Raw genomic sequence first — 55,978 nt, 5'->3', positions numbered from 1 at the left:
GGACAACCTGGCCCTGCGACTGGCGGCCGGAGTCGCCGACGGGGACTTGACGTTGCGTCGCAGACCCGGCGGTGCCTGAGGCGCCTCGGGCACGACGAGAAACAAGGTTGCGCCGGCCAACACGGCGTACGACGAAGAACACCACGACCCCGGGAAAGAAGTGAGGCACCCGTGCCGCCACGGAAGAAGAAGACGGCTGAACCCCAGGACATGAAGAAGGTGCTCTGGGCGTCGGCGGACAAGCTGCGCGGCAGCCTGGACGCCGCCGGGTACAAGCACTTCGTCCTGGGCCTGGTCTTCCTCAAGTACGTCTCCGCCGCCATGGCCGAGAAGCGGGCCCAGTTGGAGGCCGAGCTGCGCGAGGAAGGCGGCTGGAGCGAGGAGGACATGCTCGCCACCCTAGAAGAGCGCCGTGAGTACACCGGCTCCGGCATCTTCTACGTTCCGCCCACCGCCCGCTGGGAGAGCGTGCTGGAGCGGGCGAAGGGCACGGTTGAGGGCGACAGCGTCGGCGAGACCATCGACGCGGCCATGCGCGCCATCGAGAAATTCAACCCGGCGCTGAACCGTACCCTGCCGAAGATCTACAACAGCGGCCAGGTGGACGAGGAGCGCCTCGCCGGCCTGGTGAAGCTGCTGGACCGGCTGGTCTTCCAGGAACAGCTGGGCGAGGACGGCAGGCGCAAAGGCGCGCGGGACATCATGGGCGAGGTCTACGAGTACTTCCTCGCCGAGTTCGCCCTGAAGGAGGGCCGCAAGGGCGGCGAGTACTTCACCCCCGAGAGCGTGGTGAAGCTCCTGGTGGAGGTCCTGGAACCGAAGCAGGGCGAGCGGGTCTACGACCCGGCGTGCGGCTCGGGTGGCATGTTCGTCCAGGCGGAGAAGTTCATCGAGACGCACGGCGGCAACCCGCTGAACGTCGCCGTCTACGGTCAGGAACTCAACCAGACCACCTGGCAGCTGGCCCACATGAACCTTGCCATTCACGGGGTCGAGGCCAAACTGGGCGACGAGCCCGCCGACACCTTCCGCAACGACCAGCACCCGGAGCTGAAGGCGGACGTGGTCATGGCCAACCCGCCCTTCAACATCTCCGACTGGGGCGGAGAACTGCTCGGCATGGACAAGCGGTGGGTGTACGGCACTCCGCCTGTCGGCAACGCGAACTACGCCTGGCTCCAGCACATGATCAGCAAGCTTGCTCCGGGTGGACGGGCCGGTGTCGTCCTGGCGAACGGCTCGATGAGTAGCAAGCAGTCGGGCGAGGGCGACATCCGCCGCGCGATCGTCGAGGCCGACCTCGTGGCCTGCATGATCGCCCTGCCGGGCCAGCTGTTCCGGTCTACTCAGATCCCGGCGTGTTTGTGGTTCTTGGCGGAGGGCAAGGGGCGGCACTCGGCTTGGGCGCCTGGGCGCAAGGGCGAGGTTCTATTTATCGACGCGCGCGAGTTCGGTGAAATGAAGAACCGCACGCTGAGGGAACTGACCGAGGAGGAGATCGTCCACCGGATCGGTGACACGGTGCGGGCATGGCGGGGTGTCGACGGGGCTGGTCCGTACGAGGACGTGTCTGGCTTCTGCGTGAGCGCCTCGCTGGATGTCATCGCCGAGCACGATTTCATGCTGACGCCGGGGCGCTATGTGGGTGTAGCTGAGGCGGAGGCGGATCCGGACGCGGAGCCGGTGGAGGAGAAGATCGCGCGCTTGACGGCTCTGCTGCGGGAGCAGTTTGCCGAGTCGGAGCGGTTGGCGAAGGTTGTGGATGAGCAGTTGGGGAGGGTGTGATGGGGGAGTGGCGGAAGGTAACCATCGGAGACGTGGCTGACGTCTATGACGGACCTCATGCCACGCCGAAAAAAACGGACCAAGGCCCTTGGTTTCTTAGCATCTCCAGTTTGGCATCAGGGCGACTGATCCTCTCTGAGTCGGCTCACCTGTCCGAGGCTGACTTCGTGAAGTGGACCAAGCGGGTGACGCCACGCGAGGGTGACCTGCTCTTCTCCTACGAGACTCGCCTCGGTGAGGCGGCCCTCATGCCTCCAGGGCTTCAGGCCTGCCTCGGCCGGAGGATGGGGCTGCTGCGGCCTAAGCCTGGTGCGGTGGACCCACGATTCTTGCTGTACTTCTACTTGGGCCCGGAGTTTCAGAGGACCATCGCTGAGCGGGCGGTTCATGGGGCGACGGTGGATCGCATCCCGCTAGTCGAGTTTTCGCGGTGGCCCGTCAGCATCCCCGAACTCAGCGAGCAGCGAGCCATTTCCGAGGTGCTCGGCACACTGGACGACAAGATGGCACTTAACGAGCGGATCCGTGAGACGACTCTGAGCCTTGCTGATGCCTGTTACGAGGCGGCCGGGATCGGCGGTGAGTCGGAGCTCATCGGTGATCTTGCTGAACTGTTCGACGGCCCGCACGCCACTCCGCAGAAGACCGAGACGGGCCCCTGGTTCCTCAGCATCAGCAGCCTGAAGAACGGCTTTCTGGACCTTGCCGAGTCAGCGCATCTTTCCGAAGAGGACTTCCCCCGCTGGACCCGCCGTGTGCAACCGCAGGCCGAGGACGTTCTCTTCTCCTACGAGACCCGGCTCGGCGATGCCGCACTGATGCCGCCCGGCGTCCAAGGGAGCTTGGGACGGCGGATGGCATTGCTGCGCAGCAAGTCCACGTCCGTAAGTGGTGCGCTGCTGCTGCATGCGTACCTCAGCCCTGCGTTCCAGGATGAGATCAGGCGTAGAACCATCCATGGAGCCACCGTGGACCGGCTTCCGCTCAAGGAGATGCCTGGTTGGCGAATCCCATTGCCCGCCCAAGGAGAGCGAGAGCGACTGTCTGCGAAGCTCGACGCACTGCACGCGTCGGTGACACACACCTCGAACGAAAACCGCACCCTAGCCGACCTCCGCGACACCCTCCTCCCCCAACTGATCTCCGGCAAGCTGCGTGTCAAGGACGCGGTCCGTACCGTCGAGGAGGTCGTATGACCGCAGGTGCCGAGCAGCCGCTCGGTGAGCCGCCGATAGACCGGCTCACCGAGAAGGAGCTGGAGTCGCACACGCTCGAACTGCTCGCCGAGTACGGGTGGCAGCACGTTCCGGGGCCGGAGCTCGGTCCTGCCTACGGCGTGCGGGCGGACTGGGACGACCTGGTCCTCCGCCCCCGCCTGCTCAAGGCGATCCGCAACCGCTACCCGCGCCTGCCCGACCACGTTGCCGACGACGCAGCCAACGAGCTGCTGCGCTGGCATACCCGGAACGACCTCCGCGAGAACCACCGGTTCTACGAGCGCCTGACCGGGGGCGTCCGCGTCCCCTACGACGATCCCGCCACCGGCGAGAAGCGGCACGCCACCATACGGCCCGTCGACTTCGCTGACCCGCACGGCAACGACCTCGTGGCCGCCTCCCAGGTGCGGGTGCGCAGCACCAAGAACAGGACCTTCGTCTTCGACATCGTCCTGTACGTCAACGGCTTGCCTCTCGCCGTCGTAGAGCTGAAGAAGGCCGACAGCAAGGACAACGCCCGTACCGCGTACGACCAGCTCCAGGGCTACCGGCGTGAGCTGAAAGAGACCGGCACTTTCCACACGCTCCTCGTCACCCTCGTCTCCGACGGCATCACCGCCCGCATGGGCACCCCGTTCACGCCCTGGCAGCACACGGCACCCTGGCACGCCGACGAGAACGACGTGATGCTCCGCAAAGACGAGCGCCAGGACGGCCGTGCGCTGGAGCGGATGATCTACGGCGCGTTCGAGCCCATCCGCTTCCTGGACCTGATCGCGAACTTCCTGTCCTACTCCGCCCCGGAGTCCGGTGCCGTCGACACGGTCAAGCTCGCCAAGGCACACCAGTACATCGCCGTTAATGCCGCCGTGCGGGCCACCGAGTCCGCTGTGGCCACCGACGGTCGTGCAGGCGTTGTCTGGCACACGCAGGGCGCCGGCAAGAGCGAGGAGATGCTGTTCTACGTCGTCAAGGCGACCCGGAGTCCTGGGCTGGCCAAACCGACGTTCGTGCTCCTCACCGACCGCATCGACCTGGACACCCAGCTCCGCAAAACCTTCACGACCAGCCGCACCCTGGAGAAGGCCATCGGTGAACCGCCGGAGAAGGCGGACGACGCCGGCCAACTGCGGCAACTTCTCCAACGGCAGGCCGGCGGGGTCATCTTTACCACGCTCCAGAAGTTCCGCCTCACTGAGGAGGAGCGGGCAGCCGGGGTCCGGCATCCGCTTATCTCCCCGCGCCGCGACGTGATCGTGGTCGTCGACGAGGCCCACCGCAGCCACTACGACCTCATCGACGGCTACGCCCGCAACCTGCGTGACGCCCTGCCCAACGCCACCTTCATCGCGTTCACCGGCACGCCCATCGAGACCCGCGTCGGCAGCACCCGAGGTGTCTTCGGCAAGGACATCCACACCTACGACCTCACGCAGGCCGTGGACGACGGAGCGACCGTCCCCGTCTTCTACGAGCCGCACCTGGTCCGGGTACGCCTGCCCGCCGACGTCGACCTCGATGACCTGGACGCACGCGCTGAAGGATTGATAGAGGGGCTGTCGGAGGCGGAGAAACGCAAGGCCCGTCGGGAGTTCGGGAAGTACGAGAACCTGATCGGCGCTCAGGATCGGATCAGGGAACTCGCCGGAAAGGTGCTCGCCCACTGGGACGCGCGCAGCAGCGAGATGGTCAAGCTCACCGGTCACCGGGGCAAGGGAATGATCGTCTGCGCGTCCCGGGTCATCGCGGCTCGGCTCTTCGAGGAGATCATCCGCCAGCGGCGTCACTGGGAGGGTGAGCGAGACCCGCAGACCCAGTTGCTGACGGACGACAGCGGCCGGATCAGGGTGGTGTTCACCGGCAATCCGGCCAAGGACGACGAGGAGGTCGCCGACTACGTCCGTACCCCCACCCAGCTCAAGAAGATCCAGCAGCGGGTGACCGACGCGGACGACGAACTGGAACTCGTCATCGTCCAGTCCCTGTGGCTGACAGGCTTCGACGCTCCGCCGCTGCACACCCTCTACCTGGACAAGCGTATGCGGGGCGCCGCCCTGATGCAGGCCATCGCCCGCGTCAACCGCACCTGGCCCGGCAAACCGTCCGGGCTGGTCGTCGACTTCCAGGGCGTGATAGGGGAGATCAAGGAGGCCCTGGCCGAGTACTCCAAGCAGGACCAGAAGCACCCGATGCTCGGCGCGGACCTCGACGGGGCCGTCAAGCTCGTACGGGAGAGCTACCAGCACATCGACGCCCTCCTCGCCGACTGCGCCTGGCGGAGCATCCGAGACGCGGGCGGGCCCGGCGCCTACCGTGAAGCCCTGACGGAGGCGTTGGAGTTCCTGATCACGCCCGAACCTGGGCTGGAGCCCGGCAAGGCCACCCGCAGGCAGCGGTTCACGTACCACGCCAACCTGCTGCAGCAGGCGTTCTCCCTCTGCCCGACCGACCGGCGGGTGCAGGACTTGCTCCCCGACATCCGCTTCTTCGAGGCCGTACGCACCTCGCGCGAGAAGTACGCCATGGACGAGCGGGAGGAACAGGGCCTTGCCACGGCCGCCGACGTGCGCCTGCTGATCGCCCAGTTCAACGAGTCCGTCATCGCCGCCGACGGCGTGGTGGACATCTACGACGCGGCCGGCCTGACCAAGCCCGACCTGTCCCACCTGGACGACCGGGTGCTGCGCGACCTCCAGGCCAGCAGGCACCCCAACCTCGCCATCGCGGCACTGCGACGCGCGCTGATGAAGGAGATCAAGGATGTCCACCCGAACAACCTCACCCGTCAGCACACCTTCACCGAGAAGATGCAGCGCGCCATGAACCGGTACACCAACGGTCTCCTCACGGCCGCCGAGTTCATGAAGTTCCTGGTGGAGCTGGCGCGGGAGGTGTCGGCCGACCGCGGCAGGGCGAAGAAGCTCGGCCTGAGCGAGGACGAACTCGCCTTCTACGACGCCCTCGCCGCTGACCCATCCGTGCTGGAGGAGATGGAAGACAGCGTCCTCGCCAAGATCGCCCACGAGCTGTACGAGCAGATCCGCAAGGACGTCACGGTCGACTGGAAGGTGAAGGAGCAGGCCAGGGACAAGATCATGGCTCGTGTCCTGCGCCTGCTGCGGAAGTACGGCTACCCGCCGAACAAGCGGCAGGACGCGATCGACCGGGTGCTGAAGCAAGCCGAGGAGTTGGCGGAGGGTCTGGCCTGAGCAACAGGAATGTGCCCTCGCAGCCACGGTGGGATGCGAGGGCACCGTCGATCGTGGGTCAGCGCAGTGAGGCGTACGGGAGGAAGGTCGCCCAGGCGGTGGGGGTGAGGGTGAGGCGGGGGCCGGTGGGGTTCTTGGAGTCGCGGACGAGGACGTGGGACTCGTCCGGGGTGGCCACCTCGACGCAATCGGGGCCCTCGTCCGTGCTGTAGCTGCTCTTTATCCACTCCAGCTTCATGTCTCTCCCAGCACTTTCTCGATGAGCTCCGTCGACTCCCGTGGGTCGAGAGCCTGTGCCCGGATGATTCCATAGCGCATATCGAGGAGCTGCACCTCTTTCGGGTCGACGATCACCCGACTGATGTGCTGCACTTCCACGTGCCCGACGGTGGTGCCGTCCTTGAGCCTGAGCAGCCTGAACGACCCGGCAAGGCCTGAGTTCTGCTCACGTGCGAGCGGCAGTACCTGGAGGTCGACGTTGCGGAACTCGGCGACGTCCAGCAGGCGTTCCAGCTGTGCTCGCATGACCATCCTGCCGCCGATGGGCCGACGGAGCGTCGACTCGCACTGGACGAAGCTGAAGACGGGCCGGGCCACGGTCGCGTTGACGATCTCCTGACGTGCGACTCGGGCAGCCAATCGTTGGTCCAGCTCCTCTGCGCTGAAGGGTGGCCGACGAGCGCTGAAGACCGCCTGCGCGTACTCCCTGGTCTGCAACAATCCATGAATCACCGAGTTGTTGTACGCGCACAGCTCGACCGCGTCCGCCTCCAGCTTCTTCAGGTCCCGCACCTTCTTCGGGTACCGGACCTCCGCCACGTCTCGCTTCAGAGCCGCGATCTTGCCGCCCGCGTCCAGCACCGAGTCCGCCGCGTCCAGATACTCCGGCCGGGGAATCCGCCGTCCCCGCTCCACCGAGGGGACCAGCTCCTCCCCGTACCCGACGGCCGTCCCGAACTCGGCCTGGGTGAGGCCGGCCGCCTCCCGCCACAGCTTCAGTTGCCGTGAGACCGTGCGCATCACCGCCCAGGCCTCGGCGTCGTCCAGCCCAGCGTCCCAGTCGCTCACGTAAACGCCGTCCTTCCCTCACCAGTCACCCGGTACCGTCCGGACGCAACCGGACAGCGCACGGACAGCCCCCGTCTGCACGGGCTGCCGTGCTTCACAGGCTAAGCACGCCCGGACACGCTGAGTCACGTGAACGAGCGAATCTCCACCCTCCCCGTCCCCGCGCGCCAGTTCCGCGTGCCCCTCTCCGCCACCAGGCGCGGCGCCCGCCTCGGCCGACTGCTCGCAACCGAGCAACTGCTCGCGTGGGGACTGCCGTTGGACCCCGCCCGGCTGATCGTCGCCGAGCTGGCGGCGAACGCCGCGCTGCACGGCCGCGTCCCCGGCCGGAGTTTCCGGCTCGCTCTCGCGGTGACGGCTGAGGGTGTTCTGCGTATCGAGGTGACCGACGCGCGTGGGGACGCACTGCCCGGCCCGCGGCCGGCCGCCACCGGACCGGCCGAGAGCGGCTACGGCCTGTTGCTCGTGGAGGAGCTGGCGGATCGCTGGGGGATGCGGCAGGGGCCGGTGCCCTGCAAGACCGTGTGGGCGGAAATCGATCCGGCCGGCCCGTCGGCGCACTTCGCACCGGGGCCGGGAAACACGTGACCCGGTGGTGCCGTGGCCGGGGCTTCGGGCCGTAAAAGACCAAAGAACCCGGGAAAAAACCAACCAACCAAACCAAACCCCGCGTAGGTCACTCGCGCGGGTGAAACGGGTCGGTCTGGCTGGCGTGGCGGCGGCTCGGGCGTGCAGTCTCACCCCGAGACGTACGAACGTGCCTCACCGCGCCACAAGTCCACACATGCATCGGCCCCCGCCGGGACTGCCATCCCAGTGCGAGGGCCTGACCAACGAGGAAGCGAACCCTTCCCCATGGCTGAGAAGAAGCCTAGCGCCGGCCTGCGATCGATTGCGGGAGTTCGGCGGTCCGCCACCCCCTCCGGTGTCACCCACGTACGCACGTACCAGTCCGGTCAGTACGTGGTCATCGGCAACCACCTCGCCCAGCACCGCGGCCTGTCGCTGACCGCCATCGGGCTGGCGACACACATCCTGTCGGTGCCTGAGGGTACCCCGGTCGACATCCGCAGCCTCACCGACCGCTTCCCCGAAGGCCGCGAGCGGATTGCCTGCGCGCTGCGGGAGTTGGAGGCGTACGGCTATCTGGAGCGGGTGCGCGAGCACACGGAGTCGGGCCGTCTGGTGACGCGGACGTACGCCCACCACACCCCTGCCGCGGCCGCCGTACCCAACGCCCCCCTGCGGGTCGCCCGCCGGCCCGCGGTGCCGCCTGCCCGTAGTGCCGACGCGCCGGTGAGCGGCGCGGAGGCCCAGGAGACGTCCCAGGAGGACGACCAACCCGCGGTCGTGCTGGACGCCCCCTGACCGAGGGCGGAGACGAACCCTTCGTCTGTCCCGCACCGCCCGCAGGGCCGTCTGCCGATGAGGCGCCCGTGCCGGCTTCTGCTGACCCGCACCACGCCAAGGCCGTCACCCTCCTCGCCGGCCTGCGCCGCTCCGACGACCGCCTCACCCTGTCCCAGCGGCAGGTGAACCGGCTCGCTCCCGCCGTCGCCGCGTGGTTCGCGGGCGGGGCCACGGACGCCGTCGTCCACCACGTCCTGACGGCCGACCTGCCCGTGGACATGCGTCACCCGGCCGGTGTGCTCGCCTACCGCCTCAGCGAACTGCTGCCCGCCCCGCTTCCCGCGAGGCCACCGGCCCCGCCCACGGCCGCGGAAGCCGCCCGGCGGCGGCCCGATCCGTTGCAGGACTGCGACGGCTGTGAACGTGCTTTCCGAGCACCGCACCCCGGCCGCTGCCGCGACTGCCGCTCCAAGCCGGCAGTGACCGCAGGGCTGTGGCGCGCCGCCTGAGCCGAGGAGGCCGCCGTGAGCACCCATGCACCGCCCATGCCCGGCACGCTGTGTGCATGCCATGATCGGGCGCATGAGTGAGCACGCTGGGTACGCGGGGATCGTCTACTGGCGGCGGAGTCTGTGGAACGGGGCGCGGTGCGTGCCCGTGGTGCTGAGTCTGGTGCCGGACGAGTTGCGTGCCCAGGACCGGGACGGGCAGGTCGTCTTCCGGGGCGATCCCCGGAAGGCCGACGGGCGGCTGACCCGGCTCGGCACTCTGGTGATCAATGTCGAGGGGAAGCGGTACGCGCTGGTCGGACGGGGCAGTGACCTCTCGCCCGCGCCGACTTCCGGGCAGCACGCGGCCGTCAGCGGCTTCCGGCCTCCGTCGGACGTGTCCGGAGGTGCGTTCGACCAGATCATGAACGGTGGCGCCATGGCTCGTATGCGCGCCTGGCACACCTGGCTCGGCGGAGCCGGCGCCCGCCTGCGCTGACCGGCGGCCGGCGGGAAGAGAACCGCCGCCGCCTTCGAGGTCCGCCGCATCCGGCAGGGGCCGGACAGGGGGATCACCAGTGGGCTCCTCGTCCTGTGACCTTCCCCGAGGCGGGACGGGGAGCCCGTCCGACGCCGTCGTCCACGAGTCACCCCCCTCGCCGTCAACAGGTGCGAAATCCTGATGAGTTGAGTGACGAGCGGCTGTTAGGGTGCGCCGATGTCAACGATCAGGCAGATCCAGGTCACCTTCGACTGCGCGGAACCCGAGCGCGTCGCCCGCTTCTGGTGCGAGGTGCTGGGGTACGTCGTACCGCCGCCGCCGGAAGGTTTCGCCACCTGGGACGAGTACGGCCGTTCGCTGCCGCCCGAGGAGCGGGGCTCGTGGTTCGCGTGCGTCGATCCCTCGGGTGCGGGCCCGCGGCTGTACTTCCAGCGCGTTCCCGAGGGCAAGGTCGTCAAGAACCGGGTGCATCTGGACGTGCGGGCCGGTATCGGGCTCGTCGGTGAGGAGCGCCTCGCCACGCTCAAGGCCGAGTGCGCACGGCTGGTCGCGCTCGGCGCGGTCTGCGTGCGTGTGCTGGTCGCCGACGAGGAGAACGAGTCGTGCATCGTGATGCAGGACGTCGAGGGCAACGAGTTCTGTCTCGACTGAGCGTCCCCGGGGCCCGTCCCCGGGCCCACGGCGCCGACGGCCCGTCGGCAAAGGTGGCTCCGGGGCGGGCGTAGCGTAGAAGGCATGACGAAGTACGGATCTTTTCCCGGTACGCGTCCCCGGCGGCTGCGGACCTCGCCCGTCATGCGGCGCATGGTCGCCGAGACGCGACTGCACCCCGCCGACTTCATCCTGCCGGCCTTCATCCGCGAGGGCGTCGGCGAGCCGGTGCCGGTCTCGGCCATGCCCGGGGTCGTCCAGCACACCCGCGACAGCCTGCGGAAGGCCGCGGTGGAGGCGGTGGAGGCCGGGGTCTCCGGGATCATGCTGTTCGGTGTGCCGGAGGACGACAAGAAGGACGCCCAGGGCACGGTCGGCACCGACCCGGACGGCATCCTCCAGGTCGCGCTGCGCGATGTGCGGGCCGAGGTGGGCGACGACCTGCTCGTCATGTCCGACCTGTGCCTGGACGAGTTCACCGATCACGGCCACTGCGGGGTGCTCGACGCCGAGGGGCGGGTCGACAACGACGCCACGCTCGAGCGGTACGCCGAGATGGCCCAGGTGCAGGCCGACGCGGGCGCCCACGTCGTCGGGCCCAGCGGGATGATGGACGGCCAGATCGGCGTCGTCCGGGACGCGCTCGACCAGATCGGCCGGGAGGACGTCGCGATCCTCGCCTACACCGCCAAGTACTCCTCCGCCTTCTACGGCCCCTTCCGCGAGGCCGTCGGCTCCTCGCTCCAGGGCGACCGCAAAACGTACCAGCAGGACCCCGCCAACTGGCGCGAGTCCCTGCGGGAGCTGGAGCTGGACCTCGCCGAGGGCGCCGACATGGTCATGGTCAAGCCGGCCGGACCGTACCTCGACATCGTCGCCCGGGTCGCCGACGCCGTGGACGTGCCCGTCGCCGCCTACCAGATCTCCGGCGAGTACTCGATGGTCGAGGCCGCCGCCGAGAAGGGCTGGATCGACCGGGACCGCGCCATCCTGGAGACCCTGACCGGCATCAAGCGGGCCGGGGCGCGGACCATCCTCACCTACTGGGCGACCGAAGTGGCGCGAAAGCTGCGCTGAGGGACACGGTTGGAGATCGTTCCGGTACCGAAACGGCGGCGGCCCGGCTGCGGTGTGCTGTCGTTTCGGCAACGGAACGAGCTCGGTTCCGCGAACGTTCGGTGATGGTCCCGCCGACACTCCATGATCATGGGGCATTCTGTCCTGAAAACGATGTTTGAAGCCCGTCCCGTCACACATCTCCGCCGTGTATGACGCGCTCCTGCCAGCCCCTTAATCTCTGCGCCTGGCCTGATCCATTTCCGGGATGGGCTGAACGTCGATCCCTGGGGGGATGTCATGAGCTGGTTCCTCGCCGCACTCAAGAAGTACGCCGTCTTCAGCGGGCGCGCGCGCCGCAAGGAGTTCTGGCTGTTCTCGCTGTTCGCGTACCTGATCTACATCGTGCTGGGCGGCATCGGCGCCGCGACCAAGACGCCGGCCCTGATCGCCGTCGCCGGCATCGTCGTCCTCGCGCTCCTGCTGCCGGCCTGGGGTGTCACGGTGCGCCGTCTGCACGACACGGGCCGCTCCGGCTGGTGGATCCTCTTCGGCGTCATCCCGCTCGCCGGCCCCATCACCCTGCTGGTCTTCTACTGCCTGGACAGCGAGGCCGGCGCCAACAAGTACGGCCCGAACCCGAAGGAAGCCCCGGCGCTCGTCTGACGCCCCGCCCGCGGCACCCGTGCCGCGCCTTCGGCACACGCCGTCCCGAGGCCGCCCGGCCAGCGTTGTCCGGGCGGCCTCAGACATGTGCGGCAGAGCTCACCGGGGGACGCCGGGGGTCAGTCCCACCAGAAGGTCCAGCTCGGCTCGTCGACGAGGTTATTGGCGTAGGCGCGCAGGCCACCCGGACCGCCCTGGGTGATGTTGTCCGGGCAGAAGGCGAAGTGCTCCGCCGCCAGGGCCTCGGCGTCGGCCAGGGTGCTCGGTGGAGCGGCCACCGACAGCACCAGGACGTCGAAGCCGAGGGCTACGACGCGTATGCCGAAGCGGTCCTCCCAGGAGCGCAGGACCGCGCACAGGCGCGCCACGTCGTTCTCGTGGTTGAGGGGCCCCGCCCAGCCGATGGCGGCCGGGATGTCGGCGGAGCGCCGGGCCGGGACGAGGGCCAGGCGGGTGTCCTTGAGCCACGTCCCCCCGGCCAGGGAATCGGCCACCTGCGCGGCCCTCGTGCCCGGGTCGGCGCTGAGCACGCCGGCCGGGGCGAGGCCCGGCCACGCGGCCCCGAACGGCTCCAGCAGCGCGGCCAGTTCCTCGTCGAACCCGGCCTCCGGCTCGGCGTCGGGGCCGTCATCCGCCCCTTCGTCGCCCCAGTACTCCGCGAGGACCTCCTCCGGGTCGTGGTCACCGGGGTAGGACATGTCACCGGGCATCAGCTCCCAGTCGTCCGGTCCGCCCTGGGTGCCGCCCAGCTCCACGAGGACCGGCAGCAGACCCGCCCGAGAGGCGGGCGCGCCCAGCGCGGCCCAGGTGCCGGGCGCGGCCTGCTTCTCCGCGTGCCACAGCAGGGGCTCGTGCCAGGGGCCGTCGTCCGTCGCGTCGACCAGCCTGCCGGGCGGGAGCCGAAGTCCGAGGGAACGTCCGCTGGGATCGGTCGCCAGGGTCGGCAGCGTGTTGGGAAGAGTCGCCATGTCAGTGACTCTAGGAGCAGCCACTGACAACGCCGCTGACCAGCAGGGTCACTTGAGGGACGAGGTGAAGGCGGCCCACGTCGCGGGGGAGAGGCGCAGCATGGGCCCGTCGGCGGCGGGCCGCTGCTTGGAGTCGCGGATGTGGATCGCCTGGGGGGAGGCGGCCACTTCGAGGCACTGGCCGCCCTCGCTGCTGCTGTAGGACGACTTGAACCACTGAAGCGTGGTGTTCATTGCTCTCCTAGCAGACGGTCCAGCAGGCTTCTTGAGTCCTCGACGGTGAGGGCCTGAGTCCGCAGCATCGCATACTTGCGCGCCAGGATGGACACCTCGTCAGGGTCGGAAACCCACTGGCTGCCGCGTTGGGATTCGGTGTAGGCCAAGTGCTGGTGATCGGGTGTCTCCAGAAGCGTGAAGGGGCCTGCGTCGCCCGCGTGTGGTGCGAGTTCGCCGCTCCCTAGATGGCGTAGGCCCCGGTGACCGGCCTCTCGTGGTCGCGCGCGTGCGGGGTGAGGGCCACGAATCCCGCCCCGCGCACCTCGGTGTGCGGGCCCAGGTCGAAGGGGCTCACCCCCAGCCGCTGGGCCAGGTCCGGTGCGAGGTAGGGGGCGAGGTCCGCCCACTCCTCGTCGTCCTCCTCGCCGGCGCGGGCGTCGCCCGGCACCGCGACGCCTTCTTCCGCCGCCGCGTCGCGCTCCTCCGGCAGCAGGCCGCCCAGCGCGAACCGCGCGTCGTCGTTCCTCCCGGTGGCGCTGAGGCGGCGTACGGCGTTCCCGTTCTCGGCGACGAGCCAGCCCGAACCGCCACCCTGCTCGCCGAAGCAGTAGGCCTGGGCCCGCCCGTGGCGGCGGCTCAGTTCCTCGGTGATTCGCAGCACGTCGTCCGCGCGCCGCGGGTCGACGGGGTTGCACCAGGGGCCGAGCACCAGCGTCCACCCGTCCACTCGCGGGGTGACGTAGACCCTGCCGTATTCGGCGCCGTCGTGGCTGTCGTGCACGCCGACGCTGCGGCCCAGCGCGAAAGTGGCGGGCCTGACCTCGAAGAGACCGAGCACTTCGGTGATCGCTCGCTGGTCGCCGCCGGGGACGGCGATCCAGGACGTGAAGCAGGTGTCCAGGGGCTGGGCCCGGTCGTCGAGCAGTTTGACGCGGATCAGCCGCTCCACGGCGGCACGGTCCGCCGCCGACAGGGCCTCCTCGCCGTCGACGGCCGCGAGCACGGACAGCGCGGCCGGCCGAAGCCGCCCCGGCCCCCGGGCGCGCACGCGCCGCAGCGGACCCACCACCGCCGGGCCCAGCGTGCTCAGCACCCACCGCACCCACTGAGCCACTCCGTCGTCCGGATCGGCGAGCAGCGGAATCAGGGCGTCGATCACCCGGTCGTGGTACACGGCCGGATCCGGCTTCCTGCCGTGGGCCTCCGAGCACGCGGACTGGATGCCCCGGGCGGCGAACTCGCGTACCGGGGCGCAGGGATGCTTCAGGGCTTCGACGTAGCGGTCGACCGTACCGAACGACGAGAACACGCGGCCGAGGCGGCGGCGCGACTCCTCGTCCGGTGCCGAGGCCAGAGCGGCCAGCACCTCGTCGTAGGCGTGCTCGGTCATCTACTCGACCGGCAGCCTCTCTGCCGCACCGCGCGCTCCGGCGGGATCCGTGGGCGTCGCCGCCTTCACCACATGCCGTCCAGGACCTCGTCGAGGAGGCGGTTCCACTCGGTGTCCTCATCGCCCAGCGGGGTGGGGTCCACGGCGGTGACGGCCTGGCGGAACTCGTGGGCGTGCTCCTCCGCCTCGTCCTCGTCCTCGGCGTAGGCGTCGACCAGCCTGCGGAAGGCGCACAGCGTGAAGACGAGCGATTCGACGTCGCGGTGGAGCAACCGCCCTTCCTCTTCGCCCTCGGGGTAGGAGTGGACGCTTCCCGACACCGGGTCGAGGACCACCAGACCCGTGACGAGATACCCGAGCACCACCCAGCCGCGCTGTTCCGGAGGGCATGCGCTGCCCCGCTCGTCGAAGAGGGGACCGAGTTCCGTCGGGGTGGGGGAGGCGTTCTCCGGCTCGGCGCGTGAGACGAACGTGTTGTCGGTGGGCAGGCCCACGCAGGCGAGGAACTCCGCCGTGGGCGGGTGCAGTCCGCCGTCCGTGACCTGCGGGAAGTAGTTGACGCCGTCCAGGCCGAACAGCCGGATGAGCTCTTCGCCACTCACTGCGTACTTCATGTCCGGCACGCTACCGTGCCTCACTTCTTGCCGAGGAGCCGCTCCAGGTTCTGCCGGTAGGTGCGGTGCTGCTTGTCCTGCGTCGACGGGTCGCTCTGGTCGTAGTCGGCGGTGTGCGTGACATCCGTGCCGGGGAAGAACGCGTCGAGCCAGCGCTCGCAGCGGGGACTCTTCTGGCAGGGCGCTCTCTCGGTGAACGCCTCCCTGAGTCCGCCTGCGTTCCCGGTGTGCAGCAGGGGGTGCCCCAGAGCGCGCTCCGAGTGGAATCCGTTGCCGCTCCGTGCGACGAGGATCATCTCCCGGCCGCTCTGCGGGTCGATGTACCGGCCTGCCGCGTAGTTCCTGCCCTTGTAGTAGTCGTGCGCCTTGCGGGCCAGTTGGGTCGCCTGCGCCAGGTCGCTCGTGGCGGGATCGATCTTCCGCGACGTCACCTTGCCCTCGTGGCCGGAGGGGGTCTGCCACTTCTCGCGCTCGGACTTCGTGCTGGGCCGCCACACCGTGCCGTTCGGGGCGATGTTCGCGAGGTTCATCCGGTCCTCGGCGTCGTGTCCGGCGGTGCCCTTCGCCGGTATGGTGCCGTCCGGCATCAGCCGGTCGACGGAACCGTCGGCGTTCAGGACGTACATCCTGGGGTTGCCGTGCTCGTCGCGTCCCTTGTGGGTCTCGATCGCCTTGACCCGGTCCCCGATGTCCAGGTCGTTGCCCTTGTGGATGCGGGAGGTCGCCTTCACGCGGTCCGGGACGGTCTCGGTGAGGTGTTTGGCGACCTTGCCGAGGGCTTTCTCGGAGCCCTTCAGGGCGCCGTGGAGCATGGAGTCGAAGACCTGGGTGAAGGGGTCGCGGCCCTTGGTGCGGTTGAAGGCGCCCTTGGCGCGGCCGAGGGGTGAGGAGCTGACCAGGTGGAGGTCGCTGCCGTGGGCGGAGAGCTTGCCGGCACCGAACTCGAACTCGTCGTGGTCGATGAAGAGGTCCGAGCCCGAACCCGAACCGCCGCCGGCCGAGGCGAGTTCCATGCCGCCCGGGCCGCCCGCGGACGCGAGCTGCATGCCGCCGTGGCCGGGGCCGTGACCGCCGCTGCCGCCGCCGGGGGTACCGGGGGCGCTCGGCGCCGGGGGCAGGGAGAAGGCGTCGTCGACCATGTTCAGGACCGCGTCCTCGATCATCGCCTCCAGCTTGGCGTTGACCGGCGCGGTGACCCGGGCGATCAGCTCGTCGACGATCCGGTCGGCCGCCTCGTCGATGATGCGCTTGATGAGCTGGCGCATGGCCGCCGTCTCCGCCGCGCCGATGACCGCGGACAGACCGCCGGTGACCACCGCCAGGCCCAGGGAGATGCCCAGGGAGCCCGCCATGATGGCGAGTTCGGCCTCGGCCTTGGTCTTCATCCCGAAGATGATGTCCGCGACGACGTCACAGGCGTCGGCGAACAGCCGTGCCAGCTCGGGGATCTTGTCCAGGTGGCCGGCCTTCACCTGCGCCCAGTGCTTCTGCATCGACTCGACGGCCCAGCCCTGCGACGAGGAGATGATGCGTTCCACCGTCTTGTGGGCGTCCGCCCCGTGCCCCTCGAACTTGTCGGCGAAGTCCCGCATGGCGTCGGCCATCTCGCGGTAGTCGTCCTCGTCGACGTTCGGGAAGTTGATGCCGATGAAGTCCAGGACCTCGTCGAGCCAACCCGGAATCGTGTAACCCATCCCCCGTGACGCCCCCTCATCTCGTCGTATGAGTGCGAAAAGAGTAAGCGGCGGCGGGTGCTGGGGCGCAAGACGGCGGCGCGTTCTATGGCACGACTGTGACGGGCGGCCCGCCACCCCGTCTCAGACAGGGCGGAGGGTCACCAGGGATTCGTCCGTGCCGATGTGCACGAGACCCGCGGGCGTCACGGCGAGCGCGTGGACGGGGGGTCCGGGACGGAAGGCGCGGACCGTGCCGTCGTCCAGATGGTGGTGTTCCACCAGGCCGTCCGCCCAGCCGATGGCCAGCACCGGCCCGGCGTCCGTCGCCCCGGCCGCCAGGGCCGTCACCGGGCACGAGCGCGACCGGACGGGCGAGGGCAGGGGGTCCGCGCCCGGGCCCCAGGCGCGCACCGTGCCGTCCGCGCCGCCGCTGTAGACCAGGGGGACGCCCGGGGCGCCGGTCTCCGTGGCCGGCAGACGCAGGGCCGCCAGGGCGGTCACCGCGGCCCGGTGCGGTGCCGCGGTGTGCGACCGCGGCTCCGCCTCACCGTCCGGCTGTACGAACGCGTGCACTTCGCCGCTGCCGTCCGCCACGGCGAGCAGCCCCCCGGCGCTGGACAAGGCCGTCGACGGGCCCGGCAGTTGAGCCGCCAACGCCGTGAGCAGTCGTTCCACCGGCGTCGGGCCGTCGTCCAGCAGGGCCGTGAGGCCGGACGGGCCCGGCGCGGAGGGCGCCCGCAGGCCGCGTACGGCACCCAGCGCGTCCAGGACGAGCGCCGTTCCGTCGGGCATCGCGGCCAGCGCGCGCGGCTGCCGCACGGTTTCCGGCAGGCGGCCGGCCGGTGCGGCGTCCGCCTCGTTCAGCAGGCGGACCGTGCCCTGGTGATCGGCGACGACGGTCTTCCCGGCGAGTTCCCCGGGACCGGCCGCGAGGGCGCGGGCCGGGCCCGGCCACGGCGGCCGGACGTCGCCGCGCACCCGGCGCCAGACGACCTGCCAGCCGGTGCCCCCGGACAGTTGGGCGAGGCTGCCCGGAAGCCTCGGGTCGGCGTCGTCGCCAAGGGCCGACAGGAGGACCAGGGCGCGCATGGCGGGGCTCGTCCCCTCGTGCGTCAGCGAGGCCCCCGCGCGCATCCAGGCCACGCGCAGTCCGCCGTGCCCGTGCCCGGAGCGCTCGTACCGGCGGGACACCTGCCAGGGGTCGGCGGCGCAGACCGCGGCGGGGTCGTCCAGGTCGACGGGCGGGGACTGCGGTCCCGCTTCGTGCCCGGCGGGCCGGGCCGCGGGCCGCCGCGCCGCCCACACCGCGTACCGCTCCGGATCGGTCCACCGCGGCTCGTCCAGGTTCAGCACCGCCGGACGCGTGGCCGGCAGGCCGCGTGCGGGCTCGCTTCCGTCGCGCGCCTCCACGACCAGGCGGACGTGGTCCAGTCTCAGCAGCTCCAGGACGAGTTCCGTGACCGTCGCCGGGTCGTCGGCCGCGTGCAGGTCCGGCAGGACCAGCACGGTACGGCGGCCGTCGGCGGCCAGCGCGTCGACCAGTTCGCCCGGTGTGCGGGCGGCCAGCAGCAGTTGCCCGGCCAGGGTCCAGGTGGCCGTGAGCGCGCTCTCCCCGGCCAGCGGGACGAAGCCGTGCACCCGGCGTTCCGGACGCCCGCCCGGCCGGGTGCCGTGCCCCACCAGCCAGGCCAGCAGGGTCGACTTGCCGCAGCCCGCGCCCCCGGTGACCAGGCACAGCCGCGGTGCGTCCGGGTCCGCCAGCCAGGCCAGCAGCGCGGCGGCGGCCGGTTCGCGTCCCGCCGCCGGGCGTCCCCACTTCTCCTCGGTCACGAGCCCTCCCCCGTCCGCCGCGCCGTCAGCCGCGGTCCGCCCGCTCGGCGGCGTACGTGATCAGCTCCTTGAGGCCCGCCTCCCGCGACTCGGCGGTGGAACCGTAGTCGAAGCTGTGGGTGAACTCCGCGTGCGGGAAGGTCGCCTGGAGCCACACGGCGCAGTAGTGGCCCGGCATCACGCAGGGTTCCAGTTCGCAGTAGACGCGCCGCACCTGCTCCGGCGCGATCCCCTCGGCGCGCAGGCGCTGCCAGAGCAGCTCCTCGGGGTGCGCACGGCCCGGCCCGGTCGCGTCCGTGACGATCTGCTTGGCACCGGACGCGTCGACGTACTCGAAGGCCGACGAGAACGGGAAGTTGAGCGTGTGCCGCACGTCGTCCAGCACCCTCGGCCACCAGCTCTCGCGGTCCTCGAAGGCGGCCGCGTCGATCCGCCTGAGCTCGGCGTTGAGTTCACGGAACGCGGCGGCGGCCACCGGCAGACCGGTCGACGCGGCGATCACCGGCAGGCGCCGGTCCAGCGCCACCAGCGAGGCGTTGAAGGCCTCCACACCGGAGCTGACGAACATGTCGTCCGCCCCGATCTCCAGGAACACCGCCTGCACCGCGCCGTCCGGCCGCACGCACAGGTGGGCCAGCGGATCGGTGCCGACGCGGAGCCAGTTCTCCTGCCCGGCGGGCGCGCGGAGCCCCCGGTGCCCGGCGGTCATGCCCAGAGTCGGTCCGTCGGTGCTGTCCGCCGCGGTGAAGTACGGCGCCACGTGCAGCGGAACCCCGGTGGTGGCGAGGGCCGCGGCCGCCGCGTCGGGGAGCTGGATGCCGTACGAGGCGGGCACCGTGAACCGGCGCATGCCGTCCTCGCCGAAGTGGGCCGTGGCCGGACCGGGGACTCGCTCGGACATCGGGCTCCCTGGAGTCTGTGGAGATCTGTGCGGTGGAGACGGGTCTCCACAGACTCTACGGGGTGCCGGTCAGAGCTTCTCGGGCGTCCTGATACCCAGCAGGGCCATGCCCTGGTGCAGGGTGCGGGCCGTCACGTCGCACAGGAAGAGGCGGTTCTCCACCAGTTGCGGCGTCTCGGCCTTCAGCACCGGGCACTTGTCGTAGAACGACGTGTAGTGCGACGCCAACTGGTACAGATACGCGGTCAGCTTGTGCGGGGCGTACTCCGTGGCCGCCTCCCGCACCGTCTCCGCGAACGCGTCGGCGTGCAGGCCCAGCGCGCGCTCGGCCTCCGCCAGTTCCAGCCCGGGGTGCGCGGCCGGGCGGACCTCGCCGGCCTTGCGCAGGATGGACTGGATACGGGCGTACGCGTACTGCAGGTACACGCTGGTGTCGCCGTTGAGCGAGACCATCTGGTCCAGATCGAACTTGTAGTCCCGGATCGCCGACGTCGACAGGTCCGCGTACTTCACCGCGCCGATGCCCACCTGGGCGCCCCGCTCGGCGATCTCCCGCTCGGAGAGGTCCTGGGCCTTCTCGCGGACCACGGCCGAGGCGCGCTCGATCGCCTCGTCCAGCAGGTCCACCAGCCGTACCGTCTCGCCCTCACGCGTCTTGAACGGCTTGCCGTCCTTGCCGAGGACCGTGCCGAACGCGAGCTGCTGCGCCTTGACGTCCTCGTTGAGCCAGCCGGCCCGGCGGGCGGTCTCGAAGACCATCCGGAAGTGCAGCGCCTGGCGGGCGTCGACGACGTACAGCAGCGTGTCCGCCTTCAGGTTGAACACGCGGTCGCGGATCGCGGAGAGGTCGGTCGCCGCATAGCCGTAGCCACCGTCCGACTTCTGCACGATCAGCGGGACCGGGTTGCCGTCCGGGCCCTTGATGTCGTCGAAGAAGACGCACAGCGCGCCCTCCGAGCGGACCGCGACACCGGACTCCTCCAGGAGCCGGCAGGTCTCCGCGAGCATGTCGTTGTAACCGGACTCGCCGACGATGTCGGCGTCGCGGATCTCCATGTCCAGCTTCTCGAAGACGGAGAAGAAGTAGATCTTCGACTCGTCCACGAACTTCTGCCACATGGCGAGGGTCTTCGGATCGCCCGCCTGGAGGTCGACCACCCGGCGCCGGGCCCGCGTCTTGAACTCCGCGTCGGAGTCGAACAGCCTGCGCGCGGCCTTGTAGAGGCGGTCGAGGTTCGACATCGCCTCCTCGCCGGTCACCTGGGCGTCCTTGTGGTCCAGCTCGTGCGGGTGCTCCTCCAGGTACTGGATGAGCATGCCGAACTGGGTGCCCCAGTCGCCGATGTGGTGGCGCCGGACCACGCTCTCGCCCGCGAACTCCAGCAGCTGGACGACCGCGTCGCCGATCACCGCGGAACGCAGGTGACCGACGTGCATCTCCTTCGCCACGTTCGGCTGGGCGTAGTCGATCACCGTCGTGCCCGGGTTCGCGGCGTGCGGCACGCCGAGGCGGCCGGTGTCGTCCGCGTACCGCGCGGCCAGGTTCGAGGTGATCGCCCGGTCGGAGACCGTGATGTTCAGGAAGCCGGGTCCGGAGACCTCGATGTTTTTGATCACGTCACCCGACTCGACCCCGGAGACGACCTGGGCCGCCAGCTCCCGCGGGTTGGCCTTGGCCTTCTTGGCGAGCGCCAGGATCCCGTTGGCCTGGAAGTCCGCCCGGTCGCTTCGTCGCAGCAGCGGGTCCGCGCCGGCGGCCTCCGGCAGGGTGGCCGAGAGGGCGGACGCGAGGCGCTGCTGGACGGAATCGCTGAGGGACGTGACCGAGGCCATAGGAAGGGGTGCCGTTCTCCTCGTGGGGATGGATAGACCCGGCCAGTATCCCATGGGGGGCAAAGGGGTTTTCCCGGTCGCGAGGCGGTCTGGGAGAATGGGACGGTCACCCCGTTCAAGAAGCGTTCAGAAAGAAGGACGTGCCGATCGTGGCTCAGAGCACCGAGACCGCCGACTGGGTCTCCCGTTTCGCGGACGACGTCATCGAGGAGTCGGAGCGACGGGCCCCCGGCAAACCGGTGGTCGTCGCGTCCGGTCTTTCCCCGTCCGGTCCGATCCACCTCGGCAACCTGCGCGAGGTCATGACCCCGCACCTGGTCGCCGACGAGATCCGCCGCCGCGGCCGCCAGGTCCGGCACCTGATCTCCTGGGACGACTACGACCGGTACCGCAAGGTCCCGGCCGGGATCGCGGGCGTCGACGAGTCCTGGGCCGAGCACATCGGCAAGCCGCTGACCTCGGTGCCGGCGCCGAAGGGGTCGGCGTACCCGAACTGGGCGGAGCACTTCAAGGCCGCGATGATCGCCTCGCTGGCCGAGCTGGGCGTGGAGTTCGACGGGATCAGCCAGACGGAGCAGTACACCTCCGGTGTCTACCGCGAGCAGATCCTGCACGCCATGAAGCACCGCGGTGACATCGACGCCATCCTCGACCAGTACCGGACGAAGAAGGCCCCCGCCAAGAAGCAGCAGCAGAAGGCGGTGGACGAGGCCGAACTGGAGGCCGAGGAGGGCTCGGGCGCCGCCGCCGAGGACGACGGCAGTTCCGGCACCGCCGGCTACTTCCCGTACAAGCCGTACTGCGGCAACTGCGAGAAGGACCTGACGACCGTCACCTCCTATGACGACGACAGCACCGAGCTGGCGTACACCTGCACCGCCTGCGGCTTCACCGAGACGGTCCGGCTGAGCGAGTTCAACCGCGGCAAGCTGGTCTGGAAGGTCGACTGGCCGATGCGCTGGGCGTACGAGGGCGTCGTCTTCGAGCCGAGCGGCGTCGACCACTCGTCCCCGGGGTCCAGCTTCCAGGTGGGCGGGCAGATCGTCGGGATCTTCGGCGGCAAGCAGCCCATCGGCCCGATGTACGCCTTCGTCGGCATCTCCGGCATGGCGAAGATGTCGTCCTCGCGCGGCGGCGTGCCCACCCCGGCCGACGCGCTGCAGATCATGGAGCCGCAGATCCTGCGCTGGCTGTACGCCCGGCGCCGGCCGAACCAGTCCTTCAAGATCGCCTTCGACCAGGAGATCCAGCGGCTCTACGACGAGTGGGACAAGCTGGCGGGCAAGGTCGCCGACGGCTCCGCGCTCCCCGGTGACGTCGCCGCGTACACGCGGGCCGTGGGCACGGCCGCCGCCGAGCTGCCGCGGACCGCGCGTCCGCTGCCGTACCGCACGCTCGCGTCCGTCGCCGACATCACCGCCGGGCACGAGGACCAGGCGCTGCGCATCCTCAGCGAGCTGGACCCCGAGCAGCCGCTGGGCTCGCTGGACGACGCGCGGCCCCGGTACGACAAGGCCGAGGCGTGGATCAACACCCACGTCCCCGCCGACCAGCGCACCATCGTCCGCGCCGAGCCCGACGCCGAACTGCTGAAGTCCCTCGACGAGGCCTCCCAGCAGTCGGTGCGGCTGCTGCTCGACGGGCTCGCCGAGCACTGGTCGCTGGACGGGCTGACCCACCTCGTCTACGGCGTGCCCAAGGTGCAGGCCGGATTCGCGGCCGACGCCACGCCAAAGGAACTGCCGCCGGAGATCAAGACCGCCCAGCGGACGTTCTTCGCCCTGCTGTACCACCTGCTGGTCGGCCGGGACACCGGGCCGCGACTGCCCACGCTGCTGCTCGCCGTGGGCCAGGAGCGGGTGCGGGCCCTGCTCGGGGAGTAGGGAAGCGGACACGGAAGAGGGGCCCTCGTGACGAGGGCCCCTCTTCCGTGTCGTCGCGCGCCGCCGTCAGGCGATGTGGTCCTCCTCCATCTCCGCCGTGTGGCGCTGCTGGAAGCGTTCCGCGAGCTCCTTCAGGGTGCTGGGGCTCAGCGTGTTGCCGTACGTCGCCTCGATGTTGTCACCGAGCACGCGGGGCGTGGGGTAGCTGCCGTCGATCGACTGGCGGAAGACCTGGTAGTACGCGTCCTCGTCCGGCTCCGGGGGGCCACCGCCCTCGCCGAGCTCGCGGGTGCGGTTGGGGCCCACCGGGATCGGGAAGCTGCCGGTCTCCTCGGGGGAGGGCTGCTGGAACTGCTCCACCGGCTGCTCGTCGTACCAGCCCTCGTACTCCTCCTCCGGGACGTACTGGGGGTCCGGGACGGGGTTGTACGCGGGGTCGTAGCCGCCGTGGTAATCCACCTCGCGCGGAGTGTGGAACCAGGGGCTCTCCTCGTCCACCGGGGGCTCGGGGTGCGGCTGCCCGGCAGGTGACGCCTGCCGCGGGACGGGCGCCGGCACGGCGGCACGGCCGCCCGCCGCCGCGGCGGCGGGAGCGGTCAACTGCGGCTGGGGCTGCGGAGCCGGCGGTATGAGCAGCGGCTCGATGCCCGCCGCCGCCAGACCCGCCGGGGCCGTCTCCGCGAGCGGGACGCCGTAGCGGGCCAGGCGCAGCGGCATCAGCGACTCGACCGGGGCCTTGCGGCGCCAGGCGCGGCCGAACCGGGAGCGCAGCCGGGCCTGGTAGACCAGGCGCTCCTGCTCCAGCTTGATCACCTGGTCGTAGGAGCGCAGCTCCCACAGCTTCATGCGGCGCCAGAGCAGGAACGTGGGCAGCGGGGAGAGCAGCCAGCGGGTGATGCGGACGCCCTCCATGTGCTTGTCCGCCGTGATGTCCGCGATCCGGCCGATGGCGTGCCGGGCCGCCTCGACGGCGACCACGAAGAGGATCGGGATCACCGCGTGCATGCCCGTGCCCAGCGGATCCGGCCAGGCGGCGGCGCCGTTGAAGGCGATCGTCGCCGCCGTCAGCAGCCACGCCGTCTGACGCAGCAGCGGGAAGGGGATGCGGATCCAGGTCAGCAGCAGGTCCAGGGCGAGCAGGACGCAGATGCCCGCGTCGATGCCGATCGGGAACACATAGGAGAAGTTCCCGAAGCCCTTCTTCAAGGCCAGCTCACGGACGGCCGCGTAGGAACCGGCGAAGCCGATGCCGGCGATGATCAGCGCGCCGGACACGACCACGCCGATGAGTATGCGGTGCATCCGAGTCAGCTGCATTGGCGCGGCCACTCGTCATCCCCTCCCCTTGCGTGTTCTTGCGCGCAACAGAGTGGCACACGTGTGCGGCGCACGTGACCCGGGTCAGCCCTTCTTCGCGGCCGACCTGGACGGAGAAGCGCTGGACGAGGGCGACTTGGACGCCTGCTTCGAGGGCGACTTCGACGCGGACTTGGACGGGGAGGCGGTCCCGCCCGAGGACGCGCCGGAACCGGAACCTCCGTTGTTGGCCGCCGAGACGGACGCGACGGCCTCCTTGACGGCCTTCTGCGCGTCCTTCGCCAGGTCGTCCGCGCTCGGGGTCTTCTCGCCCGCGAGACCGGCGCCGTTGTAGTCGAGCGTGACGACGACGTTCTCGATCCGTGCGACCACCGTCTGCTGCTTGAAGGTGCCTTCCTTCTTCTTCAGGTCGTAGCGCACCAGCGTCGCCTCGGCGCCCGTCCCGGCGACCGGCTCCGTCCTGGTGTTCTTCGCGCCGGAGACGCTCTTGGCGTCCTCGACCTGCTGAGCGAGGTAGGCGTGCGCCTGCTTGTCGCCGGAGCCCCGGCCGGAATCCGACTCGAAGCGCAGCATGGAGACGTTCAGCCAGCGGAACTGCGAGCCCTTGACCCCGTTGTTGTCCAGGCTGTTCCAGGAACAGGAGGAACGGGACGCGGTGTCGTCGCTGCTGCCCTCCTTGCCCGCCTTGGCGCCCTTCGGCACCAGACCGGTCAGGGTCTTCTTCGACAGCACCGAGCACGGCTCGGGGAGCTTGTGGTACGCGGCGGGCCGCACGGTCGGGGACGCGCTCGCCGAAGGCTTCGCCGAACCACTGCCGGCGGTCGGCGCCGCGCTCTCCCCGCCCTTGTCCGTGGAGCCGTCCGAGTCCGAGGAGCAGGCGGCGGTGATCAGCACCGCGGGAACGGCCGCTGCGCAGACAAGGGCGCGGCGCAGACGCTTGGCTCGCTGGTCATGGGCACGGTCGTTTCGCTGAGCTGCTCGCTGCATGGTTCCTTCACTCGTGACACTCGGTGTTCGTGCGGGTTCCTGCGGGGCCCCACGGTACGCGGTGAGGGAGCTGTGCGGTTTCCCTTCACGCGCTTTGCGGGCGGTGCCGCGCAAGCCCGCCGGGGCCGTCATCCGCCGAGCGCGTCAGCCAGTTGGGAGGCCAGATTCCGGGCCCTGTCCTGCAGTTCCTTGCTGTCCGGGACCGCTCCCGTCGCCATCGGCTGCTCCTCGTACTCGATGGTGACGACGACGTTGGACGTGCGGAACACCACAGTCACCGTCCGCTGTTCGGCCGTCGAACCGGAGGTGTTGAGCTGGTCGTCCAGATACGCCTCGTCACCGAGATCGGGCAGCACCCGGGGCTGCAGCTCGGCCGGCGGGGCGCCGGCGGCGCCGGAGGAGGAGTCCGCGGCGGACCCGGAGGGGGACTCCGGGGCGGACGGGGACGCGTCGTCGCCCGTGCTCGCCGTGGGGCCGGGCGTCGTGGGGGTGGCGGAGGCGGGGGCGCTCGGCTCGGGCAGGTCGGCGGCCGTCTGCTGTTCGAGGAACAGCTTCTGCGCCTGGTCGTCGTCGCTCACCGCGTTGTCGTAGGACACCACGCGCTCGAAGTCGACCGCGAGCCGGTCGGTCGCGGCACCGGACGACGCCTTCCAACGGCAGCCCACCTTGCGGTCGGTGTTGTAGGTGAGCGTCGCCTCGCCCTGGTAGGCCTTCTCCCGCTGGTCCTGGTCGGTGATCTGCCCGATGCCCGGCAGCAGGGTGTCGAGGGCGTCGTGGTCGATCGCGCCGCAGGGCTCGGGGAGGCTGCGGTACTTGCCGGGCTGGGCGGCGGGCGTGGCCGTACCGGCGTTGCCGGGGTTGGCGTTGTCGGTGGGGCCGTCGTCCCCGGAACCGCTCGTGCAGCCGGCCAGCAGCGCCACGAGGAGGGCGGCGGTGCCGGTCATATACGCCTTCCGCTGCACGGTCGGGCTCCTCTCGACGGTCTCTGCTCGCTGGGCGGTCCAGTGTCCCCGCTGGTTATTCGCTTGCCGCCGCGGGGCGCTCCCTGGAGACAATGTGTACCGCACGCACTGCCGTGAACGACGGTCCCCTGTCCTTTTTCGTAGACCTTGTCGCCGCTTTTGCGTTTTGCTGTTCTTAAGTCTTTTGTTGTTGTTTTCGGGGGAATGAGGAACCCATGTCGTACGTGGAGATGCCGGGCGCGAAGGTGCCGATCCGGATGTGGACCGACCCGGCGACGGTGGAGGACGTGGCCCTGCGCCAGCTCCAGAACGTCGCCACCCTGCCGTGGATCAAGGGCCTGGCCGTGATGCCGGACGTCCACTACGGCAAGGGCGCGACCGTCGGCTCGGTCATCGCGATGCGGGGCGCGGTGTGCCCGGCCGCGGTGGGCGTGGACATCGGCTGCGGGATGTCGGCGGTGCGGACCTCGCTGACCGCGAACGACCTGCCGGGCGACCTGTCCCGGCTGCGGTCGAAGATCGAGCAGGCGATTCCGGTGGGGCGGGGGATGCATGACGAGCCCGTGGAGCCGGGAGAGTTCCACGGGCTGGCCACGTCGGGCTGGGGCGAGTTCTGGGGACGGTTCGGAGGGGTCGCGGAGGCGGTGCGGTTCCGTCAGGAGCGAGCGGTCAAGCAGATGGGAACGCTCGGCGGCGGCAACCACTTTGTGGAAGTCTGTACCGACACCGACGGCGCCGTCTGGCTGATGCTGCACTCCGGCTCCCGCAACATCGGCAAGGAACTCGCCGAGCACCACATCGGCGTGGCCCAGCGACTCCCGCACAACCAGGGCCTGGTCGACCGCGACCTCGCCGTCTTCGTCTCGGACACCCCGCAGATGGCGGCCTACCGCAACGACCTGTTCTGGGCGCAGGAGTACGCGAAGTACAACCGCACGCTGATGATGGCGCTCCTGAAGGACGTGATCCGCAAGGAGTTCAAGAAGGCGAAGCCGGTCTTCGAGCCGGAGATCTCCTGCCACCACAACTACGTGGCGGAGGAGCGGTACGAGGGCATGGACCTGCTGGTCACCCGCAAGGGCGCCATCCGGGCCGGCTCCGGCGAGTACGGGATCATCCCGGGCTCGATGGGCACCGGTTCCTACATCGTGAAGGGCCTCGGCAACGACCGGTCCTTCAATTCCGCCTCGCACGGCGCGGGCCGGCGGATGAGCCGAAACGCGGCCAAGCGCCGGTTCTCCACCAAGGACCTGGAGGACCAGACCCGGGGTGTGGAGTGCCGCAAGGACTCCGGTGTGGTGGACGAGATCCCGGGGGCCTACAAGTCGATCGACCAGGTCATCGACCAGCAGCGGGACCTCGTCGAGGTCGTGGCCAAGCTGAAGCAGGTCGTCTGCGTGAAGGGCTGACGCCCGCTCAGGAACGCGTCCGGGCCAGTGCTCCGCCGCCGGTGGCGACGGCGCCGACCGGGGTGGGGGCGGGGAACGGTGCCGTGTCCTGGTGGCAGGTCGTGCCGGGCGGGGGGAGTGTGCCGTCGATCAGGTAGTGGCTCTCGTATCTGGCGACGCAGGCGCTGGGGTTGGTCAGCGCGGTGTGGCCGTAGCCGTCGAGAGTGAGCAGCCGGGCGTCGGCCAGTTCCCCGGCCATGGCGCGCGCGCCCGCGTAGGGGGTGGCGGGGTCGTAGCGGGTGCCGACCAGCAGCAGCGGGTGGGCCGTCGGGCGGTTCCAGGGGCCGCTGTAGCGGTCGGCCGCGACGGCCGGCCAGGAGACGCAGCCCGCGGCGGCCCAGGTCCAGACGCGTCCGGCGTCGCCCGCCCGGGCCGCCGCCCGCTCCTCCAGGGCGTGGTAGGTGCCGGGCTCACGCGGGTTGGGGCTCTCGCCGCAGAGCACCGCGGCGGCCTGCTCGTCGCCCAGGTACGGATCCGGGTGCGGGACCGGCGGCGCGGCCGGGCGCTTCGCCTGCTCCGGGGCCCGGCCCTGCCAGAGGCGCTGCAGGGTGCCGGCGGCATCGGCCCAGCCGGGATCGACGACGTAGAGGTCGCTCACCACCTGCGCGGCGGTGCGGCCGTAGGTCCAGTCGCCCACGGGGTGCGTGCGCAGCCGCCGCATCAGCTCGTCGAACTTCTCCCGGGTGGCCTGCGCGCCGCCCGCGGAGAAGGCGCAGCGAGCGGTGGTGGTGCTCCCGCACAGGGTGAGGAACCGCTCCAGTACCTCGGCGGCGCTGCGGTCCGAACCCAGCCGCAGGAACGTCGTGTCCGGGGCGTCGCCGAGGGCGCCGTCCGCGTACGCCCGCGCGTCCACGTTGCTGTCGAGGGTCATGGCGCGGATCTTGCCGGGGAAGAGGTTGGCGTAGGTGGCGCCCAGGAACGTGCCGTAGGAGATGCCGAGGTAGGTCAGCCGCGGATCGCCCACCGCCTGCCGGAGCAGGTCGAGGTCCCGGGCGGAGTCCGCGGTGGACACATGGCGCAGCAGTTCGGGTTCGCGCCGCTCGCAGCGCCGGGCCAGGTCGCGGTACGCGGCGATCGTGTCCGCCCGCTCCTTCGCGCCGACCGGGACGCCGACCGGTTTGCCCTCCGTCCACGCGGTGGCCTCCTGCCGGGTGGCGAAGCAGTCGACGGCGGTGCTGCTGCCCACGCCGCGCGGGTCCCAGCTCACGATGTCGAACCGCTCCCGCACCTCGCGCGGGAAGAACTCGTAGAGCTGCGGCATCTGAACGGTGCCGGGGCCGCCGGGCCCGCCGGGGTTGAAGAAGAGGGTGCCGACGCGTCGTCCGGGGCCGGTGGCCCGGTGCCGGACGACGGCCAGTTCGACGGTGCGGCCGCCGGGGTCGTCGTAGTCGAGCGGCACCGTCGCGTTCGCGCAGTCGAACGGGCCGCCGGGGACGCAGGGTTGCCAGTCCAGGCGTGGGACGGGCGTGGTGGGGGCCGGCGGTCCGCCCGCCGCCACGCGGTCCGTTCCGGTCAGGACCGTCGAACAGGCCACCATCACCGCGACGACCGCGGTCCAGCACCTGCGCCCCGATATGACCCCGGCCATGTCCATGCCGTCTCCCTTCACGGCCGGGCGTCCGGTGCCGCTCACGCGACGGACTCCGGACGCCGGTGGCCGTCCGGCACCACGACATCGCGGGGCACGGCTGTGGGCCAGCCGGCCGCGTCCGAATGGCGGAACCGGTGCGGGGAGGGAGGCGGGCGCGGGCTACTTCGCGTGGCGCACGGCGTAGATCATGACGAACGCCACGAAGTGGATGCCGAAGAGGAAGTAGGCGAGGAAGTACCAGACCTGGCGTTCGTTCCTCGTCTCCTCGGCCAGCCGGCGCTTCTCGAGCGAGTCCTCGTCGGGCATCACGACTCCCTGTGGACCTTGGTGTTGGACGCCTGGGCGCGCGGGCGCAGTACGAGGAGGTCGACGTTGACGTGGCTGGGGCGGGTGACCGCCCAGGTGATGGTCTCCGCCACGTCGTCGGCGGTGAGGGGTTCGGCCACGCCCTCGTAGACCTTCGCCGCCCGGTCGGTGTCGCCGCCGAAGCGGGTCAGGGCGAACTCCTCGGTCTTCACCATGCCGGGTGCGATCTCCACGACGCGGACGGGCTTGCCGACGATCTCCAGGCGCAGCGTCTCGGCGAGGACGTGGGCGCCGTGCTTGGCGGCGACGTAGCCCGCGCCGCCCTCGTACGTGCCGTGGCCGGCGGTGGAGGACACCACGACCACCACTCCGTCGCCGCTCGCCTCCAGCCGGGGCAGCAGTGCCTGGGTGACGTTGAGGGTGCCGATGACGTTCGTCTCGTACATGGTGCGCCAGTCGGCCGGGTCGCCGCTGGCCACCGGGTCGGCGCCGAGGGCACCGCCGGCGTTGTTGACCAGGACGCCGATCGTCCGGAAGGCCGACGCGAACTCGTCGACCGCCGCGCGGTCGGTGACGTCGAGCTGGTAGGCGGCCGCCGAGTGTCCGGCCGTGTTCAGCTCCTCGGCCAGCGCCTCGATGCGGTCCTTGCGGCGGGCGGTGAGGACGACGCGGTAGCCGGCCCGGGCGAGCTGCCGGGCCGTGGCGGCGCCGATACCGCCGCTCGCACCGGTGACGACGGCGATGCGGGAGGCGGCGGACGGGGCTGCGGTGGCCATGGGCTGCTCCTGGGACTGCGTCGGGTCGGTTCCGTCCAGCCTAAGTGAGCCCTCAGGCGCCGTTCCGGGGCGCCCACATGATGACCGCCATCCCGGCCAGGCAGATCAGCGCGCCGGCGATGTCCCAGCGGTCGGGGCGGTAGCCGTCGGCGACCACGCCCCACAGGATCGAGCCGGCCACGAAGATCCCGCCGTAGGCGGCGAGGATGCGGCCGAAGTGGGCGTCCGGCTGGAACGTGGCGACGAACCCGTAGGCGCCGAGGGCGAGGACCCCGCCGGTGATCCAGAGCCAGCCGCGGTGTTCGCGCACCCCCTGCCAGACCAGCCAGGCGCCGCCGATCTCGAAGAGGGCGGCGACGACGAAGAGGGCGGCGGAGCGGAGGACCGGCATGACGGCAGCTTCGCACGCGGGTGCGGTGTCACCTGTTGGAGGGCGCCTGCCGGACCGTTTCCGTGGCATACATCCGTACGGCGGACACGAACGGTGAGCGCGAGGTGGGTCGGCATGCGGATGAGGTCGTGGGTGCTGGGTGCGTGCGGTGCCCTGGTGGTGGCCGGAAGCGGGGCGGGGCCGGCCGGGGCGGTGCCGGAGCCCGAGGCCGATCTGGCGCTGCACGGGAGCGCCGTGATGACCGGGGACCGGGTGGAGGTCTCCCTCGCCCCGCGCAACGACGGGCCGGCCGCGACGCCGGACGCGAGTGTGCTGCTGCGCTGGTCGGTGCCGCTGGCCGAGGTCCAGCGGCTGCCGCAGGGGTGCGCGCGCACGGACGAGCGCTCGGTGGTGTGCGGGATCGGCGCGCTGGCGGCGGACGCGGCGGGGGAGCGGCTCACGGTGTCGGTGCGGCTGAAGGGGCACCCGGACGAGGTGACGCTGGAGGTGGACACCGCCTGGCTCGGCGGCGCCGTCGACCGGGACCGGACGAACGACCGGCTGAAGGTGCTGGTCCTCGGCACCGGGGACGCGTACGCCTTCTGACACCGGGGAGGCGTGCCGCTTCTGGAACCGGGGGGCGTTCGCCTTCCGGGCGTCCGGGCCGGTGGTCGTACGATCACTGCACCACGCGGACGAAGGGGAGTGCGGCATGGCCGGGAAGGGGACCGGGCGGTCCGGGCTGCTGGCGGAGCTGTCCGTGGTGTCCCGGCGGTACATGGCCTCCTACGCCCTGTTCAACCAGGCCGTGGCCGACCGGATCGGGCTGCACCCCACCGATCTGCAGTGCCTGAACCTGCTCACGCTGGAGGAGGCGCCGGTCACCACGGGCCGGGTCGCGGAGCTGACGGGGCTGACCACCGGGTCGGCGACCCGGCTGGTGGACCGCCTGGAGCGGGCGGGGTACGTGGTGCGGCGGCGGGACGAGGTGGACCGGCGGCGGGTGCTGGTGGTGACGGTGCCGGAGCGGATCGCGGAGTTCGGGCGGATGTGGGACTCGCTGGCCGGTGACTGGTTCTCGCTCTTCGACGAGCTGGACGACACCGAGCTGGCGGTGATCGTGCAGCACATGGAGCGCACGGTGGACTTCGGCCGGGAGCAGGTCGCCCGGCTGCGCGAGGGGCGCGGCTGAGCCGGGCGGGCGGCGGCGGGGACCGGGGGGAATAGCGGCGGGCCGGGGACCGTTCCAGGGCTATAGTTGAACAGTCAACAATCTTGGAGGCCGGCCATGCAGTTCGGGATCTTCACCGTCGGCGACGTCACGCCGGACCCCACCACGGGGCGGACGCCGACCGAGCGCGAGCGGATCAAGGCCATGGTCGCCATCGCGCTCAAGGCCGAGGAGGTCGGGCTCGACGTCTTCGCCACCGGCGAGCACCACAACCCGCCGTTCGTCCCCTCGTCCCCGACGACGATGCTCGGCCACATAGCCGCGAAGACCGAGCGGCTCGTCCTGTCCACCTCCACCACCCTGATCACCACCAACGACCCGGTGAAGATCGCGGAGGACTTCGCGATGCTCCAGCACCTGGCCGACGGGCGCGTGGACCTGATGATGGGACGCGGCAACACCGGGCCGGTGTACCCGTGGTTCGGGAAGGACATCCGGCAGGGCATCGACCTCACCATCGAGAACTACGCCCTGCTGTACCGGCTGTGGCGCGAGGACGTCGTCGACTGGGAGGGCAAGTTCCGCACCCCGCTGCAGGGGTTCACCTCCACGCCGCGGCCCCTGGACGGCGTGCCGCCGTTCGTCTGGCACGGCTCGATCCGCTCGCCGGAGATCGCCGAGCAGGCCGCGTACTACGGCGACGGCTTCTTCCACAACAACATCTTCTGGCCCGCGGACCACACCAAGCGGATGGTCGAGCTGTACCGCAAGCGGTACGCCCACTACGGGCACGGCACCCCCGAGCAGGCGATCGTCGGACTCGGCGGCCAGGTGTTCATGCGCCACAACTCCCAGGACGCGGTACGGGAGTTCCGGCCGTACTTCGACAACGCGCCGGTGTACGGGCACGGTCCGTCGCTGGAGGACTTCACCGAGCAGACCCCGCTGACGGTGGGCTCGCCGCAGCAGGTGATCGAGAAGACGCTGTCCTTCCGCGAGTACGCCGGCGACTACCAGCGCCAGCTCTTCCTGATGGACCACGCGGGACTGCCGCTGAAGACGGTCCTGGAGCAGCTCGACATGCTGGGCGAGGAGGTCGTGCCGGTGCTGCGCGAGGAGTTCGCGAAGGGGCGCCCGGCGGACGTGCCCGAGGCGCCGACCCACCAGACCCTGCTCACCGCAAAGGAGGCGGCCACCGTATGAGCGACCGACTGAAGCTGAACGACTCCCTGAAGCTCGTCGTCGTGTCGGCGGGACTGACCGTCCCCTCGTCCACCCGGCTGCTGGCCGACCGGCTGGCGGCCGCGGTGGACCGGCACGGGCCGGTGGACGTGCGGGTCGTCGAGGTGCGGGACCTCGCGGTCGAGATCGCGCACAACTTCACCAACGGGTTCGCCGGGAAGGCCCTGGCCGCCGCGCAGGACGCGGTGGCGGAGGCGGACGGGCTGATCGTCGTCACGCCGGTGTTCAGTGCCTCGTACAGCGGACTGTTCAAGTCCTTCTTCGACGTGCTGGACAAGGACGCGCTGACCGGCAAGCCGGTGCTGATCGCCGCCACCGGGGGCACCGGCCGGCACTCCCTGGTGCTGGAACACGCGCTGCGGCCGCTGTTCGCGTACCTGCGGGCCGTGGTGGTGCCCACCGGCGTCTACGCGGCCTCGGAGGACTGGGGGGCCGAGGGGCTGGCCGAGCGGATCGAGCGGGCGGCGGGGGAGCTGGCCGGGCTGATGGCGGGGCTGTCCGCGGCCGGGACGGCCCCCGTGGCCGGGCCGCGGGTCGTGCCGTTCGAGGAGCGGCTCGCGCGGCTCGGCGCCGCCGGCGCCTGACGCGCCGCGCCGCTGTGACGGTGAGAGCGCGGTAAAAAGGGTGATCGTCGGCCTGCGGGCCCGGCGGAACCGCCCGGGGCCTTGGCAGACTGGTGACGTGCCCCAGACTGTGCTGCTCGCCGAAGACGACCGTGCCATCCGTCATGCCCTCGAGCGTGCCCTGACGCTCGAGGGCTACGAGGTGACGGCCGTCGCCGACGGTGTCGAGGCGCTGGCCCAGGCGCACCGGACCCCGCCGGACGTCCTGGTGCTGGACGTGATGATGCCGGGCATCGACGGGCTCCAGGTCTGCCGGGTGCTGCGGGCCGAGGGCGACAGCACCCCGATCCTCATGCTCACCGCCCTGGTGGAGACCGCCGACCGGATCGCCGGCCTGGACGCCGGCGCCGACGACTACGTGGTCAAGCCGTTCGACGTGGAGGAGGTCTTCGCCCGGCTGCGGGCGCTGCTGCGCCGCACCAGCCCGGTGCCGGCGGGCGGGGCCGGCGCGACGCCCGCCGCCGACGGCGGCCGGGAGGCGCAGGCCCCCGACCGGCAGGTGGGCGCCGCGAACATCCGGATGGACCTGCAGGCCCGCCGCGCCTGGCGGGGCGGCCGCGAGCTGGAGCTGACCCGCACCGAGTTCGAGCTGCTGGAGCTGCTGGTCCGCAACGCCGGGATCGTGCTCGACCACTCCACCATCTACGACCGGATCTGGGGCTACGACTTCGGCCCCGGCTCCAAGAACCTGGCCGTCTACGTCGGCTATCTGCGCCGCAAGCTGGACGAGCCCGGCGCCCCGCAGCTGATCCACACCGTGCGGGGCGTGGGTTACGTGCTGCGGGAGGACTAGTGGGCCGCGGCCGGCGGCCCGGGGCCGGGCCCCGGCCCAGGCTGGTCTCCCTGCGCACCACCTTCGCGGTGTCCTTCGCGGCCGTCACCGCCGCCGTGACCATCCTCGTCGGCATCCTGTCCTACAGCTCCGCCGCCCGCCTGGTCCGGGTCGACCAGCAGTCGGTGTTCACGCAGGTCGTGTCCGACGTGCGGGACGAGGTGCGGCAGCACGAGATGGTCCCGGAGGACTTCTCCTCCTCCCGGCCCGGCCACGATCTGGTCCGGCCGGCCCGCACCGATGTGCAGGTGCTGGGCGCGCGGGGCGAGGTCGTCGACCACGGCAGCCCGGTGCTGCCGGTCACCGCCCGGGACCGGGCCGTGTCCGGGGCGCGCACGGCCGGGCGGGTGGTCGAGCACAAGGACGTCCGGGTCGGCGAGGACCTGTTCCGCATCGCCACCGTCTCGCTCGGCGACGGCAAGGGCGCGGTGCAGGTCGCCCAGGAGTTCAGCGACACCGAGGACCTGCTGCGGGCGCTCCAGCAGCGCACGCTGATCCTGATGTCGGCGGTCGTGGTCGCCGCGGGCCTGTTCGGCTGGTGGCTGGCCCGCCGGATCACCCGGCGCCTGGTCGTGCTCACCTCCGCCGCCGAGGACGTGGCCCGCACCCGCCGGCTGGGCATCGAGGTGCCCGTCGCCGGTCTTGACGAGGTGGGCCGGCTCGGCCGCGCCTTCGACCGCATGCTGGGCCGCCTCGCCCAGTCCGAGGAGGACCAGCGGCGGCTGGTCCAGGACGCGGGGCACGAGCTGCGGACGCCGCTCACCTCACTGCGTACGAACATCTCGCTGCTGCGCAGGATCGACGAGCTGCCGCCCGACAGCCGGGAGGAACTCGTCGCCGACCTCAGCCAGGAGGCCCGGGAACTGACCGACCTGGTCAACGAGCTGGTCGACCTCGCGGCCGGGCAGTCCGACAGCGAGCCGCCGCAGCAGGTGGACCTGGCCGACATCGCCGAGGACGTGCTGGGGCTGGCCAAGCGCCGTACCGGCCGGGAGATCGTGCTGCGGGCGAGCGGTGACACGCGTACCGACGGGCGGCCCGGGATGCTCCAGCGGGCGCTGTCCAACCTGGTCGAGAACGCGGCCAAGTTCGACCGGGGCGGCCAGGAGCCGATCGAGATCGCCGTCACAGGTCCGGCGCGCCCGGGAACGGTCCGGGTCGAGGTGCTCGACCGGGGGCCGGGTATCGCGGAGGGCGACCTCATCCGTATCTTCGACCGCTTCTACCGGGCCGCCGACGCGCGGTCCCTGCCGGGCTCGGGCCTGGGGCTGTCCATCGTCCGCGAGGTCGCCATGGCCCACGGCGGTGCGCCGTTCGCCTACCGGCGGGAGGGCGGCGGGGCGGTCATCGGGTTCACGGTCGGGGGCGGGATCGTGGGGGACGCGGGTGTGTGAGGGCGCTCCCCGGCGGCGCCGCCCCGCGGTACGGACCCGGCGGCGTACGGGTCGCGCACAGCGCTCGCGCGTGCGTGCTCCTGCGTGAAGTGGGAGAGAGAGCACGGGAGTTGGTGCGGAGGTGATGAGCGTGGCCGCCCGGACCGCTCCCCTGGGCGTGCGATACGTTGCCCGTCATGCCTGAACTCAGCTCCGCGGCCTGGCCACCCGCTCCGATCAGGACCGAGCGGCTCGTGCTCCGCGAGCCCGACGCGCGGGACCGGGCGACGTTCGTCGACCTGCTCACCTCGCCGGAGGTGCACACCTACCTCGGTGGCCCCCGCCCGCGTGACGAGTACGAGCGCGTGCTGCCCGGGACGCCGGAGAAGCGCCCCGGCCTCTTCGTGATCGAGCTCGACGGAGCGATGATCGGCCTGGTCGAGCTAAAACCGCACGGCGCGGACGTGCTCGGGCACGCCCGGCCGGATGTCGCCGAGACCGAGATCGGCTACCTGTTCCTGCCGCGGACCTGGGGTCTCGGCTACGCCGCCGAGGCGTGCGCGGCGGCGCTCGGCTGGTTCGCCGGCGCGCTCCCCGGCGAGCCGGTGGTGCTCTGCACCCAGATCGCCAACGACCGCTCGATGCGCCTCGCGGCGAAGCTGGGGTTCACCGAGGTGCAGCGGTTCGAGGAATGGGGCGCCGAGCAGTGGATGGGCGTGTGGTCGCCGGTCCCGCCGTCCGGCTGAGCCGGACCGCTTCCCCGGGGGTCCGGGCCGCGCTTTCCCGGGCGCCGGGACCGGGCACGACGCCGGGGAGCGACTGGCCCGGCGGCGCTACGACCGGCCCCTGAGCACCGGCAGGGTGAGGAAGCCCTCCGCGCGGGCGCTGGCCAGGCCGATGCGGGGGATGTCGCTGCTCTTGGCGAACAGCAGGAAGCGGGGCTCCCACAGCGGGCGGTACTTGGCGTTGGCGCGGTACAGGGACTCGATCTGCCACCAGCGGGAGAAGAAGGTGAGGACCGAGCGCCACAGGCGCAGCACCGGGCCGGCGCCGAGGCGGGAGCCGCGTTCGAAGACCGAGCGGAACATGGCGAAGTTCAGGGACACCCGCTGGATGTCCGACTCCTCGGCGCGCAGCAGCAGTTCCACCACCATGAACTCCATCAGGCCGTTCTCGCAGGCGCGGTCCCGGCGCATCAGGTCCAGCGACAGGCCGTGCTCGCCCCAGGGGACGAAGCTGAGCAGGGCCCGGGGGACGCCGTCCGCGTCACGGCACTCCAGCATCACGCAGCGGCCGTCGCCGGGGTCGCCGAGGCGGCCCAGGGCCATGGAGAAGCCGCGCTCGGTGGCGCCGTCGCGCCAGTGGTCGGCGCGGTCGACGAGGAGGGCCATCTCGTCGTCGGGGATGTCCTCGTGACGGCGGACCCGGACGGTGTAGCCGGCCCGGCGGACCCGTTTGTGGGCCTGGCGGACCGCCCGCATGGCGCGGCCCTCCAGGCTGAAGTCGGCCAGCTCGACGATCGCCTCGTCACCCAGTTCGAGGGCGTCCATGCCGTGCCGGGAGTAGACGGTGCCGGCGTCCTCGCTCGCGCCCATGACGGCCGGGGTCCAGGCGTGCCGGCGGGCCTCGGCGAGCCAGGCGTCGATGGCGCCGGGCCAGGCCTCGGGGTCGCCGATGGGGTCGCCGGAGGCCAGGCTGACCCCGCCGACGACGCGGTAGGTGACGGCCGCCTTGCCGCTCGGCGAGAAGATGGCGGCCTTGTCCCGGCGCAGCGCGAAGTAGCCGAGGGAGTCGCGCTCGCCGTGCCTGCCGAGCAGCTCGCGCAGCCGCCGCTCGTCCTCCGCGCCGAGCAGGCAGGCGCCGCGCGGGGCGCGGAAGCAGGCGTAGAGGACGAGGAGGAAGGTCGCGGCCATCAGCAGGTTGACGGTCATGTCCGCCCAGCGGGGCGCGTCCACGGTGTCGACGCGGTCGGCGAGCGGGCCGACGCTGATGCCGCGCAGCAGGGTGTAGGAGATCTCGTCCTTGAGGGTGGCGCCGGGGATCCGGTTGGTCTCGCGCACCAGCAGCGTGCCCAGGGTGGCGCCGACCAGGGCGCCGCCGGTGCCGACGACGAGGGCGAGGCGCGGGTTGGAGCGGTCGCCGATGGCGTCGAACTCGCGCCGGCCGAGCAGCAGGGCGGCCACGAACAGGCCGGTGAGGGCGGCGGAGAGCCAGTTGAAGACGTGCCCGCCGTACGGGGCGCGGGTGAGCGCGAGGACGTAGAGGCCGAAGAGCGGGCCGGCGAGGAGGAGGTTGAAGACCCAGGCGGCTCGTTTGCGGCGGCGCATCACCACGGCGAGGAAGAGGGCGAGGAACGCCGAGACCAGGCCGGCGGTGGCCAGGTAGGGCGTGAAGAAGGAGCCGACGTTGTGCTCGTGCACCTCCTCGCGGAAGGGCAGGGAGAGCACCGCGAGGATGTTGAGCGCGGCCTGCAGCCGCAGGTACCAGACGGTGGACGCCGCCGCCCGCTCGCTCAGCCGGCCGTCACCGGCCGGCGGGGCGGGGGCACTGGGGCGGGGAGCGCGCTGGGCGGGAGCCGGTGGGGAGGCCGGGCTCGGCTGTCGTGCGGACATGGTGACGGGCACCTTGGGGGAGGGGACGGGGCGACGCCGACCCTACAGTTCGTAGGGTAACGCGCGTGCAAAGGTGCGCACATCCGGTGCACAGGTTCTCATCCGGAGTCGTCCGCGCCGCGCCGGGCCGCCGCCAGTGTCCAGGCGAGGTTGCCCGCCGCGGCCCCGGCCGCCACCGCGGCGACGATCACCCCGCCGGTGGCGAGGCCGTCGCTGAACAGGTGCGGCCGCCGGTCGAGGCTGTGCAGGCCGAAACCGCACAGCTCGTAGACGCCGACGGCGGCGACGACGAGGCTGACGACCAGCACGGTCAGCGTCGGGGCGAGTCCGCGTACGGCGAGCGGCGCGGCCGGGGCCGGCTCCGTGTGTGTGTCCCGCATGGTGTCCCCCGATGAGCGGATGTGTGGCCGTTGGCGTTCGGGCATCCACGATATGGCCGGGGACGCGGCCGCTGTCGCACCGCGCATGTCGGCTATGTCTCGTCGGCGCGGGTGCGGCGGGCGTAGGCGCGGGCCGCGCGGGCGCGGTCGCCGCAGCGGGTGGAGCACCAGTGACGGCGGCCGTGCCGGAGCAGGTAGCGGTTGCAGGGTGCGGAGCCGCAGGCGGTGAGCCGGTCGGCGTCGGGGCCGGTGAGCAGGTCGGCGGCGTCGGCGGCGAGGGCCGCGAGCGCGTGCTCGACGATCTGCGTCGTGGGGTGGGCGGCGGCCCGGTGCAGGCCGCGGTCGGGGTGCCAGAGCAGCAGTGAGGCGGCGGGCGCCCGGGTGAGCGCGTCGTTGACGGCGTCCAGGGCGTCCGCGGGGGCGGTCCGGCCGTCGACCCGGGAGGCGAGCAGCGCGCGGATCCACTCGCGCAGGACGCGCAGCCGCTCCGCGCACGTCTCGCGGAGTGCCGCGTCGGCCGGGGCGAGACCGTGCGCCACCAGCCACCGGTGCGCACCGGCCGGGGTGCCGAGCAGATCGGCGACCTGGCCTCCGGGCAGGGTGACGGCGCCGAGGTGCCCCGCACCTTCACCACGCCGAGCGCCGCCGCCCGCCTCGGCGGCACCGCCCGCGCGCTCGCCCCCTGGCGGTCCGCCGAGCTGCCCCGCCCCGGCGGCGGCACCGTCACCGTCACCGCGGCGCCCGCCCTGCACGGCCCCGAGGGCTGCGAGCCGATCGTGGGCGAGGTCACCGGCTTCGTGCCGGCCGCCGCCGGCCTGCCCACTGTGTACGTCAGCGGCGACAACGCCTCACTGGAACTGGTCCAGGAGATCGCCGACCGGTACGCCCCCGTCGACACCGCGGTGCTGTTCGCCGGCGCCCCACGGCTGCCCGTCCTCGACGACGCCCTCCTCGTCCTCGACGGGGGCGTACCGGTCGGCGATCCCGGCCCACTGCGACAGCTGGGCCCACTTCACCGAGGGCCGCGAGGAGGTCGTCGCCGCGTTCGAGCGGGCGGGCCTGGCGGACCGTCTGGAACTGGACTGAGCCCGGCCGCTCGTCCGGGCCCGACATCAGTACCGCAGCGCCGCGTTGACCACGGCGTGCACCTCGCCGGTCAGCTTGCGGTGGCTCCGGGCGGTGGCGTCGCCGGTGGAGCCGGCCGCCACGTCCTTGAGCGTCACCACGGTCACGTCCAGCAGATTGCCGTGCTTGTCGGTGAAGTTGACCTGGACGGCGAAGGACTTGGCCGCGGACGCCGTGTTCTTGGCGCTCACCTCGACGGTGGCCTTGCCGTCGCTCGCGGCGGCCGGGGTGCCGAGCGTGACGTCGCCCTTGGCCTGCACCCCGTTCTTGACGCCGCTGAGCTTCTGCCGGGCCTCCGCCGAGGCCGAGGCCAGCGCGTCGCCGCCCTTCGAGGCGAGGGAGGAGGCGGCGGAGGACGCCGCCGAGGCCGCCTTGCTGGCGGCGTCCGAGGCGTTACCGGAGTTGCCGTCGGAGCAGCCCGCCGCCGCGACCGCGACGACCCCGGCGAGGATCGCGCCCGCCGCTCCCCTTGTCCATCTGCCAGCCATGGTCCGCCTCCAGAGAATCCCCGAAACGGGCTTTCCTCCCAGTGAAGGGGCCGTCACCGCGAACTGCATCCCGAACGGGACTGCGAGGACCCCGGGCCCCGGCGGCTCCGGGAGTGCGGGGCCCGCGGCCGGGTGCTGCAATGGCTGGAGGGAGGGGGCGCCACCGGGCACGGGCCCGTGAGCGCGATGTCCCCCCGGCCGATACGGGAGGAACGGTGTCGTGACGCCGCCGGACCCGTCCACCGCCCCCGCCGCCGGCACCCAGCCGGAAGAGGCCGACCGGCTGCGCGGGTTGCTGAGCTCCCGCCCCTACCAGCACGCACTCGTGCTGTCGGCGCTCATCGGCGTCCCGGTCTCGCTGGCCGCCTTCTTCTTCCTCGCCGGGCTCCACGAACTCGAACACCTGCTGTGGGCCGCACTGCCGGCCGAGTTCGGCTGGAGCGTCCCCCCGTGGTGGTGGCCGCTGCCGCTGCTCACGGTCGCCGGTCTCACCGTGGGCCTCGTCGTCACGCGTCTGCCGGGCGCCGGCGGACACATCCCCGCCGGGGGCCTGCACACGGCGGGGATGGCCCCGGCCGCCCTGCCCGGGGTGATCCTCGCGGCGCTGGCGAGCCTGCCCCTCGGCGCCACCCTCGGCCCCGAGGCGCCGCTGATCGCGCTCGGCGGCTGCCTGGCGCTGTACTTCAGGAACCTCGCCCGGACCCCGGGCACACCGCAGGGCACGGCACTCCTCGGCGCGGCGGGTGCCGCCGCCGCCCTGTCCGCGATCTTCGGCAACCCGCTGGTCGCCGCCGTCATCCTGATCGAGGTTGCCGGAGTGGGCGGCCCGCAGCTCTTCGCGGTCATGCTGCCGGCGCTGCTGTCCAGCGGGATCGGGTCGCTGGCGTTCACCGGCTTCGGCCACTGGACCGGCTTCGCCACCGGCACCCTCTCGGTGAAGGTCGGCGTCCCCTCTCCCCGGCTCGACGCCGGGGACGTGCTCTGGTCGGTGCTGATGGCCGTCGCCGTCGCTGTCGCCGTCCACCTGACACTGTCCGCCGGACGCCGGGCCGCGGTCTTCGTGGCGGGCCGGCCGGTCGTCCACACCGCACTGTGCGCCCTCGCCGCCGGAGCGTGCGCCGCGGTGTACGCGCTGGCCGTCGACCGGTCACCGGCCGACGTGGCCTCCTCCGGCCAGGCCACCCTGGCCCGGCTGGCCGCCGACCCGCACGCCTGGGGCGTCGGCGCCCTGGTCGCCGTACTGCTGTGCAAGGGCATGGCCTACGCGCTGTGCCTCGGCAGCCTGCGCGGCGGACCCGTCTTCCCGTCACTGTTCCTCGGCGCCGCCCTGGGCGTACTGCTCGCCCCGCTGCCCGGCCTCGGCGTCGTACCCGGGATGGCGGCGGGTATGGCGGCCGCGTCGGCGGCCGCGCTGCGGCTGCCGGTCAGCAGCGTGCTCCTGGTCGTCCTGGTGCTCGGCAGCGCCGCGATGATCCCCCTGATCATCCTCGCCGCCGTGGCCGCCTTCGTGATGGCCGAGCTGCTGCCGCCCGGCCTCCCCGTGCCGCCGGTGGGCAGGCCGGCCGGCCCACCGGACGCCCGGCCCGCCGCCACCTGGGCCGACGACGCCGAGCGCGCTGCCGGGCGGCGGAAGAGGAGTTCGCGATGACGTCGCACGAGCACCCCGCCCCCGGGGCGGCACCGGGCACCCTGACCGAAGAGGCCTTCCGGGAGCTGTACCGGCGGCTGCGGGAGCGCGCCGCCGAGGAGGCGGCGCAGGGGCGGGGCGCACTGGACCGGCTCACCCCCGAGCGGGTGGTGGCGGCCGCCGCCGGGGTGCGGTCCGGGCGCACCGTGTCGCTGGCCGCGCCCGTCGAGACCGCGACCGCCGCGGACAGCCCGGAGCCCGCGACCCACCGGATGACCGCGCCGGACCGGCAGGAGCGGGACGAACCCGGGCTGCACTTCGCCCGCGACCGGATCGCCATGAACGTGCACGGAGACGTCGACAGCCACCTCGACGCCCTGTGCCACGTGATCTTCGACGGAGAGCTGCACGGCGGTGTACCGGCGAGCACCGTCACCCCGGACGGCGCCGGAGCGCTCACCCTCGACCTGGTGCGCGACGGCCTGGTCGGCCGCGGTGTCCTGCTGGACATCCCGCGCCTGCGCGGCGTGCCGTGGCTCGAACCGGGCGAGCAGGTGACGGCCGAGGACCTCGCGGCGGCCGAGACCGCCCAGGGCGTGCGGGCCGGGCCGGGCGACCTGCTGCTGGTCCGGGTGGGCCACCGGCTGCGCCGCCGCCGTCTCGGCTCCTGGGACGTGACCCGGGCCAGGGCCGGCCTGCACCCGGACGCCATGGACTTCGTGGCCGAGCGGCAGGTGTCCGTCCTGGGTTCGGACGGCAACAACGACGCGGCGCCCAGCGCGGTGACCGGATTCCCGTTCCCCGTGCACGTCCTCGCCGTCAACGCCCTGGGGCTGCATCTGCTCGACTACCTCGACCTGGAGGAACTGGCCACGGCGTGCGAGGAGACCGGCCGCCGGGACTTCCTGTGCGTGGTCGCCCCGCTCCGGCTCCCCGCGGCGACCGGCTCACCGGTGAACCCGATCGCCGTGCTGTGACCGGCCGCCCGGTGCGTGTCCGCTCCGGGTGCCGCGGCACCGTATGGCGCGTACGTTCGAAGAGGTGAAGCCCGTAACGGCCGCGGACCGAACGGACAAGGACGGTGGTTGCCGTGGACACCCACAACTCCTATGACGTCATCGTCATCGGCACCGGTGCCGGCGGCGGCACGATCGCCCACCGTCTCGCCCCCTCCGGCAAGCGCGTGCTCATCCTCGAACGCGGTGACTACCTGCGGCGCGAGCGCGACAACTGGGACTCCACGGCCGTGTTCGTCAAAGCCAAGTACCGGGCCCCGGAGTTCTGGCTCGACCGGCACGGCGACGAGTTCCCGCCCGAGGTGAACTACTACGTCGGCGGCAACACCAAGTTCTACGGCGCCGCCCTGTTCCGGCTGCGCCCCGAGGACTTCGGCACACTGCGCCACCACGACGGCGTCTCGCCCGCCTGGCCCCTCGGCTACGACGACCTGGAGCCGTACTACACCCAGGCCGAGCACCTCTACCTGGTGCACGGCCGGCACGGCGAGGACCCCTTCGAAGGGCCGAGCAGCGCCCAGTACGCCCGTCCGCCGGTCGAACACGAGCCGCGCATCGAGCAGTTGAGTCACGACCTGGAGAAGCAGGGACTGCACCCCTTCCACCTGCCGATCGGGGTCGACCTCACCCAGGACGAGTACGGCCGCGCCAAGCACGGCAGCGCCTGCATCCGCTGCGACCGGGTGGACGGCTTCCCCTGCCTGGTGCGCGGCAAGTCCGACGCCCAGGTGATCTGCGTGGAGCCGGCCCTCGCGCACCCCAACGTCGAGATGGTGACCAACGCCCGGGTGACCAGGCTGGAGACGGACCCCACCGGGCGCAGCGTCACCACCGTCGTCGCCGCGCTGCCCGGCGGTGAGCAGGCCCGGTTCTCGGCCGACCTGGTGATCGTGGCCTGCGGGGCCGTCAACTCCGCCGCTCTGCTGCTGGCTTCGGCGAACGACCGGCACCCGCGGGGCCTGGCGAACAGCTCGGACGTGGTCGGCCGGTACTACATGCGCCACAACAACCTGGCGCTGATGGCCATCTCCAAGGAGCCCAACGACACCCGGTTCCAGAAGACCCTCGCACTGCACGACTGGTACCTGGGCGCGGACGACTTCGAGTTCCCGCTGGGCGGGATCCAGATGCTCGGCAAGTCCGACGCCGAGCAGATCCACGGTCAGGCCCCGCGCTGGGCCGGGGCGGTGTCGCCGGACATGCCCTTCGAGGTGCTGGCCCATCACGCCGTCGACTTCTGGCTGTGCGGCGAGGACCTGCCGCAGCCGGACAACCGGGTCACCCTGGAGAGCGACGGCCAGATCCGGCTCACGCTCGACGAGTCCAACAACGTCGCCGGCCTGAAGCACCTGCGGCACAAGCTGCAGCACATGCTGGGCCGGCTCGGCATGCACGAGCACAAGCTGCTGTCCCGCAGCATCTACCTGCACAAGGGCATGCCGATCGGGGCCACCGCCCACCAGGCCGGCACGGTGCGCTTCGGCGCCGACCCGGCGTCCTCGGCGCTGGACCTGAACTGCAGGGCCCACGACCTGGACAACCTGTACGTCGTGGACACGAGCTTCTTCCCGAGCATCGGCGCGGTCAATCCGTCCCTGACGGCCATGGCGAACGCCCTCCGGGTGGGTGACCACCTGCTGGAGCGGCTGGGCTGACCCGACGCCCGGCGGGCGTCCGACCGGGCGAAGAACGTCAGCCGCGCAGCGCAACGCGGTCCGCCCCGGCATGCCGGCCGTGTGCCCCGGTGCTTGGCTGACGGGGAACCTCCGGGCCCACGGCCCGGTCGCGGTCCGGGCACGCAGGCAAGGAGCAGGGCATCGTGAGTTCCACCGAGGGCGCGCCGCGGGGCGTGATCCCCGCACATCTGCTGAAGGGTCAGAAGGCGCTGGTCACCGGCGCGAACTCCGGGATCGGCAGGGCGACGGCCGTCGCCATGGGCCGGGCCGGGGCCGACGTGGTGGTGAACTACGTGGCCGGCCGCGAGGAGGCCGAGCAGGTGGTCGAGGAGATCACCGCCTTCGGGGTCAAGGCCGCCGCCTACGAGGCGGACGTCTCCAAGGAGGACCAGGTCGTCGCCATGGTGGACCGGATGGTCCAGGAGTTCGGCACGATCGACATCCTGGTCGCCAACGCGGGACTGCAACGGGACGCCCCCCTCACCGACATGACCCTCGCCCAGTGGCAGAAGGTCCTCGACGTCAACCTCACCGGGCAGTTCCTCTGCGCCCGCGAGGCGACCAAGGAGTTCCTGCGCCGCGGAGTGGTCCCCGAGGTCTCCCGGGCGGCCGGGAAGATCATCTGCATGAGCTCGGTGCACCAGCTCATCCCGTGGTCCGGGCACGTGAACTACGCCTCCTCCAAGGGCGGCGTGCAGATGATGATGGCGACCCTCGCGCAGGAACTCGCCCCGAAGAAGATCCGGGTGAACGCGGTCGCCCCCGGGGCCATCAAGACCCCCATCAACCGCGGCGCCTGGGAGACCGCCGAGGCGGAACGGGACCTCCTGCGGCTGATCCCCTACGACCGGGTCGGCGACCCCGAGGACATCGCCAACGCCGTCGTGGGCCTCTCCTCCGACCTCATGGACTACGTCGTCGGAACCACGCTGTACGTCGACGGCGGCATGACCCTGTTCCCCGGCTTCGCCACCGGCGGCTGACCCGCCCCGTCCGCGTCGGCTCCCGGAAAGGCGCACATGCACACGGTCCTGTCCATGACGGACGTGCCCCCGCAGACGCTCCCGGCCCGCTCGATGATGGCCTTCACCCTGGCCTCCCACATCATCCTGGTGCCGCTGGGCGTCGCACTCCCGCTGATCACGCTCATCATGCACGGCTACGGGCTGCGCCGGAACGACGAGACCGCGCTGCTGCTGGCCCGGCGCTGGTCGGCCGTCATGGCGGTCCAGTTCGCCATCGGGGTCGTCACCGGCACCGTGCTGTCCTTCGAGTTCGGGCTGCTCTGGCCGGGCATGCTGGGCCGGTGGGGCGATGTCTTCGGCATCGGGTTCGGCGTGGAGGCCTGGGCCTTCTTCCTGGAGGCCGTGCTCATCGGCGTCTACCTGTACGGCTGGCGCAGGCTGCCCTCCCGCACCCACTTCCTGCTCGGTCTGCCGCTGCCCTTCGCCGCCCTGCTCGGCGCCTTCGGCATCCTGGCCGCGAACTCCTGGATGAACACCCCGCGCGGCTTCACCCTCGACGCCGCCGGCAACCCCGTGGACGTGAGCATCTGGAAGGCGATCTTCACGCCCATGTTCGGCCCGCAGTACTGGCACTTCGTCGTCGCGATGTTCGTGACGGCCGGCTACGTCACGGCCGGTGTCTACGCGACCGGTTGGCTCCGCGGCCGCCGGGACCGCTACCACCGGCTCGGCTTCACCGTCCCCTTCACGCTCGCCGCCGTCTTCACGCCGGTGCAGTTCGTGCTCGGCGACTCCATCGCCCGGCAGGTCTTCCACAAGCAGCCGGTGAAGTTCGCCGCCATGGAGATCGTCTGGAACACCGACACGCACCAGCCGGAGTACCTCTACGGCCGGCTGCGCCCCGACGGGAGCATCTCCGGCGGCATCAGGATCCCCCAGCTCGACTCGATCCTCGCCGGCTTCCGGCCGGACACGAAGGTCACCGGTCTCACGTCGGTGCCGGCCAGTGACCGGCCGACGGCCCGCGAGGCCACCATCGCCCACTTCGCCTTCGACACCATGGTGTTCATCGGCTCGCTGCTGATCCTGCTCGCCCTCTGGTACGCCGTCGTGTGGCTGCGCCGCCGCCGGCTGCCGGCCTCCCCGTGGTTCTACCGCGTCGCGGCGTGCGCGGGCGTGGCCTCCGTGGCAGCGGTCGAGTGCGGCTGGATCACCACCGAGGTGGGCCGCCAGCCGTGGATCGTGTACCAGAACATGCGCGTCGCAGAGGCGGTGACGTCGACCCGCGCCGGCGCCCTGTGGCTCATGTTCGCCCTGGTGATCGTGGTGTACGTGTTCGTCTTCGGATCGTTCCTGGTGGTCCTGCTGAAGATGCGCTCCCGCTGGCGCAGGGCGGACGTCACCGGCGGGCCGGCGCCGGAGAAACCGGAGACCGACACACCGTACGGGCCGCGTTCCGCCGGGAGGTTCCTGTGATCGCCGGGGTCATGGCCGTCGTCCTGCTGCTCGCCGTGGCGGCCTACGCCTGCGGCGGCGGCACCGACTACGGCGCCGGCTTCTGGGACCTGACGGCGGGCGGGGCCGAGCGCGGTGAGCGCCCGCGCCGGCTGATCGACCACGCGATGGCCCCCGTCTGGGAGGTCAACAACGTCTGGCTGATCTTCGTGCTGGTCATCATGTGGACGGGGTTCCCCGTCTTCTTCCAGCAGGTGTTCGTCACGATGTGGCTGCCGCTGGCGCTGGCCGCCGTCGGCACCGTGCTCCGCGGCGCCGGCTTCGCCCTGCGCAAGCCGGTCCGCAGGCTGGCCGGGCGGCGCCTGTACGGGGCCATGTTCGCCGTCGCCTCGCTCCTGACGCCGTTCTTCCTGGGCGCCGCCGCCGGGGGAGTCGCCTCGGGCCGGGTGACCTCGACGACGACCGCGTCGACGGACGCCTGGGCCAACCCGACCTCACTGCTGTTCGGGCTGCTCGCCATCGCGGCCACGGCGTCGCTCGGCGCCGTCTCCCTCGCCGCGGACGCCCGGCGCTTCGCCGCGCCGGACCTGGACGCCTACTTCCGGCGGCGGGCACTGGGCGCCCTGGCCGCCCTCGCGGTACTCGCGGTGATCACCCTGGTCGTCACCCACGGGGACGCCCCGCACGTGTGGCACGGGCTCACGCACGGCGTCGGCCTGTTCTTCGTCGTCGTCGCGGCCGTGGGCACGGCGGCCACCGGATGGCTGCTGACGCGTCCGTCCGGGGCCTGGTCGCGGGTGACGGCGGTCGGCACGGTCGCCTCGGCCATCCTCGCCTGGGGCATGGCGCAGCGCCCCTATCTCGTACCGACCTCGCTGACCGTCGCCGAGGGCGCGGGCGCGCACACCACACTGCGCTGGCTGGGCCTCGTCACGCTCGTCGCCGTCGTGATCATCGTCCCCGCGGTCGCCCTGCTGTACTGGCTGGACACCCACGGCGAGCTGGAGGGTCTCACCGACGCCGACCTGCGGAGCGCCGGCACCGGCGACGAGGGCTGACCCGGTGGCCGGCGCGCACCCGGGGACGGGTGCCGGGTGAGCGAGGACGACATCCTGCTGGGCCTCGGGCTGACCGTCGCCCTGGCCGTCGGATGCCAGATCCTCGCGAGCCGGCTGCGGATCCCGGCCCTGATCCTGCTGCTGCCCGCCGGCTTCGCCGCCGGGGCCCTGACCGACGACATCCACCCCGACCTGCTCCTGGGCCCGGCGTTCTCCCCGCTCGTGTCCCTGTCCGTGGCGATCATCCTGTACGACGCCGGGCTGGGCCTCGACCTGCGCCATCTCAAGGGCGCGACCCGCACCGTCGTGGTCCGGCTGATGGTGCTCGGGGTGGTGCTCACCTGGGGGACCGTCCTGGGCACGGCGCCGGCCCTGTACGGGGTGCCGGTGGCGGTGGCCAGCATGATCGGGGTCATCCTCGTGGTGTCCGGGCCGACCGTCGTCGGGCCCCTGCTGGAGCACGTCCGGCCGTCGGACGGGGTGCGCCGCGTCCTGATGTGGGAAGGCTCGCTGATCGACCCCGTCGGCGGCATCCTCGGCGCGGTCGTCTTCCACTCCATCGTCTCCGGCGGACTGCGGAGCGGGAACTTCCGCTTCGGCGCGTTCTTCGCCGGGATCACCCTCGGACTCGTGGGCGGGGCGGTCGGCGCCGCGCTGCTCTGGTTCACCCTCCGGCGGCTGCGACTGGGCGAGACACTGGGCACGCTGGCCCAGCTCGCCACGGTCGTCGCGGTGGCCGCGGGCTGCGACATGGCGTACGACGACACCGGTCTCATCGCCGCGATCGTCACCGGGCTGACCGTCGCCAACCTGCCCGGCCTCGACATGCCCGCACGCCGGCCGTTCTTCGAGACCCTCGTGCAGCTCATCATCGGCCTGCTGTTCATCTCCATCTCGGCCACCGTGACGCCGAAGTCCGTCGTCCCGGTGCTGCTGCCCACGCTCGCGCTCCTCGCCCTGCTCGTGCTCGTGGTCAGGCCGCTGGTGGCCCTGCTGTCCACCGCCCGGACGGAACTCCTCGCGGGCGAACGCGCCTTCACCGGCTGGATGGCCCCGCGCGGCATCGTGGCCGCCTCCACCGCCACGACCTTCTCCGCCTCGCTCACCGCCGCGGGACTGCGCGGCGCGGGGAAGATCCTCCCCGTCACCTTCCTGGTGATCGTGGGAACCGTCCTGGTCTACGCGCTCACCGCGAAGCCCGTCGCCCGCGGGCTCGGTGTCAGCCGGCCCGCCCGGGCGCGACCGCTGCTGGTGGGCGGCGATCCGTGGGTGGTCGATCTCGCCCGGACGCTGCGCGCCGCCGGTGCCGACGTGCTGATGTGGGCGGGCGGCACGCGGGAGCGCGAGCGGATCGAGGCGGCGGGCATCGAACTGGTCACCGGGGAGCTGATGGCCACGGCCACCGATCCGCGGGCCCGGCTGGAGGGCGTCACCTCGGTCTTCCTGCTCACGGCCGACGACGACTTCAACGCGCTCGCCTCGGTCGTCATGGAGGACAGCGTCGAGGGCCCGGTCTACCGCGTCGGTCCGCCGCCCGACAGCGAGGGGGTGGTCGCCCCCTACACGGCGGGTCACACCCTGTTCGGCGGGCGGCTGGTCCGGCACGCCGTCGCGGACCGCCACGAGCGCGGCGCCCGCTTCCACGCCCAGCCGGCGTCCGCGCCCCGCCCGCCCGGGTACGACGCCCTGTTCGTCGTACGGCCGGGCGGGGAGCTGGAGCCCGTCACCGGAGCCGTACCCTTCGCCGGCGCCGCACCGGACGACACCCTCGTGCTCCTCGGCCCCGCGCCACCGCCGGGCTGATCCCGCGCCCGGCTACCGGGACGTCAGGGCGTCGTTCAGGGTCAGCGCCGCGTCGATGAGGGCGAGATGGGTGAACGCCTGCGGGAAGTTGCCGAGTTGACGGCCCGTCGGGTCTATCTCCTCCGAGTACAGGCCCAGATGGTTGGCGTACCCCATCATCTTCTCGAACACCAGCCGGGCCCGGGTGGTGCGTCCGGCCCGCGCCAGCGCGTCGACGTACATGAAGGTGCACAGCGAGAAGGTGCCCTCCGAACCGCGCAGGCCGTCCGGCGAGGCCTCGGGGTTGTAGCGGTAGACCAGGCTGTCGCTGACCAGTTCCTGCTCCATCGCGTCGAGCGCCGACGTCCACAGCGGATCCTCGGGGGTGATGAACCCGACCGTCGACATGCGCAGCAGCGAGGAGTCCAGCACGTCGCTGCCGTAGTGCTGCACGAAGGCCCGGCGTTCGCCGCTCCAGCCCTTGCTCATGACCTGCTCGTAGATCGCGTCGCGTTCGCTGCTCCAGCGCGCGGTCGGACCCGGCCGGCCGTGCGACTCGGCGAGCCGCAGCGCGCGGTCGAACGCCACCCAGGACATGACACGGCCGTAGGTGAAGTTCTGGCGGCCGCCGCGGGTCTCCCACAGGCCCTCTCCCGCCTGGTCCCAGTGGTCGACCAGCCACTCCAGGTTGGTCAGCAGCGAGAGCCAGCCCTGGTGCCCCAGCCTGATCCCGTGCCGGTGCGCGAAGTGGATGCTGTCCAGGGCCTCGCCGTAGATGTCGAGCTGGAGCTGGGTGGCGGCGCCGTTGCCGACCCGTACCGGGGCGGAACGGGCGTAGCCCTCCCAGTGCTCGAGCAGCTCCTCCTTCAGGTCGGAGGACCCGTCGACCCGGTACATGATGTTGAGCGGGCCCGAGTCCCCGTCGCTGCCGGCCCGTTCCCGCACCCGGTCGCCCAGCCAGTTGATGAACGCCCTCGCCTCCTCGGTGAACCCCAGCCCCAGCAGGGCGTACACGGAGAAGGAGGCGTCCCGGATCCAGGTGAACCGGTAGTCCCAGTTGCGTTCGCCGCCCAGTTGCTCGGGGAGCGCCGCCGTCGGGGCGGCCACCAGGGCGCCGCTCGGGGCGTACGTCATGAGTTTCAGCGTGATCGCCGAGCGCTCCACCGTCTCCCGCCAGCGCCCGGAGTACTGCGACTGCCCGAGCCAGGTGCGCCAGTACCTGATGGTCTCGTCGAACAACTCCTGGTACTGCGCGAGCCGGATCTGCCGGGGCGGCCCGTCGGCGGCCGACTCCAGCATCAGACCGCGCTGCTGGCCCGCCTCCAGGGACAGCGTGAAGTGCAGGTCGTTCCCCCGGTCCGTGAGGACGTCCACCAGCCGCTCGTCCTCCGGCTCGCGGATGGGATGCGCGGTGAGCACCGCGCCGTTCTCCGCCGCGAACAGGGCGCCGTGCTCGGTGATGTGCAGCCGGTGGGCCGTCCGGCCGTAGTCGAACCGCGGCGCGACCTCGACGTCGAACGTCATGGCGCCGCGCACGCAGCGCACCAGGCGGACCAGCCGGTGGCAGTCCGTGGCCGTCGTCCCGGTGACCGGCATGAAGTCCAGGACCTCGCCGGCCCCCGCCTCGGTCATGAACCGCGTCACCAGGACCGCCGTGTCGGGCAGGTAGAGCTGCTTGGTCGCGTACATCGCGTGCGTCGGCCGCACCGTGCAGTGGCCGCCCTTGTCCTTGTCGAGCAGGGCGCCGAAGACGCTGGGCGAGTCGAATCGGGGGAGGCAGAGCCAGTCGACCGTGCCGTCGGTGGTCACCAGGGCCGCCGTCTGCAGGTCGCCGAGCAGGCCGTGGTTCTCGATCAGGGGATAGTCGTCCATCGGGGCACCCCTTCCGGCAAGCGATTCACCCGAACGGCCCCTCCTCGATCAGCCTAGGACGGACGGCCCTCACCCGCGCTCCGGTCGGCGGCGGCCCGGCGGGCCGCGCGGCGCCACAGCCGGCGCTGCAGGCGCAGGGTGAGGACGCCGACGATCACCAGGACGACCACGTTGACCAGCAACTGCAGCAGTGAGCCCCGGGCCTGGCCCCAGTCGGCGAAGGCCAGCGAGACGGCGATGTCCGAGGCCGCGGGGATCGTGGTCACCGAGATGAACACACCGAGCAGGGCGCTGCCGCGTGCCTCGGCGAGCGAGACGATGCCGACGACACCCGCGAGCACGGCCACGGCGACGGAGAAGAAGTCCGGCGTGTCGATGAGGTGGGAGACCGGCCGCAGCCCGAGCTCGAAGGCGGTCGACTGCATGCCGAACGCCCGCGCCAGCGCGGTGAACCCCAGCGTGACGGCGATGGCCAGCAGAAACCCGGCCGTCAGGGCCCGCGTTCCGTCCCGGACCCGGTGGCGGTTACGGCGGTCGAGCCCGAGCGCGATGTTGGTGATCGCGTTGTACTCGGGGCCGACCACCATGGCCGCCACGATCAGGATCTGCGAGTTCGTCATGATGCCGACCGAGCCGATGATCCCGGCGATGACCAGGAACAGGTAGAAGGACGGGGGATAGGTCCCGCCCGCCCGGATGTGCGCCTCCACCGACGCCCACAGCGGTGCCTGGACGAGTGCGCCCGGCTGCTCGGCCTCCAGCCGGTCGGCGTGGTGCGAGAACATCATGTCGACGTCGTCGACGGCGATCGACCCCGCGCGGTCCACGCCCAGCCCGCGCAGGCCCTCCAGCACGCCGTTGGCGGCGCCCTTCACCACGTCGCACTCGACCGCGTCACCGTCCGGAACCCGCGCGGCCCTCACCACCACGAGGTTGAGGACGCGGTCGTGCGCGGCGAGCAGGCCGACGACCGGCTCGGTGAGCGACGGCGGCATCACCATGCGGAAGTGGATCAGGTCCATCCGAACCCTCCCGGGAGGCGTCCGCTAGCGGTCCGGTCCGCACACCGAACGCAGCGCCGCCCGCACGACCTGGGCCGCGCCGCCGGACGCGTCGATGGTGACGCCCGGCTCGTCGGCGTGCAGCGGATCGAGCGTGGCGTACTGGCTGTCGAGCAGTGCCGGCGGCATGAAGTGCCCCTTGCGGCGCGCGATGCGCTGCGCGGCCACCTCGCGGTCGAGCGCCAGGTACACGAACCACAGGTCCGCTCCGGTACGCCGGAACTGGTCGCGGTAGGCGTGCTTGAGCGCGGAACAGGAGGCGACACCGCCGTGCCCGCTCGACGCGGTGACGCGGATCCACTCCGTGAGCGCCGCCAGCCAGGGCCGCCGGTCGGCGTCGTCGAGGGGGTGTCCCGACGCCATCTTGGCCCGGTTCGCGGCGGGGTGGAGGTCGTCGCCCTCCAGGAACGGCACGCCGAGCCGCTGCGCGAGCCGCGCTCCGACGGTGGACTTGCCGGAGGCGGAGACGCCCATCACGACGACCACCCGCGAACCCCCGTCCGGTCCGGCCAACGGGGCCTCCTCGGGGGCGTGGTGCGGAACTGCCCATACCTCACCACTATCGCCCGGCACCGGTCGAAGTGCCGCGTGCGCGCCCCGGGCGGCCCCGCGACCGGCACCGCCGCACTCGCCAGGCGGGCCCGCCCGCTCTGGCGGATAGTGGTGGTGGGGCGGGACCACCTTCCAGCCGGCTCTCCGTACACGCTCTCCGTAGACACTGGAGGACCGATGCGTGTTTCACGTCCGCTGGCCGCGCTCGCCTGCGTCGCGTTGTCCGGAGTGGGGCTCGCCGCCTGCCAGGACCAGGCGGCCGGCACGATCACCGGGCACAACGGCGTCCGACCGGTGCAGTCCTTCACGAACCCGTCGATCGAGGGGTGTCACCGCTTCAGGGCCGACGTCACCCGCGTCGACAACTTCACCCAGAACAGCATCCTGCTGTTCAAGACGCCCGACTGCACCGCGCCGAAGGGCAAGGAGAGCGTCTACCTGAACATGCAGGGCTCGGACGTGGTGGTCAGGTCCACCGGACCGTGGCGCAGCTTCTCCTTCGCCCCCGAGTGACCCCGGCCGGCGCCCGGGCGTACCCGGGACACCGCGCTCACCGGTCCCCCAGCCCCTCGTCGTCCCGCAGCCTGCGCCAGATGTGGGTGCGGTGCAGCACGTACAGGGCGCCGCCCAGCACCGCCACCTGCAGGGCCACGGCGAGCAGCCAGAACACGGCCCGGCTCTCCATCTCGTCCGTGAGGTAGCTGAAGTTCATCCCGAAGTAGCCGGTCAGGAACGTCAGCGGCAGGAAGATCGTGGACACGATGGCGAGCCGGTTGATCACCCCGTTCTGCTCGCCCGACACCAGCGAGGAGTAGCTGGCGAAGGCGCGCCGGGTGGCCTCCTGCAGGGACTCGATGTCGGTGAGCACCAGCCGGCCGGTGTGCTGGAACTCGTGGGCGAGATGCCGGCGCTCCTCGGCAAAGTCGCGGCTGAGCATCCTGCGCATGATCACCTCGTCGGTCGCCTGGAGGTAGGGCAGCAGGAAGTGGTGCAGGAGCGCGGCGCGCCGCCGCAGCCGTGCCAGGCGGTAGACCTGGTCCGGGCGCCGCCGGTCGAACATCTCGTCCTCGAGGTCCTCCACCACCAGCAGGTCCGCCACCGCGGCCCGGCGGAACGTGTCCAGGGCCTCCTCGAGCAGCAGGAACAGCACGGCGACGCTGTCGGGCGGGTTCTCCTCGCCGAGCCGGGCGAGAAGGTTCTCCACCGTCCTGGCCGGTCCCCGGTGCAGGGTGACCAGGTGCCGCTCGGTGGCCATGACATGGACGTGGACGACCCGGCCGCCCTGGACGACGGGTACGACGAGGCCGGCCCGGTCGCCGAGGAACTGGGCCCGCACCGGCTCGTCCGCCCTGCCGAACCAGGGCGGGCACTCGGACTCCAGACCGAGCCCGCCGACGACCTCGGCGCCCTCGGCCGCCGGCTCGTCCGTGAGCTGGACGTCGACCAGCAGGAAGGCGGAGGCGGCCAGGAGCTCACGTGCCTCCGCCAGGCCCGTACGCGTGGTGGCCCCTCCGGGCATCGACACCACCGATACGATCATCTGTCCTCACCGTGATCCCAGTTCCGTAGGTCCCACGGTGCGCACACGCGGCCGCCGCCGGTCGCGGACACACGCGGGCGCGGCGGCGGGTACCCCGGACGGGTGAGCCGGTGAGGCCCTCCGTCCGGCCGGTGCCGGTCAGCGGCTGCCGGCGAGCTCCCCGCTGAGCGTCTCGTGGATCCGGGAGCTGGGCTCGTTCAGACCGACGATCTCGACGGTCTTGCCGCGCTGTGCGTACTTGGTCCCGACGGCGTCCAGGGCGGCGACGGAGGAGGCGTCCCAGATGTGCGCGGCCCGCGCCGAGGAGTTCGCGGCCACCCTGGCCGCCCGCCTCCGGACCGCACCCGCCGGCCCGCCGGACAGGGGCTAGCCGCAATGCCGGTGACTTAGCTTGTGCCTTGCCGCGTGATGGTCACCGCGTCCGGTGCGGGTGGTAGCCAGTTGCGGTGCTCGGCCCGTTTGAGTGGC

The 55,978-nt window shown here is 71.7% G+C and carries 54 protein-coding genes and 2 pseudogenes (1 of these 56 cut by a window edge); 28 read left to right on the top strand and 28 right to left on the bottom strand.

What is annotated here, in order from left to right:
- From ABZ478_RS33595 to ABZ478_RS33580, 4 genes are all read left to right on the top strand, one after another.
- A protein-coding gene (locus tag ABZ478_RS33595; RefSeq protein WP_359555529.1) for an N-6 DNA methylase crosses the window boundary here: on the top strand, positions 1-79 show its 3' portion. It extends 2,102 nt beyond the left edge of the window; the window shows 79 of its 2,181 coding nt (coding positions 2,103-2,181); its start codon lies off the left edge, out of view; the stop codon is at positions 77-79.
- A gap of 92 nt (positions 80-171) precedes the next feature.
- Positions 172-1,785, top strand: a complete 1,614-nt coding sequence (locus ABZ478_RS33590; protein ID WP_359555527.1) for a class I SAM-dependent DNA methyltransferase — start codon at positions 172-174, stop codon at positions 1,783-1,785.
- Positions 1,785-2,981, top strand: a complete 1,197-nt coding sequence (locus ABZ478_RS33585; RefSeq protein ID WP_359555525.1) for a restriction endonuclease subunit S — start codon at positions 1,785-1,787, stop codon at positions 2,979-2,981. Before ABZ478_RS33590 ends, ABZ478_RS33585 begins: the two co-directional genes overlap by 1 nt.
- Entirely contained in the window at positions 2,978-6,211 is a 3,234-nt protein-coding gene (locus tag ABZ478_RS33580) for a type I restriction endonuclease subunit R (RefSeq protein WP_359555523.1), read from the top strand. The genes ABZ478_RS33585 and ABZ478_RS33580 overlap by 4 nt, the downstream gene beginning before the upstream one ends.
- A gap of 58 nt (positions 6,212-6,269) precedes the next feature.
- Here the strand turns inward: ABZ478_RS33580 and ABZ478_RS33575 are convergent, their stop codons facing one another.
- Positions 6,270-6,449: a DUF397 domain-containing protein gene (locus ABZ478_RS33575; protein ID WP_359555520.1), complete on the bottom strand. Its 180-nt coding sequence runs from the start codon at positions 6,447-6,449 to the stop codon at positions 6,270-6,272.
- Positions 6,446-7,279, bottom strand: coding sequence for a helix-turn-helix transcriptional regulator (locus ABZ478_RS33570; protein ID WP_359555518.1), 834 nt, complete (start codon positions 7,277-7,279; stop codon positions 6,446-6,448). Before ABZ478_RS33570 ends, ABZ478_RS33575 begins: the two co-directional genes overlap by 4 nt.
- Before the next feature lie 129 nt (positions 7,280-7,408).
- Here ABZ478_RS33570 and ABZ478_RS33565 point away from each other — a divergent pair, with 129 nt between their 5' ends.
- The 7 genes from ABZ478_RS33565 (at position 7,409) to ABZ478_RS33535 (ending at position 11,992) form a co-directional block, all read left to right on the top strand.
- Positions 7,409-7,867 carry an ATP-binding protein gene (locus ABZ478_RS33565; protein ID WP_359555516.1) on the top strand — a complete coding sequence of 153 codons (459 nt, stop codon included), beginning with the start codon at positions 7,409-7,411 and terminating at the stop codon, positions 7,865-7,867.
- 267 nt (positions 7,868-8,134) lie between these two features.
- A complete protein-coding gene (locus ABZ478_RS33560; protein ID WP_359555515.1) occupies positions 8,135-8,647 on the top strand; it encodes a hypothetical protein in 513 nt (170 codons plus the stop codon).
- Positions 8,648-8,715: 68 nt separating this feature from the next.
- Positions 8,716-9,138 carry a hypothetical protein gene (locus ABZ478_RS33555; protein ID WP_359555513.1) on the top strand — a complete coding sequence of 141 codons (423 nt, stop codon included), beginning with the start codon at positions 8,716-8,718 and terminating at the stop codon, positions 9,136-9,138.
- A gap of 73 nt (positions 9,139-9,211) precedes the next feature.
- Positions 9,212-9,616 carry a hypothetical protein gene (locus ABZ478_RS33550; protein WP_359555510.1) on the top strand — a complete coding sequence of 135 codons (405 nt, stop codon included), beginning with the start codon at positions 9,212-9,214 and terminating at the stop codon, positions 9,614-9,616.
- A gap of 219 nt (positions 9,617-9,835) precedes the next feature.
- Entirely contained in the window at positions 9,836-10,270 is a 435-nt protein-coding gene (locus tag ABZ478_RS33545) for a VOC family protein (protein WP_359555509.1), read from the top strand.
- Positions 10,271-10,354: 84 nt separating this feature from the next.
- A complete protein-coding gene (gene hemB, locus ABZ478_RS33540) occupies positions 10,355-11,347 on the top strand; it encodes a porphobilinogen synthase (protein WP_359555507.1) in 993 nt (330 codons plus the stop codon).
- 279 nt (positions 11,348-11,626) lie between these two features.
- A complete protein-coding gene (locus tag ABZ478_RS33535; protein WP_359555504.1) occupies positions 11,627-11,992 on the top strand; it encodes a DUF805 domain-containing protein in 366 nt (121 codons plus the stop codon).
- Between the two features lie 119 nt (positions 11,993-12,111).
- Here ABZ478_RS33535 and ABZ478_RS33530 read toward each other — a convergent pair whose 3' ends face one another.
- The 9 genes and pseudogenes from ABZ478_RS33530 to argS all read right to left on the bottom strand — a co-directional run bounded on the left by ABZ478_RS33530 (position 12,112) and on the right by argS (position 21,420).
- Positions 12,112-12,960: a DUF4253 domain-containing protein gene (locus tag ABZ478_RS33530; protein ID WP_359555501.1), complete on the bottom strand. Its 849-nt coding sequence runs from the start codon at positions 12,958-12,960 to the stop codon at positions 12,112-12,114.
- Between the two features lie 48 nt (positions 12,961-13,008).
- Complete coding sequence (locus ABZ478_RS33525) at positions 13,009-13,194, bottom strand: DUF397 domain-containing protein (RefSeq protein WP_359555499.1); 186 nt, start codon at positions 13,192-13,194, stop codon at positions 13,009-13,011.
- Positions 13,191-13,397: pseudogene (locus tag ABZ478_RS33520) on the bottom strand (Scr1 family TA system antitoxin-like transcriptional regulator); the annotation flags it as partial. The gene ABZ478_RS33525 and the pseudogene ABZ478_RS33520, both read right to left, overlap by 4 nt.
- A gap of 20 nt (positions 13,398-13,417) precedes the next feature.
- Complete coding sequence (locus ABZ478_RS33515) at positions 13,418-14,566, bottom strand: hypothetical protein (protein WP_359555496.1); 1,149 nt, start codon at positions 14,564-14,566, stop codon at positions 13,418-13,420.
- Positions 14,567-14,631: 65 nt separating this feature from the next.
- Complete coding sequence (locus ABZ478_RS33510; protein ID WP_359555493.1) at positions 14,632-15,180, bottom strand: SUKH-4 family immunity protein; 549 nt, start codon at positions 15,178-15,180, stop codon at positions 14,632-14,634.
- 20 nt (positions 15,181-15,200) lie between these two features.
- Entirely contained in the window at positions 15,201-16,874 is a 1,674-nt protein-coding gene (locus ABZ478_RS33505; protein ID WP_359555492.1) for a nucleic acid/nucleotide deaminase domain-containing protein, read from the bottom strand.
- A 123-nt stretch (positions 16,875-16,997) separates the two neighbouring features.
- A complete protein-coding gene (locus tag ABZ478_RS33500; protein WP_359555489.1) occupies positions 16,998-18,686 on the bottom strand; it encodes a hypothetical protein in 1,689 nt (562 codons plus the stop codon).
- Positions 18,687-18,711: 25 nt separating this feature from the next.
- On the bottom strand, positions 18,712-19,587 hold the full coding sequence (locus tag ABZ478_RS33495) for a nucleic acid/nucleotide deaminase domain-containing protein (RefSeq protein WP_359555487.1): 876 nt from the start codon (positions 19,585-19,587) through the stop codon (positions 18,712-18,714).
- 69 nt (positions 19,588-19,656) lie between these two features.
- Complete coding sequence (argS, locus tag ABZ478_RS33490) at positions 19,657-21,420, bottom strand: arginine--tRNA ligase (protein ID WP_359555485.1); 1,764 nt, start codon at positions 21,418-21,420, stop codon at positions 19,657-19,659.
- Between the two features lie 140 nt (positions 21,421-21,560).
- On the opposite strand from argS, the gene lysS reads away from it, so the two are divergent.
- Positions 21,561-23,303 carry a lysine--tRNA ligase gene (gene lysS / locus ABZ478_RS33485; protein ID WP_359555483.1) on the top strand — a complete coding sequence of 581 codons (1,743 nt, stop codon included), beginning with the start codon at positions 21,561-21,563 and terminating at the stop codon, positions 23,301-23,303.
- A 66-nt stretch (positions 23,304-23,369) separates the two neighbouring features.
- On the opposite strand, the gene ABZ478_RS33480 is transcribed toward lysS, so the two are convergent.
- The 3 genes from ABZ478_RS33480 to ABZ478_RS33470 form a co-directional block, all read right to left on the bottom strand.
- Entirely contained in the window at positions 23,370-24,605 is a 1,236-nt protein-coding gene (locus ABZ478_RS33480; RefSeq protein ID WP_359555481.1) for a DUF2637 domain-containing protein, read from the bottom strand.
- Between the two features lie 99 nt (positions 24,606-24,704).
- On the bottom strand, positions 24,705-25,607 hold the full coding sequence (locus ABZ478_RS33475; RefSeq protein WP_359555478.1) for a DUF3558 family protein: 903 nt from the start codon (positions 25,605-25,607) through the stop codon (positions 24,705-24,707).
- Between the two features lie 128 nt (positions 25,608-25,735).
- Positions 25,736-26,569 (bottom strand): DUF3558 domain-containing protein, encoded by an 834-nt coding sequence (locus ABZ478_RS33470; RefSeq protein WP_359555475.1) that lies wholly within the window; start codon positions 26,567-26,569, stop codon positions 25,736-25,738.
- A 215-nt stretch (positions 26,570-26,784) separates the two neighbouring features.
- On the opposite strand from ABZ478_RS33470, the gene ABZ478_RS33465 reads away from it, so the two are divergent.
- Entirely contained in the window at positions 26,785-27,978 is a 1,194-nt protein-coding gene (locus tag ABZ478_RS33465; protein WP_359555473.1) for an RtcB family protein, read from the top strand.
- Between the two features lie 7 nt (positions 27,979-27,985).
- On the opposite strand, the gene ABZ478_RS33460 is transcribed toward ABZ478_RS33465, so the two are convergent.
- The 4 genes from ABZ478_RS33460 to ABZ478_RS33445 all read right to left on the bottom strand — a co-directional run bounded on the left by ABZ478_RS33460 (position 27,986) and on the right by ABZ478_RS33445 (position 31,081).
- A complete protein-coding gene (locus ABZ478_RS33460) occupies positions 27,986-29,650 on the bottom strand; it encodes an alpha/beta fold hydrolase (protein ID WP_359555470.1) in 1,665 nt (554 codons plus the stop codon).
- Positions 29,651-29,767: 117 nt separating this feature from the next.
- Positions 29,768-29,914 carry a hypothetical protein gene (locus ABZ478_RS33455; protein ID WP_358928494.1) on the bottom strand — a complete coding sequence of 49 codons (147 nt, stop codon included), beginning with the start codon at positions 29,912-29,914 and terminating at the stop codon, positions 29,768-29,770.
- Positions 29,914-30,690: an SDR family NAD(P)-dependent oxidoreductase gene (locus tag ABZ478_RS33450; RefSeq protein ID WP_359555468.1), complete on the bottom strand. Its 777-nt coding sequence runs from the start codon at positions 30,688-30,690 to the stop codon at positions 29,914-29,916. Before ABZ478_RS33450 ends, ABZ478_RS33455 begins: the two co-directional genes overlap by 1 nt.
- A gap of 52 nt (positions 30,691-30,742) precedes the next feature.
- On the bottom strand, positions 30,743-31,081 hold the full coding sequence (locus ABZ478_RS33445; protein WP_359555465.1) for a YnfA family protein: 339 nt from the start codon (positions 31,079-31,081) through the stop codon (positions 30,743-30,745).
- Positions 31,082-31,195: 114 nt separating this feature from the next.
- Here ABZ478_RS33445 and ABZ478_RS33440 point away from each other — a divergent pair, with 114 nt between their 5' ends.
- The 7 genes from ABZ478_RS33440 (at position 31,196) to ABZ478_RS33410 (ending at position 37,047) form a co-directional block, all read left to right on the top strand.
- Positions 31,196-31,666 (top strand): hypothetical protein, encoded by a 471-nt coding sequence (locus ABZ478_RS33440; RefSeq protein ID WP_359555463.1) that lies wholly within the window; start codon positions 31,196-31,198, stop codon positions 31,664-31,666.
- Positions 31,667-31,772: 106 nt separating this feature from the next.
- On the top strand, positions 31,773-32,252 hold the full coding sequence (locus ABZ478_RS33435; RefSeq protein WP_359555461.1) for a MarR family transcriptional regulator: 480 nt from the start codon (positions 31,773-31,775) through the stop codon (positions 32,250-32,252).
- A gap of 96 nt (positions 32,253-32,348) precedes the next feature.
- Entirely contained in the window at positions 32,349-33,434 is a 1,086-nt protein-coding gene (locus ABZ478_RS33430; RefSeq protein ID WP_359555458.1) for an LLM class flavin-dependent oxidoreductase, read from the top strand.
- Between the two features lie 26 nt (positions 33,435-33,460).
- Positions 33,461-34,057, top strand: a complete 597-nt coding sequence (locus ABZ478_RS33425; protein WP_359555563.1) for a CE1759 family FMN reductase — start codon at positions 33,461-33,463, stop codon at positions 34,055-34,057.
- A gap of 97 nt (positions 34,058-34,154) precedes the next feature.
- Positions 34,155-34,889 (top strand): response regulator transcription factor, encoded by a 735-nt coding sequence (locus ABZ478_RS33420; protein ID WP_359555456.1) that lies wholly within the window; start codon positions 34,155-34,157, stop codon positions 34,887-34,889.
- The gene (locus tag ABZ478_RS33415; RefSeq protein ID WP_359555455.1) at positions 34,889-36,322 is read left to right on the top strand and encodes a HAMP domain-containing sensor histidine kinase; all 1,434 of its coding nucleotides are present in this window, start codon (positions 34,889-34,891) and stop codon (positions 36,320-36,322) included. Before ABZ478_RS33420 ends, ABZ478_RS33415 begins: the two co-directional genes overlap by 1 nt.
- A 176-nt stretch (positions 36,323-36,498) precedes the next feature.
- Positions 36,499-37,047 carry a GNAT family N-acetyltransferase gene (locus ABZ478_RS33410; RefSeq protein WP_359555453.1) on the top strand — a complete coding sequence of 183 codons (549 nt, stop codon included), beginning with the start codon at positions 36,499-36,501 and terminating at the stop codon, positions 37,045-37,047.
- Positions 37,048-37,134: 87 nt separating this feature from the next.
- Here ABZ478_RS33410 and ABZ478_RS33405 read toward each other — a convergent pair whose 3' ends face one another.
- From ABZ478_RS33405 to ABZ478_RS33385, 5 genes are all read right to left on the bottom strand, one after another.
- Entirely contained in the window at positions 37,135-38,913 is a 1,779-nt protein-coding gene (locus tag ABZ478_RS33405; RefSeq protein ID WP_359555450.1) for a phosphatidylglycerol lysyltransferase domain-containing protein, read from the bottom strand.
- A 98-nt stretch (positions 38,914-39,011) separates the two neighbouring features.
- Positions 39,012-39,293 (bottom strand): hypothetical protein, encoded by a 282-nt coding sequence (locus ABZ478_RS33400; RefSeq protein ID WP_359555448.1) that lies wholly within the window; start codon positions 39,291-39,293, stop codon positions 39,012-39,014.
- Positions 39,294-39,385: 92 nt separating this feature from the next.
- Positions 39,386-40,045, bottom strand: coding sequence for an ABATE domain-containing protein (locus ABZ478_RS33395; RefSeq protein WP_359555446.1), 660 nt, complete (start codon positions 40,043-40,045; stop codon positions 39,386-39,388).
- A gap of 96 nt (positions 40,046-40,141) precedes the next feature.
- Positions 40,142-40,309: a hypothetical protein gene (locus ABZ478_RS33390; RefSeq protein ID WP_359555445.1), complete on the bottom strand. Its 168-nt coding sequence runs from the start codon at positions 40,307-40,309 to the stop codon at positions 40,142-40,144.
- A gap of 96 nt (positions 40,310-40,405) precedes the next feature.
- Positions 40,406-40,906 carry a hypothetical protein gene (locus ABZ478_RS33385; RefSeq protein ID WP_359555442.1) on the bottom strand — a complete coding sequence of 167 codons (501 nt, stop codon included), beginning with the start codon at positions 40,904-40,906 and terminating at the stop codon, positions 40,406-40,408.
- A gap of 220 nt (positions 40,907-41,126) precedes the next feature.
- On the opposite strand from ABZ478_RS33385, the gene ABZ478_RS33380 reads away from it, so the two are divergent.
- The 7 genes from ABZ478_RS33380 (at position 41,127) to ABZ478_RS33350 (ending at position 50,506) form a co-directional block, all read left to right on the top strand.
- Complete coding sequence (locus tag ABZ478_RS33380) at positions 41,127-42,554, top strand: chloride channel protein (protein WP_359555440.1); 1,428 nt, start codon at positions 41,127-41,129, stop codon at positions 42,552-42,554.
- Positions 42,551-43,510 carry a cyclase family protein gene (locus tag ABZ478_RS33375; RefSeq protein ID WP_359555438.1) on the top strand — a complete coding sequence of 320 codons (960 nt, stop codon included), beginning with the start codon at positions 42,551-42,553 and terminating at the stop codon, positions 43,508-43,510. Before ABZ478_RS33380 ends, ABZ478_RS33375 begins: the two co-directional genes overlap by 4 nt.
- A 113-nt stretch (positions 43,511-43,623) precedes the next feature.
- Positions 43,624-45,204 carry a GMC family oxidoreductase gene (locus ABZ478_RS33370; protein WP_359555436.1) on the top strand — a complete coding sequence of 527 codons (1,581 nt, stop codon included), beginning with the start codon at positions 43,624-43,626 and terminating at the stop codon, positions 45,202-45,204.
- A gap of 164 nt (positions 45,205-45,368) precedes the next feature.
- The gene (locus ABZ478_RS33365; RefSeq protein WP_359555433.1) at positions 45,369-46,208 is read left to right on the top strand and encodes an SDR family oxidoreductase; all 840 of its coding nucleotides are present in this window, start codon (positions 45,369-45,371) and stop codon (positions 46,206-46,208) included.
- Between the two features lie 54 nt (positions 46,209-46,262).
- Complete coding sequence (locus ABZ478_RS33360; RefSeq protein ID WP_359555430.1) at positions 46,263-47,666, top strand: cytochrome ubiquinol oxidase subunit I; 1,404 nt, start codon at positions 46,263-46,265, stop codon at positions 47,664-47,666.
- A complete protein-coding gene (locus ABZ478_RS33355) occupies positions 47,663-48,703 on the top strand; it encodes a cytochrome d ubiquinol oxidase subunit II (protein WP_359555428.1) in 1,041 nt (346 codons plus the stop codon). The genes ABZ478_RS33360 and ABZ478_RS33355 overlap by 4 nt, the downstream gene beginning before the upstream one ends.
- 36 nt (positions 48,704-48,739) lie before the next feature.
- Positions 48,740-50,506, top strand: a complete 1,767-nt coding sequence (locus ABZ478_RS33350) for a cation:proton antiporter (RefSeq protein ID WP_359555425.1) — start codon at positions 48,740-48,742, stop codon at positions 50,504-50,506.
- 12 nt (positions 50,507-50,518) lie between these two features.
- Here the strand turns inward: ABZ478_RS33350 and ABZ478_RS33345 are convergent, their stop codons facing one another.
- From ABZ478_RS33345 to ABZ478_RS33335, 3 genes are read right to left on the bottom strand one after another with little or no spacing between them, the layout of a single operon-like run.
- On the bottom strand, positions 50,519-52,357 hold the full coding sequence (locus ABZ478_RS33345) for a glycoside hydrolase family 15 protein (protein WP_359555422.1): 1,839 nt from the start codon (positions 52,355-52,357) through the stop codon (positions 50,519-50,521).
- A 53-nt stretch (positions 52,358-52,410) separates the two neighbouring features.
- Complete coding sequence (locus ABZ478_RS33340) at positions 52,411-53,379, bottom strand: DUF389 domain-containing protein (RefSeq protein WP_359555419.1); 969 nt, start codon at positions 53,377-53,379, stop codon at positions 52,411-52,413.
- Between the two features lie 24 nt (positions 53,380-53,403).
- Positions 53,404-53,892 carry a gluconokinase gene (locus tag ABZ478_RS33335; RefSeq protein ID WP_359555561.1) on the bottom strand — a complete coding sequence of 163 codons (489 nt, stop codon included), beginning with the start codon at positions 53,890-53,892 and terminating at the stop codon, positions 53,404-53,406.
- Between the two features lie 255 nt (positions 53,893-54,147).
- On the opposite strand from ABZ478_RS33335, the gene ABZ478_RS33330 reads away from it, so the two are divergent.
- On the top strand, positions 54,148-54,483 hold the full coding sequence (locus ABZ478_RS33330) for a hypothetical protein (RefSeq protein ID WP_359555417.1): 336 nt from the start codon (positions 54,148-54,150) through the stop codon (positions 54,481-54,483).
- 37 nt (positions 54,484-54,520) lie between these two features.
- Here ABZ478_RS33330 and ABZ478_RS33325 read toward each other — a convergent pair whose 3' ends face one another.
- Both ABZ478_RS33325 and ABZ478_RS33320 read right to left on the bottom strand, forming a co-directional pair.
- Positions 54,521-55,510: a CorA family divalent cation transporter gene (locus ABZ478_RS33325; RefSeq protein WP_359555415.1), complete on the bottom strand. Its 990-nt coding sequence runs from the start codon at positions 55,508-55,510 to the stop codon at positions 54,521-54,523.
- Between the two features lie 138 nt (positions 55,511-55,648).
- Positions 55,649-55,804 (bottom strand): annotated as a pseudogene (locus tag ABZ478_RS33320) (sodium-independent anion transporter); the annotation flags it as partial.
- Positions 55,805-55,978 lie beyond the last annotated feature (174 nt).

It is taken from the genome of Streptomyces sp. NPDC005706 (assembly GCF_040631045.1).
Taxonomy (GTDB): domain Bacteria; phylum Actinomycetota; class Actinomycetes; order Streptomycetales; family Streptomycetaceae; genus Streptomyces.
This window is presented reverse-complemented; position numbering and strand designations above follow the sequence as displayed.

What these genes read in the sequence shown, in the direction of transcription:
- argS (WP_359555485.1), bottom strand. Translation starts at nt 21,420, where the DNA reads ATGGCCTCGGTCACGTCCCTCAGCGATTCCGTCCAGCAGCGCCTCGCG.
- ABZ478_RS33410 (WP_359555453.1), top strand. Translation starts at nt 36,499, where the DNA reads ATGCCTGAACTCAGCTCCGCGGCCTGGCCACCCGCTCCGATCAGGACC.
- hemB (WP_359555507.1), top strand. Translation starts at nt 10,355, where the DNA reads ATGACGAAGTACGGATCTTTTCCCGGTACGCGTCCCCGGCGGCTGCGG.
- ABZ478_RS33550 (WP_359555510.1), top strand. Translation starts at nt 9,212, where the DNA reads ATGAGTGAGCACGCTGGGTACGCGGGGATCGTCTACTGGCGGCGGAGT.
- ABZ478_RS33450 (WP_359555468.1), bottom strand. Translation starts at nt 30,690, where the DNA reads ATGGCCACCGCAGCCCCGTCCGCCGCCTCCCGCATCGCCGTCGTCACC.
- ABZ478_RS33405 (WP_359555450.1), bottom strand. Translation starts at nt 38,913, where the DNA reads ATGTCCGCACGACAGCCGAGCCCGGCCTCCCCACCGGCTCCCGCCCAG.
- ABZ478_RS33455 (WP_358928494.1), bottom strand. Translation starts at nt 29,914, where the DNA reads ATGCCCGACGAGGACTCGCTCGAGAAGCGCCGGCTGGCCGAGGAGACG.
- ABZ478_RS33515 (WP_359555496.1), bottom strand. Translation starts at nt 14,566, where the DNA reads ATGACCGAGCACGCCTACGACGAGGTGCTGGCCGCTCTGGCCTCGGCA.
- ABZ478_RS33385 (WP_359555442.1), bottom strand. Translation starts at nt 40,906, where the DNA reads ATGGCTGGCAGATGGACAAGGGGAGCGGCGGGCGCGATCCTCGCCGGG.
- ABZ478_RS33360 (WP_359555430.1), top strand. Translation starts at nt 46,263, where the DNA reads ATGACGGACGTGCCCCCGCAGACGCTCCCGGCCCGCTCGATGATGGCC.
- ABZ478_RS33435 (WP_359555461.1), top strand. Translation starts at nt 31,773, where the DNA reads ATGGCCGGGAAGGGGACCGGGCGGTCCGGGCTGCTGGCGGAGCTGTCC.
- ABZ478_RS33495 (WP_359555487.1), bottom strand. Translation starts at nt 19,587, where the DNA reads ATGTCCGAGCGAGTCCCCGGTCCGGCCACGGCCCACTTCGGCGAGGAC.
- ABZ478_RS33445 (WP_359555465.1), bottom strand. Translation starts at nt 31,081, where the DNA reads ATGCCGGTCCTCCGCTCCGCCGCCCTCTTCGTCGTCGCCGCCCTCTTC.
- ABZ478_RS33585 (WP_359555525.1), top strand. Translation starts at nt 1,785, where the DNA reads ATGGGGGAGTGGCGGAAGGTAACCATCGGAGACGTGGCTGACGTCTAT.
- ABZ478_RS33330 (WP_359555417.1), top strand. Translation starts at nt 54,148, where the DNA reads ATGCGTGTTTCACGTCCGCTGGCCGCGCTCGCCTGCGTCGCGTTGTCC.
- ABZ478_RS33530 (WP_359555501.1), bottom strand. Translation starts at nt 12,960, where the DNA reads ATGGCGACTCTTCCCAACACGCTGCCGACCCTGGCGACCGATCCCAGC.
- ABZ478_RS33580 (WP_359555523.1), top strand. Translation starts at nt 2,978, where the DNA reads ATGACCGCAGGTGCCGAGCAGCCGCTCGGTGAGCCGCCGATAGACCGG.
- ABZ478_RS33430 (WP_359555458.1), top strand. Translation starts at nt 32,349, where the DNA reads ATGCAGTTCGGGATCTTCACCGTCGGCGACGTCACGCCGGACCCCACC.
- ABZ478_RS33535 (WP_359555504.1), top strand. Translation starts at nt 11,627, where the DNA reads ATGAGCTGGTTCCTCGCCGCACTCAAGAAGTACGCCGTCTTCAGCGGG.
- ABZ478_RS33525 (WP_359555499.1), bottom strand. Translation starts at nt 13,194, where the DNA reads ATGAACACCACGCTTCAGTGGTTCAAGTCGTCCTACAGCAGCAGCGAG.
- ABZ478_RS33440 (WP_359555463.1), top strand. Translation starts at nt 31,196, where the DNA reads ATGCGGATGAGGTCGTGGGTGCTGGGTGCGTGCGGTGCCCTGGTGGTG.
- ABZ478_RS33480 (WP_359555481.1), bottom strand. Translation starts at nt 24,605, where the DNA reads ATGCACCGCATACTCATCGGCGTGGTCGTGTCCGGCGCGCTGATCATC.
- ABZ478_RS33575 (WP_359555520.1), bottom strand. Translation starts at nt 6,449, where the DNA reads ATGAAGCTGGAGTGGATAAAGAGCAGCTACAGCACGGACGAGGGCCCC.
- ABZ478_RS33340 (WP_359555419.1), bottom strand. Translation starts at nt 53,379, where the DNA reads ATGGACCTGATCCACTTCCGCATGGTGATGCCGCCGTCGCTCACCGAG.
- ABZ478_RS33465 (WP_359555473.1), top strand. Translation starts at nt 26,785, where the DNA reads ATGTCGTACGTGGAGATGCCGGGCGCGAAGGTGCCGATCCGGATGTGG.
- ABZ478_RS33400 (WP_359555448.1), bottom strand. Translation starts at nt 39,293, where the DNA reads ATGCGGGACACACACACGGAGCCGGCCCCGGCCGCGCCGCTCGCCGTA.
- ABZ478_RS33475 (WP_359555478.1), bottom strand. Translation starts at nt 25,607, where the DNA reads ATGCAGCGAGCAGCTCAGCGAAACGACCGTGCCCATGACCAGCGAGCC.
- ABZ478_RS33335 (WP_359555561.1), bottom strand. Translation starts at nt 53,892, where the DNA reads ATGGGCGTCTCCGCCTCCGGCAAGTCCACCGTCGGAGCGCGGCTCGCG.
- ABZ478_RS33545 (WP_359555509.1), top strand. Translation starts at nt 9,836, where the DNA reads ATGTCAACGATCAGGCAGATCCAGGTCACCTTCGACTGCGCGGAACCC.
- ABZ478_RS33505 (WP_359555492.1), bottom strand. Translation starts at nt 16,874, where the DNA reads ATGGGTTACACGATTCCGGGTTGGCTCGACGAGGTCCTGGACTTCATC.
- ABZ478_RS33560 (WP_359555515.1), top strand. Translation starts at nt 8,135, where the DNA reads ATGGCTGAGAAGAAGCCTAGCGCCGGCCTGCGATCGATTGCGGGAGTT.
- ABZ478_RS33325 (WP_359555415.1), bottom strand. Translation starts at nt 55,510, where the DNA reads ATGATCGTATCGGTGGTGTCGATGCCCGGAGGGGCCACCACGCGTACG.
- ABZ478_RS33510 (WP_359555493.1), bottom strand. Translation starts at nt 15,180, where the DNA reads ATGAAGTACGCAGTGAGTGGCGAAGAGCTCATCCGGCTGTTCGGCCTG.
- ABZ478_RS33345 (WP_359555422.1), bottom strand. Translation starts at nt 52,357, where the DNA reads ATGGACGACTATCCCCTGATCGAGAACCACGGCCTGCTCGGCGACCTG.
- ABZ478_RS33375 (WP_359555438.1), top strand. Translation starts at nt 42,551, where the DNA reads ATGACGTCGCACGAGCACCCCGCCCCCGGGGCGGCACCGGGCACCCTG.